The organism is Streptacidiphilus jiangxiensis, from assembly GCF_900109465.1.
Lineage (GTDB): Bacteria > Actinomycetota > Actinomycetes > Streptomycetales > Streptomycetaceae > Streptacidiphilus > Streptacidiphilus jiangxiensis.
This window is the reverse complement of the sequence record NZ_FOAZ01000024.1, coordinates 1-56,383: the sequence shown is the minus strand read 5'-3', so window position 1 is coordinate 56,383 and position 56,383 is coordinate 1. Positions and strand designations below refer to the sequence as shown.

Annotated in this window: 51 protein-coding genes, 1 tRNA gene and 1 pseudogene; 29 read left to right on the top strand and 24 right to left on the bottom strand. The window is 73.2% G+C overall.

Going from position 1 to position 56,383, the window contains the following annotated elements; all coding sequences use genetic code 11:
• Window positions 1-3: 3 nt before the first annotated feature.
• Window positions 4-1,050: a glycosyltransferase family 2 protein gene (locus tag BMY61_RS34835; RefSeq protein ID WP_042449882.1), complete on the top strand. Its 1,047-nt coding sequence runs from the start codon at window positions 4-6 to the stop codon at window positions 1,048-1,050.
• A 26-nt stretch (window positions 1,051-1,076) separates the two neighbouring features.
• On the opposite strand, the gene BMY61_RS34830 is transcribed toward BMY61_RS34835, so the two are convergent.
• Window positions 1,077-1,718 (bottom strand): hypothetical protein, encoded by a 642-nt coding sequence (locus BMY61_RS34830; protein ID WP_042449881.1) that lies wholly within the window; start codon window positions 1,716-1,718, stop codon window positions 1,077-1,079.
• A gap of 98 nt (window positions 1,719-1,816) precedes the next feature.
• Between BMY61_RS34830 and BMY61_RS34825 the strand changes: the two genes are divergently transcribed.
• Window positions 1,817-3,856, top strand: a complete 2,040-nt coding sequence (locus tag BMY61_RS34825) for an O-antigen ligase family protein (protein WP_042449880.1) — start codon at window positions 1,817-1,819, stop codon at window positions 3,854-3,856.
• Entirely contained in the window at window positions 3,853-4,833 is a 981-nt protein-coding gene (locus BMY61_RS34820; RefSeq protein WP_082015118.1) for a glycosyltransferase family 2 protein, read from the top strand. The genes BMY61_RS34825 and BMY61_RS34820 overlap by 4 nt, the downstream gene beginning before the upstream one ends.
• 245 nt (window positions 4,834-5,078) lie before the next feature.
• Here the strand turns inward: BMY61_RS34820 and BMY61_RS34815 are convergent, their stop codons facing one another.
• From BMY61_RS34815 to BMY61_RS34760, 12 genes are all read right to left on the bottom strand, one after another.
• Window positions 5,079-5,834: a rhomboid family intramembrane serine protease gene (locus BMY61_RS34815; RefSeq protein WP_052438838.1), complete on the bottom strand. Its 756-nt coding sequence runs from the start codon at window positions 5,832-5,834 to the stop codon at window positions 5,079-5,081.
• A gap of 86 nt (window positions 5,835-5,920) precedes the next feature.
• Window positions 5,921-6,658 (bottom strand): PHP domain-containing protein, encoded by a 738-nt coding sequence (locus BMY61_RS34810; RefSeq protein WP_042449879.1) that lies wholly within the window; start codon window positions 6,656-6,658, stop codon window positions 5,921-5,923.
• Window positions 6,655-7,860 carry a hypothetical protein gene (locus BMY61_RS34805; protein ID WP_143094678.1) on the bottom strand — a complete coding sequence of 402 codons (1,206 nt, stop codon included), beginning with the start codon at window positions 7,858-7,860 and terminating at the stop codon, window positions 6,655-6,657. Before BMY61_RS34805 ends, BMY61_RS34810 begins: the two co-directional genes overlap by 4 nt.
• A gap of 5 nt (window positions 7,861-7,865) precedes the next feature.
• A complete protein-coding gene (locus BMY61_RS34800) occupies window positions 7,866-8,534 on the bottom strand; it encodes a polysaccharide deacetylase family protein (protein ID WP_042449877.1) in 669 nt (222 codons plus the stop codon).
• On the bottom strand, window positions 8,531-9,340 hold the full coding sequence (locus BMY61_RS34795) for a glycosyltransferase family 2 protein (RefSeq protein ID WP_042449876.1): 810 nt from the start codon (window positions 9,338-9,340) through the stop codon (window positions 8,531-8,533). Before BMY61_RS34795 ends, BMY61_RS34800 begins: the two co-directional genes overlap by 4 nt.
• The gene (locus tag BMY61_RS34790; RefSeq protein WP_143094677.1) at window positions 9,337-10,503 is read right to left on the bottom strand and encodes a hypothetical protein; all 1,167 of its coding nucleotides are present in this window, start codon (window positions 10,501-10,503) and stop codon (window positions 9,337-9,339) included. The genes BMY61_RS34795 and BMY61_RS34790 overlap by 4 nt, the downstream gene beginning before the upstream one ends.
• A 5-nt stretch (window positions 10,504-10,508) precedes the next feature.
• Window positions 10,509-12,014, bottom strand: coding sequence for an oligosaccharide flippase family protein (locus BMY61_RS34785; protein ID WP_042449874.1), 1,506 nt, complete (start codon window positions 12,012-12,014; stop codon window positions 10,509-10,511).
• Window positions 12,015-12,053: 39 nt separating this feature from the next.
• A complete protein-coding gene (locus tag BMY61_RS34780) occupies window positions 12,054-12,974 on the bottom strand; it encodes a YveK family protein (protein WP_052438837.1) in 921 nt (306 codons plus the stop codon).
• A gap of 77 nt (window positions 12,975-13,051) precedes the next feature.
• Window positions 13,052-14,212 (bottom strand): non-hydrolyzing UDP-N-acetylglucosamine 2-epimerase, encoded by a 1,161-nt coding sequence (gene wecB, locus BMY61_RS34775; RefSeq protein WP_042449873.1) that lies wholly within the window; start codon window positions 14,210-14,212, stop codon window positions 13,052-13,054.
• Between the two features lie 5 nt (window positions 14,213-14,217).
• A complete protein-coding gene (locus BMY61_RS34770) occupies window positions 14,218-15,504 on the bottom strand; it encodes a nucleotide sugar dehydrogenase (protein ID WP_042449872.1) in 1,287 nt (428 codons plus the stop codon).
• Window positions 15,504-16,298, bottom strand: coding sequence for a WecB/TagA/CpsF family glycosyltransferase (locus BMY61_RS34765; RefSeq protein WP_042449871.1), 795 nt, complete (start codon window positions 16,296-16,298; stop codon window positions 15,504-15,506). The genes BMY61_RS34770 and BMY61_RS34765 overlap by 1 nt, the downstream gene beginning before the upstream one ends.
• A 5-nt stretch (window positions 16,299-16,303) precedes the next feature.
• Window positions 16,304-17,518: a hypothetical protein gene (locus BMY61_RS34760; protein WP_042449870.1), complete on the bottom strand. Its 1,215-nt coding sequence runs from the start codon at window positions 17,516-17,518 to the stop codon at window positions 16,304-16,306.
• 323 nt (window positions 17,519-17,841) lie between these two features.
• On the opposite strand from BMY61_RS34760, the gene BMY61_RS34755 reads away from it, so the two are divergent.
• On the top strand, window positions 17,842-18,690 hold the full coding sequence (locus tag BMY61_RS34755; protein ID WP_042449869.1) for a hypothetical protein: 849 nt from the start codon (window positions 17,842-17,844) through the stop codon (window positions 18,688-18,690).
• A gap of 63 nt (window positions 18,691-18,753) precedes the next feature.
• Complete coding sequence (locus tag BMY61_RS34750; RefSeq protein WP_042449868.1) at window positions 18,754-18,945, top strand: DUF1059 domain-containing protein; 192 nt, start codon at window positions 18,754-18,756, stop codon at window positions 18,943-18,945.
• Window positions 18,946-18,960: 15 nt separating this feature from the next.
• On the opposite strand, the gene BMY61_RS34745 is transcribed toward BMY61_RS34750, so the two are convergent.
• Both BMY61_RS34745 and BMY61_RS34740 read right to left on the bottom strand, forming a co-directional pair.
• Window positions 18,961-19,161: a hypothetical protein gene (locus BMY61_RS34745; protein WP_042449867.1), complete on the bottom strand. Its 201-nt coding sequence runs from the start codon at window positions 19,159-19,161 to the stop codon at window positions 18,961-18,963.
• A 117-nt stretch (window positions 19,162-19,278) separates the two neighbouring features.
• Window positions 19,279-20,136: a 3-hydroxybutyryl-CoA dehydrogenase gene (locus tag BMY61_RS34740; RefSeq protein ID WP_042449866.1), complete on the bottom strand. Its 858-nt coding sequence runs from the start codon at window positions 20,134-20,136 to the stop codon at window positions 19,279-19,281.
• Window positions 20,137-20,312: 176 nt separating this feature from the next.
• Between BMY61_RS34740 and BMY61_RS34735 the strand changes: the two genes are divergently transcribed.
• Window positions 20,313-21,140, top strand: a complete 828-nt coding sequence (locus BMY61_RS34735; protein WP_042449865.1) for an SDR family NAD(P)-dependent oxidoreductase — start codon at window positions 20,313-20,315, stop codon at window positions 21,138-21,140.
• On the opposite strand, the gene BMY61_RS34730 is transcribed toward BMY61_RS34735, so the two are convergent.
• Window positions 21,131-21,793, bottom strand: a complete 663-nt coding sequence (locus BMY61_RS34730) for a class I SAM-dependent methyltransferase (protein WP_042449864.1) — start codon at window positions 21,791-21,793, stop codon at window positions 21,131-21,133. The two genes, BMY61_RS34735 and BMY61_RS34730, sit on opposite strands and share 10 nt — an antisense overlap.
• Window positions 21,794-21,960: 167 nt before the next feature.
• Here BMY61_RS34730 and argC point away from each other — a divergent pair, with 167 nt between their 5' ends.
• The 6 genes from argC (at window position 21,961) to BMY61_RS46700 (ending at window position 28,658) form a co-directional block, all read left to right on the top strand.
• Window positions 21,961-23,001: an N-acetyl-gamma-glutamyl-phosphate reductase gene (gene argC / locus BMY61_RS34725; protein ID WP_042449863.1), complete on the top strand. Its 1,041-nt coding sequence runs from the start codon at window positions 21,961-21,963 to the stop codon at window positions 22,999-23,001.
• Entirely contained in the window at window positions 22,998-24,179 is a 1,182-nt protein-coding gene (argJ, locus tag BMY61_RS34720; protein ID WP_236656074.1) for a bifunctional glutamate N-acetyltransferase/amino-acid acetyltransferase ArgJ, read from the top strand. Before argC ends, argJ begins: the two co-directional genes overlap by 4 nt.
• Window positions 24,180-24,199: 20 nt before the next feature.
• On the top strand, window positions 24,200-25,150 hold the full coding sequence (argB, locus tag BMY61_RS34715; protein ID WP_042449862.1) for an acetylglutamate kinase: 951 nt from the start codon (window positions 24,200-24,202) through the stop codon (window positions 25,148-25,150).
• Window positions 25,147-26,328 (top strand): acetylornithine transaminase, encoded by a 1,182-nt coding sequence (locus tag BMY61_RS34710; protein WP_042449860.1) that lies wholly within the window; start codon window positions 25,147-25,149, stop codon window positions 26,326-26,328. The genes argB and BMY61_RS34710 overlap by 4 nt, the downstream gene beginning before the upstream one ends.
• Window positions 26,329-26,342: 14 nt before the next feature.
• Window positions 26,343-26,882, top strand: coding sequence for an arginine repressor (locus BMY61_RS34705; RefSeq protein WP_042449858.1), 540 nt, complete (start codon window positions 26,343-26,345; stop codon window positions 26,880-26,882).
• Window positions 26,883-26,948: 66 nt separating this feature from the next.
• Window positions 26,949-28,658: a hypothetical protein gene (locus BMY61_RS46700; RefSeq protein WP_042449856.1), complete on the top strand. Its 1,710-nt coding sequence runs from the start codon at window positions 26,949-26,951 to the stop codon at window positions 28,656-28,658.
• Between the two features lie 58 nt (window positions 28,659-28,716).
• On the opposite strand, the gene BMY61_RS34695 is transcribed toward BMY61_RS46700, so the two are convergent.
• Window positions 28,717-30,144 (bottom strand): cytochrome P450, encoded by a 1,428-nt coding sequence (locus BMY61_RS34695; RefSeq protein WP_042449855.1) that lies wholly within the window; start codon window positions 30,142-30,144, stop codon window positions 28,717-28,719.
• Window positions 30,145-30,188: 44 nt separating this feature from the next.
• A complete protein-coding gene (locus BMY61_RS34690) occupies window positions 30,189-30,659 on the bottom strand; it encodes an Lrp/AsnC family transcriptional regulator (protein ID WP_236656073.1) in 471 nt (156 codons plus the stop codon).
• Between the two features lie 150 nt (window positions 30,660-30,809).
• Between BMY61_RS34690 and BMY61_RS34685 the strand changes: the two genes are divergently transcribed.
• A complete protein-coding gene (locus BMY61_RS34685; RefSeq protein ID WP_042449851.1) occupies window positions 30,810-31,994 on the top strand; it encodes a trans-sulfuration enzyme family protein in 1,185 nt (394 codons plus the stop codon).
• Window positions 31,995-32,009: 15 nt separating this feature from the next.
• Here the strand turns inward: BMY61_RS34685 and BMY61_RS34680 are convergent, their stop codons facing one another.
• On the bottom strand, window positions 32,010-32,558 hold the full coding sequence (locus BMY61_RS34680) for a YbhB/YbcL family Raf kinase inhibitor-like protein (protein ID WP_042450040.1): 549 nt from the start codon (window positions 32,556-32,558) through the stop codon (window positions 32,010-32,012).
• 105 nt (window positions 32,559-32,663) lie between these two features.
• Between BMY61_RS34680 and BMY61_RS34675 the strand changes: the two genes are divergently transcribed.
• The 4 genes from BMY61_RS34675 (at window position 32,664) to BMY61_RS34660 (ending at window position 36,580) form a co-directional block, all read left to right on the top strand.
• Complete coding sequence (locus BMY61_RS34675; protein ID WP_042449850.1) at window positions 32,664-33,365, top strand: TetR/AcrR family transcriptional regulator; 702 nt, start codon at window positions 32,664-32,666, stop codon at window positions 33,363-33,365.
• An 83-nt stretch (window positions 33,366-33,448) separates the two neighbouring features.
• On the top strand, window positions 33,449-34,888 hold the full coding sequence (gene argH, locus BMY61_RS34670) for an argininosuccinate lyase (RefSeq protein WP_236656072.1): 1,440 nt from the start codon (window positions 33,449-33,451) through the stop codon (window positions 34,886-34,888).
• A gap of 109 nt (window positions 34,889-34,997) precedes the next feature.
• Entirely contained in the window at window positions 34,998-36,110 is a 1,113-nt protein-coding gene (locus tag BMY61_RS34665) for a hypothetical protein (RefSeq protein ID WP_052438835.1), read from the top strand.
• Between the two features lie 98 nt (window positions 36,111-36,208).
• A complete protein-coding gene (locus BMY61_RS34660; protein WP_042449847.1) occupies window positions 36,209-36,580 on the top strand; it encodes an antibiotic biosynthesis monooxygenase family protein in 372 nt (123 codons plus the stop codon).
• Here the strand turns inward: BMY61_RS34660 and BMY61_RS34655 are convergent.
• Entirely contained in the window at window positions 36,564-37,301 is a 738-nt protein-coding gene (locus tag BMY61_RS34655) for a lysophospholipid acyltransferase family protein (protein ID WP_042449845.1), read from the bottom strand. The genes BMY61_RS34660 and BMY61_RS34655 overlap by 17 nt on opposite strands.
• 191 nt (window positions 37,302-37,492) lie before the next feature.
• Between BMY61_RS34655 and BMY61_RS34650 the strand changes: the two genes are divergently transcribed.
• The gene (locus BMY61_RS34650) at window positions 37,493-37,759 is read left to right on the top strand and encodes an RNA polymerase sigma factor (RefSeq protein ID WP_052438834.1); all 267 of its coding nucleotides are present in this window, start codon (window positions 37,493-37,495) and stop codon (window positions 37,757-37,759) included.
• A gap of 123 nt (window positions 37,760-37,882) precedes the next feature.
• Here the strand turns inward: BMY61_RS34650 and BMY61_RS34645 are convergent, their stop codons facing one another.
• On the bottom strand, window positions 37,883-39,367 hold the full coding sequence (locus BMY61_RS34645; protein ID WP_042449843.1) for an FAD-dependent monooxygenase: 1,485 nt from the start codon (window positions 39,365-39,367) through the stop codon (window positions 37,883-37,885).
• Window positions 39,368-39,610: 243 nt separating this feature from the next.
• On the opposite strand from BMY61_RS34645, the gene BMY61_RS34640 reads away from it, so the two are divergent.
• The 9 genes from BMY61_RS34640 (at window position 39,611) to BMY61_RS34600 (ending at window position 51,798) form a co-directional block, all read left to right on the top strand.
• Window positions 39,611-40,123 carry a GNAT family N-acetyltransferase gene (locus BMY61_RS34640; protein ID WP_042449841.1) on the top strand — a complete coding sequence of 171 codons (513 nt, stop codon included), beginning with the start codon at window positions 39,611-39,613 and terminating at the stop codon, window positions 40,121-40,123.
• 373 nt (window positions 40,124-40,496) lie between these two features.
• Window positions 40,497-41,606, top strand: a complete 1,110-nt coding sequence (locus BMY61_RS34635; RefSeq protein ID WP_082015116.1) for a methionine ABC transporter ATP-binding protein — start codon at window positions 40,497-40,499, stop codon at window positions 41,604-41,606.
• Complete coding sequence (locus BMY61_RS34630) at window positions 41,606-42,376, top strand: methionine ABC transporter permease (RefSeq protein WP_075004185.1); 771 nt, start codon at window positions 41,606-41,608, stop codon at window positions 42,374-42,376. The genes BMY61_RS34635 and BMY61_RS34630 overlap by 1 nt, the downstream gene beginning before the upstream one ends.
• 35 nt (window positions 42,377-42,411) lie before the next feature.
• On the top strand, window positions 42,412-43,257 hold the full coding sequence (locus tag BMY61_RS34625) for a MetQ/NlpA family ABC transporter substrate-binding protein (RefSeq protein WP_042449839.1): 846 nt from the start codon (window positions 42,412-42,414) through the stop codon (window positions 43,255-43,257).
• Window positions 43,258-43,359: 102 nt separating this feature from the next.
• On the top strand, window positions 43,360-43,980 hold the full coding sequence (locus BMY61_RS34620) for a GNAT family N-acetyltransferase (protein WP_042449836.1): 621 nt from the start codon (window positions 43,360-43,362) through the stop codon (window positions 43,978-43,980).
• Window positions 43,981-44,203: 223 nt separating this feature from the next.
• A complete protein-coding gene (cbiE, locus tag BMY61_RS34615) occupies window positions 44,204-45,421 on the top strand; it encodes a precorrin-6y C5,15-methyltransferase (decarboxylating) subunit CbiE (RefSeq protein WP_042449834.1) in 1,218 nt (405 codons plus the stop codon).
• A gap of 351 nt (window positions 45,422-45,772) precedes the next feature.
• Window positions 45,773-49,549 (top strand): nicotinate-nucleotide--dimethylbenzimidazole phosphoribosyltransferase, encoded by a 3,777-nt coding sequence (gene cobT / locus BMY61_RS34610; RefSeq protein ID WP_042449831.1) that lies wholly within the window; start codon window positions 45,773-45,775, stop codon window positions 49,547-49,549.
• A gap of 195 nt (window positions 49,550-49,744) precedes the next feature.
• The gene (cobA, locus tag BMY61_RS34605) at window positions 49,745-50,971 is read left to right on the top strand and encodes a uroporphyrinogen-III C-methyltransferase (RefSeq protein ID WP_042449829.1); all 1,227 of its coding nucleotides are present in this window, start codon (window positions 49,745-49,747) and stop codon (window positions 50,969-50,971) included.
• Window positions 50,972-50,994: 23 nt separating this feature from the next.
• The gene (locus BMY61_RS34600) at window positions 50,995-51,798 is read left to right on the top strand and encodes a TrmH family RNA methyltransferase (protein ID WP_042449827.1); all 804 of its coding nucleotides are present in this window, start codon (window positions 50,995-50,997) and stop codon (window positions 51,796-51,798) included.
• A gap of 13 nt (window positions 51,799-51,811) precedes the next feature.
• On the opposite strand, the gene BMY61_RS34595 is transcribed toward BMY61_RS34600, so the two are convergent.
• Window positions 51,812-52,597, bottom strand: coding sequence for an amidohydrolase family protein (locus BMY61_RS34595; protein WP_042449825.1), 786 nt, complete (start codon window positions 52,595-52,597; stop codon window positions 51,812-51,814).
• A gap of 111 nt (window positions 52,598-52,708) precedes the next feature.
• Here BMY61_RS34595 and BMY61_RS48675 point away from each other — a divergent pair, with 111 nt between their 5' ends.
• Window positions 52,709-53,233 (top strand): MerR family transcriptional regulator, encoded by a 525-nt coding sequence (locus BMY61_RS48675; protein WP_075004184.1) that lies wholly within the window; start codon window positions 52,709-52,711, stop codon window positions 53,231-53,233.
• 1,475 nt (window positions 53,234-54,708) lie between these two features.
• Here the strand turns inward: BMY61_RS48675 and BMY61_RS48065 are convergent.
• A pseudogene (locus tag BMY61_RS48065) lies at window positions 54,709-55,548 on the bottom strand (serine/threonine-protein kinase); the annotation flags it as partial.
• 408 nt (window positions 55,549-55,956) lie between these two features.
• On the opposite strand from BMY61_RS48065, the gene BMY61_RS45540 reads away from it, so the two are divergent.
• Complete coding sequence (locus BMY61_RS45540; protein ID WP_143094676.1) at window positions 55,957-56,142, top strand: hypothetical protein; 186 nt, start codon at window positions 55,957-55,959, stop codon at window positions 56,140-56,142.
• Window positions 56,143-56,286: 144 nt separating this feature from the next.
• On the opposite strand, the gene BMY61_RS34580 is transcribed toward BMY61_RS45540, so the two are convergent.
• Window positions 56,287-56,361 (bottom strand) — tRNA-Val (locus BMY61_RS34580).
• Window positions 56,362-56,383: the final 22 nt, after the last annotated feature.

Below are 56,383 nucleotides of genomic sequence, written 5' to 3'. Positions count from 1 at the left end.
GACATGAGCAGCGTCAGCGTCGTCATCCCCTGCTACAAATACGGCCACTACCTGGAGGACTGCGTCCGCAGCGTGCTCGACGAGCAGCCCGGCGTCGACGTCAGGGTCCTGATCATCGACGACGCCTCACCCGACGACTCCGCCGAGGCCGCCCGCAAGCTCGCCGCCCAGGACGACCGGATCGAGGTCCGGGTGCACGAGCGCAACCGCGGCCACATCGCCACCTACAACGAGGGCCTGTTGGAGTGGGCCGACGGCGACTACTGCGCCCTGCTGTCCGCCGACGACCGTCTCGTCCCCGGCGCGCTGACCCGCGCCGCGGCGCTGCTCGACGCCCACCCCGAGGCGGGCTTCTGCTACGGCCGCCCGATCCACTTCCAGCACGGCCGCCCGCTGCCGGCCGCCCGCACGGGCACCGGCGGGCAGGTCGTCTACCCCGGCCACTGGTGGCTGGAGCGGCGCTTCCGCGAGGGCACCGGCTGCATCACCTCGCCCGAAGTGGTCGTGCGCACCTCGTTGCAACGCAGGATCGGCGGTTACGACCCCGAGCTGCCGCACGCCGGCGACATCGAGATGTGGATGCGGCTCGCCGCGCACGCCGACGTCGGCTACGTCAGCGGCGCGGACCAGGCCTACTACCGCGTCCACGGCCAGAACATGTCCACCACCGACTTCGGCGGCCAGCTGGACGACCTGCGCCAGCGCCTGGTCGCCTACGAATCCGCCCTGGCCAAGTGCGGCGACCGGCTCCCCGACGCCGACCGCCTGGGCGAGATCGTCCACCGCCGCCTGGCCCGCCACGCGCTGCGCCGCGCCTACCGCGCCTACGACCGCGGCCGCACCGACGCGGTCCCCGTCGACGAGCTGGTCGACTTCGCCCGTGCCTGCACCCCGGACGCCGAGGCGCTCCCGGAGTTCCGTGCGCTGCGGCTGCGCCGACGGATCGGCACCACGGCCATGCCGTACCTGCAGCCGCTGGTGCTGTCCGCGGTCTACGAGCGGGGCCGCGAGTGGCTGTGGTGGCAGTCCTGGAAGCGCCGGGGCCTGTGAGCGCGCCCCGGCCGTCGAGCGAGCCCTCAGGCGGGTACGGGCGCGGGGCGACGCCGCCCCGCTCGACCCTGCAGCCAGCGGTCCGTCCACAGCGCCGCCGCCGTGCCGCCGAACGCGCCCAGCAGGGCCACGCCCACCAGGCCGCGGCTCTTGGTGCCGCTGAGCAGCCCGGCGTTGGGCGGCACCAGCACCGAGACCGTCATCCGGGCCCGCGTCGCCACGTGCTCACTGTCCTGCAGGGCCGTGATGTGGGCCGTGTAGACGTCGATGACGCGCTGTGCCACGGCGTCCGCCGCCGTCGGGTCCGCCGCGTCGGCAGTGATCTGCAGCGACGGGATCAGGTACTGCGGCGTGGCGTTGGTGCCGCTGTTGCGCGGCGCCATGGTGTACGTGCCGCGGACGCCCGCCGCCGCCAGCTCCGCCTTGCCTGCGGGCGTCCCGAGCTGCTGCACCACGTCGTAGGAGACCGTCGCCAAGGTGGGCTGGAGGTTGGCCAGTTGGTTCGGCTGGGTGCCGGTCACCGGCGGCTTCAGCACGACCACTGCCGAGGCCCGGTAGACGAGCGTGGGCTTCAGCACGTGGTAGGCGCCCGCCGCGGTCAGCAGCAGCGCGAGCAGCAGCACGTACCAACGCCGCAGCAGGGCGCCGACGAACGCTTCGGGCGACACGGACTGTCCTTCCGTCAGGGACGATACTGCCAGCCCCACTTGACCACACACCAGGTGATCGATGAGGCTGATCGGGAGTTCCGGGGGGAGGAGCGACGGTGAGCCTGGCCGAGATCCTGGCGACCCTGCGCCGGCGCTGGTACCTGATGGTGCCGATCTGCGTGTTCAGCCTGCTGGCGGGAGGCTACCTGTACCGGACGGTCCCGGTCAGCTACTCCTCCGAGAGTTCCATCAGCCTGCTCGACTCCACCGGTGTCGCCAAGCTGGCTCCGACGTTCGGCAATCCGATCGCCAACGCCGGCGGACCGCTGATCGTCACCGCCGACGTGCTGATCCGCACCCTGCAGTCCGCCGACGCGGCCCGCTCCCTGCAGGAGCTGGGCGTCACCGACACCTACAAGGTGGGCTTCGCCGTGGACGCCCCCGGGCCGCTGCTGACCCTGAGCGTGACCGGCGTCGGCCGCACCCGGGTGCTGGACGAGACGGCCACGTTGACCCGGTTCGCCGGCCAGCAGCTGCGTGCGCTCCAGCTCCAGGCGGGCGTGCCCGCGGCGTTCCAGGTGACCTCGACGCCGGTCGTGCTGCCGCAGCAACCGGTGTCCCAGCTGAAGACGAAGATCCAGGACGTGGCGGGAACAATCATCGTCGGCTTCGCCGGCGGGTTCCTGCTCTGCTTCGTGGTGGACGCCGTCGCCCGCGCCCGTCGTTGGCGCGGTGGCGTGGGGGAGCGGACCCGGCCCGCACCGGCCCGGCGTCGACGCGGGCTGCTGCACCGCCCGTTGGACGCGACCGCGGTGCTGACGGTCTACCTGTACCTGGCCCTGTTCATCCCCTCGAACCTGGCCGTGCCCGCGCTCGGCGGCGTGGGGACGCCCGCCAACGTCTTCGCCCTGCTCGGGCTGCTGTGGTTCCTCGCCTCCTGGCTCGGCGGCCGGATCACCGCCCCGGCCGGCACCCGTTCGGCGCGACTGGCCATGTGCGTGCTCGCGGCGGCCGTGCTGCTCAGCTACATCGCCGACGCCTCCCGGGACAGCTCGCACGAGGAACAACTCGGGGCGGACCGGGGCGTGATCGCGCTGCTGGTCTGGGTCGGACTGGTGGTGTTGACCACGGCCGGGATCCAGGACCGCGCCCGGCTGGAGGTGCTGATGCGCCGCCTGGTCGTGATCGGCGCCGTGGTGGCCGCGATCGGCTTCTACGACTTCTTCTCCGGCAGCAACATCGCCGACTCGATCCAGATCCCCGGCCTGCACACCAGCGTCTCCGGCATCGAGGCGATGAACCGGGGCGACTTCGTCCGCCCCCGGTCGACGACCGCCCAACCGCTGGAGTTCGGCGGGATGCTGGCCATTCTGCTGCCCTTCGCGATCCAGCAGGCGCTGGATCCGAACCGGTCGGGTGGGAGACTGCGGCGCTGGCTCCCGGCCGCGCTGATCGGCGGCGCGCTGCCGCTGACCGTCTCGCGCACGTCGATCATCGGCGTGGCGCTGGTGCTGCTGGTGATGCTGCCGCGGTGGAAGCCGCAGCGGCGCTGGACCGCGATCGGGGTGCTGCTGGGCGCGGTCGGGGCGTTCAAGATGATCATCCCAGGTCTGATCGGGACGCTGACCAACCTGTTCAGCTCGTTCCTCAGCAACTCCGACAGCAGCACCCAGACCCGCACCGTCAAGTACGCCGAGATCGTGCCCTACCTGGAGCAACGCCCGCTGTTCGGACGGGGCTTCGGCACCTTCACACCGGACCTGTACTTCTTCACCGACAACCAGTGGATGCTGATCGCGGCCGAGATGGGTGCGATGGGCGTGGCCGCACTCCTCGTGCTCGGTTTCACCGGCATCCACCAGGGCGGCGCGATCCGGCGGTTGGCCCGCAGCGACGCCGACCGTGAGCTCGGCCAGGCCTACCTCGCCACCGCCGTGGTCACCCTCGTCATCAGCGCGACGTTCGACGCGCTCAGCTTCCCGATGTTCGCCGGCATCTTCTTCCTCACCATCGGCACGGGCGGCAGCCACCTCGGCTTCCTGCGCCGCGAGGAGGCAGCAGAGCGGGCGGCCCGGCGCCCGACTCCCGAGCCTGAACCCGCACCCGCACCCGCGCGCGAAACCGCACCCGCGCCCGTTCTGGAGGCCACGCGATGACCCTCGACCAGCAGTCCTCCGCCGTCCCCGTGGCGGCGCCCGCCGGCGCGGTCGGCGGGCAGGTGGTCGTGATCGCGGTGACCTGGAACAGTGCAGCGGTGCTCCCCGGGTTCCTGGCCTCGCTCGCGGAGGGGATGGACGGCGTCGACGACTGGCGCGTCGTCGTCGCGGACAACGCCTCCGCCGACGACACCGTCGCCGTGCTGCACGAGCTGGCCCCCGACGCCCAGGTCGTCCAGACCGGCCGCAACGCCGGATACGCCGCCGGCATCAACGCCGCCCTGGCCGCCTGCGACCGCGCCACCACCCGGGCGGTGCTGATCTCCAACCCCGACGTGCGGATGCGCCCCGGCTGCGCCCGCACCCTCGTCGAGGCCCTGGACACGCCCCAACCGGACGGGTCGCGTACCGGCATCGCCGTGCCGGTGCTGCTCGAGGAGGACGGGTCGGTCTTCCCCTCGCTGCGCCGCGAGGCCAGCGTGGCCACGGCGTTCGGCGAGGCCGTGCTCGGCAACCGCCGCGCCGGCCGCTTCCCCCGCTGGGGCGAGATGATCACCGACCCGGCCGCGTACACCCGCCCCACCCGGGCGGACTGGGCCGGCGGCGCGCTGATGGTGATGTCACAGAGCTGCCTGGACGCGTGCGGGCCGTGGGACGAGTCGTTCTTCCTCTATTCGGAGGAGACCGAGTACTGCCTGCGGGCCCGTGACCGCGGCTACGTCACCTGCCTGGCGCCAGCCGCGGCCGCGGTCCACCTCGGGGGCGACTCCCGGGTCTCGCCCCGGCTGTTCACGCTGCTCACCCTCAACCGGGTGCGGTTGTACCGGCTCCGCCACGGTGCCGCGGCCACCACGGCGTTCCGCGCCGCGGTACTGCTGCGGGAGCTCTCCCGCGCCGCGCTCGGCCGCGAGGCCAGCCGCGCCGCCGCCCGTGCGCTGCTCAGCTCCCGCCGCCTCGCGGAGAAGCCCGGCCCCTGAGGGAGCCGGGCAGGCCTCACAGCGCCCGCCGCGACCTCGGTGTTTGCCCTGGTCGCGGCAGCGGCGTCCGATTTCGGCCAGGCTCGGTTCGCTTGTCTGGAAGATGTCCCCCGCCGATCGGTTGGTGTTCGGTCCGGCCCTTGAACGTGGCACGACGGACCCCTAGCGTGCGTGCCCTGCGCAGCGCTCTGACCTGTGCCGACAATCACCTGGGGGATGATCTTCCGGAGCCTCCGCACTGAGACTCAGCGCGTTGCCAGGACCTCGGGCGTCAGGTTCCGCTCCGCCACGGCCGGTGCCGCGTCCAGGCGCAGGGAGCCGGGCCACGCGGCGGCGATGACCAGGCCGAGTGCGCAGCCGGTGAGCAGGCCTGCGCCGTGGTTGTTCCGGATCGCGCAGAGGAACACCCCGGCCGCCGGGACGGCGAGTGCCAGCAGCCGGATCCGTTGCGGGGCGTGGACAGGGGCGGGGCCGATCCGGTCGGCGCGCAGCAGACAGGTCGCGGCGAGGGCGCCGACGAGCCCGCAGATCGCGACGGAGTTGCCGCCGCCGTGCGGGCTCCAGCCCTCCTCGCTCGCGATGTTGGCGACCACGCCGCTGCCGAAGTAGATCAGCAGCCAGCGCACGCGGCCGAACACCCGCTCGGCGATCGGACCGGCCACCGCCAACGCGGGCACGTTCACGACGATCTGCACCAGTCCGGAGGACTGGATGAACAGCGCGGTGATCACGCGCCACCCCTGGCCGTCCTGGAGCGCGCCGGGCTGCCGCGTCAGGTGGTCGGACAGGCCGGGCACGGTGTACTGGAGGGCGATCATCACCAGCATCGTCACCAGGACGACGGCCGTGACCCACGGCTTGCGGCCCCAGATCGCCGACATGATCTGCACCGGGCTCCGTTGCTCGCGGCGGGTCCCCGACAACGCCGTCAGGAGCGGCTTGCCCGCCCCGAACACGACCGCCGCACTCGCGTAGAGCTCGATCTCATGTGTTCTGACCACAACCGCTTCCCCCGTGTTGGATCCTGATCTGCCGGATCACCATAGACGGTTTCTTGATCGGCTTGTGGTCCTCGGCAGTGGGCGGCCTACCGGAAGCCTCGGAGCGCCTTGGCCGCGACCCCGCGCAGGAGCTCGGCCGCGGCCAGCACCGTGCCCGTCGCACCGGAGGCGAGGCGCAGCGCGCTGCGGCTGAAGGCGAGAGCCTCGAAGTGGCCCTCGCGGAGGGCGGACTCCACCGTCTGCCGGGTGGTCGCGCCGTCGAGGGTGAGCTCCATGGCGAGCGGGAAGAACTGCCGGGCGGTGTGGAAGTCCAGTGACACGAAGCCCGGCACGCCCAACTCCTCCCGCAGGGCCAGCGCCCGGCGGTTCGGCGCCCAGCCGTCGTACTTGCGGTTCCACACCTCCACCGCCGTCAGGTGCTTGGCCCACTGAGGGTCGAACCGCCGCCAGGCGTCCCGGCGCCAGGGGTGCGCGAAGACCGCGATGCCCTGCTCGGCCTCCGCCCGCGTCAGCACCTCCGCGATCTCCGGGGTCTCGCCCAGGAACGGCACCTCGCCCCAGACGGGGACATGCACCACGTTGTCGGCGTCGTTGTACTCCAGGCCCGGTACGACCAGCACCTCGGGCGTGCTCGCCCGGGCGCACGCCTCGACGTACCGGGACCACTTGGCGTTGCTGAAGCCCCTGCTGTGCTCGCACATGAGCAGCACGTCCACCCGCCGGCGCCGGAACGACTCGACCAGCTTCTCCAGTGGCCACGCCGCGTCGTCGGACCACTCCGAGTGGATGTGGGCGGCGGCGCGGACGCGCCTCGACTGCGTCACGTGTGACTCCTGATCTGCCCGGCGACCGTCTCGTACGTGTCGCGGATGAAGACGCCCGCCTCGCCGCGGCGCCAGTTGTACCAGCGGTCGCCGCGGCGGGGGAGCACGGCCCGGAGGGTCTCGGCCCGGCCGGGCCAGCGTCCGGAATCGGCGCCGGAGGGGCCGCGCAGGACCGCGGCGAGGTGCACGAGCTCGCGGCCGAGGTGGCGGCAGAGCAGGTCGGGCGCGGCGTCGGGTGCCTCGGGGACGTAGCCCGGTTCGAGCGCCTGGCGGACCGCCCAGACCGGGTAGGGGTAACCGCGCCGCACCGCCAGCGCCATGCTGCCCCAGGCGCGGCCGTTGACCTCCATGAACCAGGCCGTGCCGTCGGGGTCGCGCAGCAGCTCGACCATGAACAGCCCGCGCCAGCCGATCCCCTCGACCAGCCGCTCCGCGGCGGCGCGCAGCGGCTCCGGCACGGGGGCCGACCGGCAGGCGCTCGACCCCGAGCCGCGCGGGTTCATCATCCGGATCCGCCGGTGGCCGCTCCAGGCGTGCACGCCCGAGGCGGTGGCGAACCCGAAGACGCCCTCGCCGACCCCGGTGACGGCCCGTTGGACGAGCACCGGCCCGTCGATCCGGGCGCTGAGCGCCTCGATCTCGCCCTCGTCGCGGGCGAGTGCGCCGGTCGGGCGCAGCAGTCGGCCCTCGTGCTCGACGACGGCGAGCGCGGGCTTCACGATCCACGGGCCCGCCCCGGCGTCCCGGCCGGGCACCGCAAGACCCGCCGCCTGCGCGGCGGCGATCTGCTCGCGCTTGTCGAGCGCGAACCGGGCCCCCTCACCCGTCGGCCCGGCCAGCGGCACCGTCAGGTCCTTGCGGGCGCAGGCCCACAGAGCGTGGTCGTCGAGCGGCAGCACCGCGACAGGGCGATGCCGGGCCACCGCCTCGGCGATGTCGCGGACGCACGCGTCGGCGTCGATCTCGGGCGCCGTCACCTCGACGATCGCGACGCGCCGACTGGCCGCGAGCGCGGGCCTGCTGCCCCGCCGGGCGAAGGCCACCACACGATAGCCGTGCTCGGCGAGGCAGAACGCGGACTCGGGCGCGGCGAGGGCGTCGGCGAACCCGATCAGCACCGGGCCCTGTCGGGCGGCGTTCCCGGTGCCGGGCGGCGAAGCCGTGGGCGGCTGGGGCGAGGCGGGTCCCTCGGGACGTTGCATCCAGCTCACCGCCACCGCTTGACCGCGCCGACCGCGGTGTCGCGCAGACGCCGGGCCGGGCCGCGGTGCGCGAACACCGCGGTGCGGAAGGAGTCGACAGTGTCCGTGGCCAGGACGCTGAAGCGGGCCTGCAGCCAGGCCTCGCCCGCCGCCGGGCGGCGGTCGCTGGTGTAGACGCGGCGGTAGCCGAGCGCGCGCAGGCGCCCGAGTATCCGTCGGTCGTAGGCGCCGAACGGGCAGGCGGCGCTGTCGACCGGGCGTCCGGCGGTCTCGGCGATCGCCGTCCGCGCGTCCGTGAGCTCGGCGCGCAGCTCGGTGTCGGGGACGTCGGGCCAGGCCCGGTGGCCCAGGCCGTGGGTGCCGACGCCCATGCCGGCCGCGACGAGCGCGCGCACCCCCTCGGCGGAGACGTTGCCGGGGGTGTCGATCCGGCCCGCGATGACGAAGAAGTCGGCCGTCAGGCCGCGCTCGACGAGCGCGGGCAGCGCGATCGCCACGTCGGACTCGTTGCCGTCGTCGAAGCTGAGCCGGACCTCGGGCCGGGCCGCGCACGCGTCCAGGATGCGCAGGAAGGAGTCCCGGCTCACCCAGTAGTCGTGCTCGCCGGGTTCGCGTTCCGGGCCCGGGGCGCCGACCCCGTGGAACGACACGTTGTGGACCACTTGCGGGCTCATGGCTGGCTCTGCCATTCCGTGTAGTAGCTGCTGGGGTTGGTCAGATAACGAACCGTCACCTGCGGGACGTGGACGACCCGGTGGTGGCGGGCGTAGCGGTGGATCAGCTCCCAGTCCTCCCTGGGCAGGACCTCCGGCGTGCGGCGGATCCGGCTGAACCGCAGCGCGGGCGTGCGCCGCGCCACGAAGGCGTTGGTGTCGAGGAACGCCTTGCGCGTGGCGAGGCGCCGGTCGTAGGGCACCGACAGCACGTCCCTCTCGGTGCCGTCCGGCAGGACCCGGCGCAACGCGGTGTAGACGGCGTCCGGCCCGCCCCGGGCGGTCAACGCGGCGAGGGCCACCTCCAGGTGGTCCGGCTCCCAGAGGTTGTCGTCGTCGAGGAAGGCGACGAACCGGGAGTCGGTGAGCCGGATGCCGACGTTGCGCACCACCCCGGCGATGCCGATGTTGTGCGACAGCGAGACGGCGACGAGCCGCGGGTCGTCCGGCAGGTCCGGCAGCCCGGCGCCGTCGTCGACGACGATCACGACCTGGTCCGTGACGGTCTGCGCGAGCGCGGAGGAGACGGCGGCACGCAGCGCCTCGGGCCGCCGGTAGGTGGCGATCACGGTGGCGACCAGCGCGCGCGGCCGCGCCTCGGCGGCCGCCCGGTCCAGCCGGCCGACCTCGGCGTCCTCGGTGCGGCGCAGCGCCCGGGCCGTGTGGCCGAGCAGGACCCGGTTGCGCCACTCGTACAGGACGTGCCAGCCGAACAGCCACTTGGCGAGCTCCCAGGGAGCCCGCACCAGCTTCCTGGTCGCGTTCACTGGGGCGTCACCGGCTTCCCTTGTGCGGTGGTGTTGTCCGCCCAGAGGTTGCCCGTGCCGCCCGCGTTCCAGTAGGCGACGATGCCGTAGGTGCCGCAGGCGGGGTGGAACTGGTCGGAGAAGATGTTGTGGGTGACCCGGATGCCGGTCGAGCCGGGCCCGCCGCCGTAGAGGGCGTAGGCGCCGCCCGCTATCCAGTTGCTGTCCACGAGCGCGTTGTTGACGGTGCCGGTGTCGGGGTAGAGGCCGACGGCCGCGGAGGCGCCGCGTTCGACGGTGGCCTCGTCGAGCAGCGTGTTGTGGCGGATCACCAGCTCCCCGGCGCCGCCGCCGTCGCTGATCACCGGGTCGAGGTGCTGCCACTGGCCGCTCAGGTTGACGAACGGCGCGAGGTCGTGGACGTAGTTGTCATGCAGGTCGCCCTGGCCCATGGACAGCGCGTCGCCGAAGACGGAGATGTCGCTCCAGCCGACCTCGACGGAGCTGGTGCCCATGTTGGACACCGCGTAGTCCTCACCGCCGTTGTCGAGCCCCTTGCCGGGGACGCCGGTGATCCGGCTGTGCAGCACGCGCAGCCCGTGGTAGCCCGAACGCAGGTTGACGCCCCACCAGTTGGTGGAGGTGATGCTGCTGTCGACGACGGTGACGTCGTTGGCGTAGATGTCGAGGGAGCCGGTGAGGTCCCAACCGCTGATCACCGTGCCGTCCGTGCGGATGGTGATGTTGCCGCTCTGCCGGTTGCCCGGCGTACTGCGCGGACCGGTGGTCGCGGAGGTCGGGAAGCCGCACGCGGCCGGTGAGGAGCAGGGGCCGGTGGGGCCGCCGGTGGCCGCGTCGGACCCGCCGGGCGTCTGCGACGCGCGCGCCGAGCCGGAGGGCGACGCGGAGGTCGACCCGGAGGCGCGCGCCGACGGTGTGGCACGGCCCGTGGCCGTCGCCGCGCCGCTCCCGGGCGTCCCGCCGGAGGGTCTGGAACCGCAGACCGACGCGTCACCCGTCGGGCAGTTCGCGCTGCTGTGCTCGTCCAGGTGGGCGCCGAGGGCGTCGGCCACCACCAGTAACAGGACCAGGCCCAGGACCGCCAGCAGCACCCGCACGGCAGTGCGCCGTGGGCCGGACCGGCCTGCCGGTGCCGGTGCAGTCCTGTGGGTGTTCTTGCGCATCGGGTTCACCTTCCCCGCCACGGCCGGGCGTGCCGGCCGTGGGCCGATTCGATCCCGCGCAACCGCTTGCCGCTCGGCAGGACGCAGACGAGGTAGACGGCCATGGCGACGACACCCGTCGCCACCAGCGCAAGCAGACCGTCGCCGAGCAGGCCGTGCAGCGCCCACGTCACGGCGGCCATGACCGCACCGGCCACGAACGGCCAGGCGCAGGCGCGGGCGAGGGAGCGCGGGGTGATCCCGCTGCGGGCCAGGCCCACCGTGAACACCGGCACCACCACGCCCGCCGCGACCAGGACGTGGCCCTCGGAGACGCCGACGATGCCGCGCAGGTGCGCCCCGGCGGCCAGCACCGGCACGAGCGCCGCCAGCCACAGCCCCTGGGTGAGGATGAGCAGCCGCCGCCGTCCGATCGCCACCAGGCAGTCGTAGGCCAGTTCGCAGCCGATGCGTACCAGGCCCAGCGCCATCAGCCACGGCAGCGCGGCGGCCGCGGGCAGCCAGCGGCCGCCGTAGACCAGGTGGATCAGCGGGCCGGCCAGCACGGCCAGCAGCACGCACAGCGGCACGCTGCCGGTGACCAGCACGGCCAGCGCCCGTCCGAAGCCCTGCGCCAGCGCCTGCGGCGAGGACGCGAGCCGGGAGAAGCCGGCGAAGGAGACCCGGCGGGCGGCCTCGGAGATGATCCGCACCGGCCAGCCGGAGATGTTGAACGCCAGGACGTAGAAACCGAGTTGCACCTTGCCGAGGGTGGAGCCGACCACGATGGTGTCGACGTTCAGCACCCCGAGGGTGAGCAGGCTGGCCCCCGCCAGGGGCAGGCCGAAGCGCAGCAGCGCCCGCGCCTGGCCGCTGTCCCAGCCGAAGCGGAGCGAGCCGGGCGCCGCCAGCACCGAGCCGACCAGCGCCGCGACGTTGCCCACGACCGAGCCCCAGGCGAAGCTCATGGCGCCCCACCCGCGGAACGCCAGCAGCAGCGTCACGGCCGTGCTGAGCACGAAGTTGAGCGCGTCGATGGTCATCCGGCGGCCCTGCGCGAACTCGCGGGTCATGATGCCCGCGGGCACCTGCGAGACGCCGTCGAGGATCACGCACAGGGACATCACCCGCAGCACGCCGGTGGCACCGGGGGAGCCCAGGGCGGTCGCCAGGTGCGGCGCGGCGAAGAAGAGGGCCAGATAGAAGAGGCTGCTGGACAGGGTGCTCAGGGTCAGCACGGTGGGCGCGAAGCGCCGCACGTCACCGTCCCAGCGCACCACGGCCAGGCCCACGCCCAGCTCGTTGGCGGACAGCAGCACCAGCAGCACCGTCTGGGCCACCCCGTACACGCCCCAGGCGGCGGGGCCGAGCGCGAAGCGCGCCAGGACGACTCCGGCGGCGAAGTTGCCGAGTCGCATCACCATGGTGTTGATCAGGCTCCACCGGGCGGCGTTGCGGACCCGGGTACCGAGGGCGGGCGGTTCCGCGGCGGGCGGGTCCTCAGGCACGGCGTACGTGGGCGCGGTGTCCATGGCGGGACTCCTCGGGGGCGGCTCGGGGCCCGGCGAAGGTCAGCCGAACCAGGAGGAACGCTGCTTGACGGGCGCGGGCGCGGTACCGGACGGGGGCAGGACGGCCAGCTGGACGGTCGGGCTCTCCGGTGCGAGCCCGGCTTCGGGATCCGGCTGGGTTTCCGGTTCGGGCACGGGGATGGCTGCGGCAGCCGGGCCCGGCGGAGCCGGGATCCGGGCGGTCTCGCGCTCCGGCCGGAGCGGCGCCGCCGGCCCGGCGCCCGCCGGCCCGGCCTCCGAGGAGTTCGAGCCCGGGCCGATGGCCGAGTCCGGGGTGTTTGCCTCGTCCGCCTCCTCCGCCCCGGCCTCCTCGTCCTCCCGGCGGGGACGACGGCGGGCCTCGACGAAGAAGGTCGCCGCCAGGCTCAGGGCGAGCCCGACCAATCCGGCCAGGACGGTGTACTCGATCCGGGTCTTGGTCTGTGCCACCGGGCTCTGCGGCGCGACGATGGTGACGATCCGGATCACCGCGTCCGCCGGGACGTTCTGCTGCGTCTGGAACTGCTGCAGCCGCTCGGCCGCGTACGCGGTCAGCGTGGTGTCCTCCGCCAGCACCTTGGCCTGGTCGGTGCCGGTGACGGACAGCCACATCAGCGGTGCCTGCGCGTTGTCGGCGATCATCGCGTTGTAGGTGTCGGTCACGCCCCGGCTCGCGAGGTCCGCCTTGGCCGCGTCGGAGTCCAGGTTGCGGCCGAGGCTGTCGGCCATGCCGGTCAGCGAGGTCTGCGTGCTGAGGAACGGGTTGCCGTCGAAGGGCACCGTCGCCTTCTGCGAGTTGAGCAGTTCGACGGTGGCCTGCGACTGGTACTTCAGCGGCAGCACGACGATGATCGCCGCCGCCAGCACGCCCGTCAGCAACAGGCCCGGCAGCATGACGTACCAGCGTCTGCGCATGACCCGCGCGATCTCGGCGAGGTCCACTCCGTCTCCTTGTCCGTGGGTCGGTCGGCGGCTACGGGGGACACGCGACTGACGAACGAGCTTATGGGCTTTGGTGATCAGACGAGAGGGCTTTGCGCCGGTTGATTCTGTGAGTCGGCGGGCCGCGGGTCGGCGGACACCACGTCGGTGGGCCGTGGACGCCCGCCCGCGGGACCGCCGGTCAGCAGGACCTCGGCGATCCGCTCACCGGCCCGGCCGTCCCACAGCGCGGGGCGCCGCGCGGGCGGAGGAGCCGCCAGGACCGCCAGCGTGGTGCGGACGATCCCCTCGGGCTCCACCCCCGCCAGGACGTTGGTGCCCTCGGAGACCGTGATCGGCCGCTCGGTGTTCTCCCGCAGCGTCACACACGGCACGCCCAGGGCCGTGGTCTCCTCCTGGATGCCGCCCGAGTCCGTCAGCACGATCCGGGCGGACGCCTGGAGCGCGAGGAAGTCCAGGTAGCCGGCGGGCGGCACCAGCCGCACCCCCTCGGGAACCCCCAGCGCGGTGAGCTTGTCGGCCGCGCGCGGGTGCGCGGGCAGCAGCAGCGGACAGTGCTGCGCCACCTCGCCGAGCGCCTTGAGCATGCCCGCCAGGACGGCCGGGTCGTCGACGTTGGCGGGCCGGTGCAGCGTCACCAGGCCGTACGCGCCCGGCCGCAGACCGAGGCGCTCCAGCGCGCCGCCCACCCGGGCGCGCGGCAGGTTCGCCAGCAGCGAGTCGATCATGACGTTGCCGACCAGGTGGATCTGGTCCTCGCGGTAGCCCTCCGCGCGGAGGTTGACCACCGCGTCCTCGGACGGGGCCAGCAGGTAGTCGCTGAGCCGGTCGGTGACGACGCGGTTGACCTCCTCCGGCATCCGCCAGTCGCGGCTGCGCAGGCCCGCCTCGACGTGTGCCAGCAGTGGACCGGCCTTGGCGGTCACCAGGGCGCAGGCCACGGTGGAGTTGATGTCGCCGACGACGACCACCGCGTCGGGGGCGACCTCGGCCAGCAGCGGCTCGAACCCGGTCATCACCCGGGCCGTCTGCTCGGCGTGGCTGCCGGAGCCGACGCCGAGGCTTCGGTCCGGCCGCCGGATGCCGAGGTCGGCGAAGAAGACGTCGTTCATCGCCGGGTCGTAGTGCTGGCCGGTGTGCACGAGCACGACCTCGGCGCCGCGCTGTTCCAGCGCGTCCATCACCGGCTTGACCTTCATGAAGTTGGGGCGTGCCCCCACCACGCAGACGATCCGCATCAGTCTCAGAGCACCTCTACCTCGGCACCGGCCGCCGCGTCCACCGCGGCGGCGTCACCGGCCAGGCGGCGACGGCAGTCCAGCACGTAGCGGGCGTGGCTGCGCACCAGCTCCCAGTCGAAGCTGTCGTGGTCGGTCAGCACCACCACCGCGTCGGCTGCGCCCAACTCCTCGGCGGTCAGCTCCACGCGGGCGAGCCGCGCGTCGACCTCGGGCGGCTCGACCACGTGCGGGTCGGCGGCGTGCACCTCCGCGCCCAGGTCGAGCAGGAGCCGGGCCACGCGCAGCGCGGGCGACTCCCGGGCGTCGCCGGTGTTCTTCTTGTACGCGAGGCCGAGCAGCAGGATCCGCGAGCCGTTGACCGAGCGGCGCTGCGCGTTGAACGCCTCGATCAGGCGGCGGGTCACGTACTCGGGCATGTGGTTGTTGATGTCGTTGGCGAGCTCCACGAAGCGGAAGCTCTGGCCGAGTTCGCGCTGCACCCGCCAGGAGAGGTAGGACGGGTCGATCGGCAGGCAGTGGCCGCCCACCCCCGGGCCGGGGGTGAACCGCATGAAGCCGAACGGCTTGGTCGCGGCCGCGTCGATGGCCTGCCACACGTCGATGTCCAGGTGGCGGGCGAACATGGCGATCTCGTTGACGAGCGCGATGTTGACGTGCCGGAAGGTGTTCTCCAGCAGCTTGGCCAGCTCGGCCTCCTTGGGGGAGGCCACCGGCACCACGGTGTCGACCAGTTGGCCGTAGAAGGAGGCGACCGCCTCCCGGGAGGCGGCGTCGACACCGGAGACCACCTTGGGCGTCTGCTGGAAGCCCCAGACGGTGTTGCCCGGATCGATCCGCTCGGGGCTGTACCCGAGGTGGAAGTCGGCCCCGGCGGCCAGGCCCGAGCCGTCCTCCAGCAGCGGCCCGAACAGGTCCTGGGTGGTGCCCGGGTAGGTGGTCGACTCCAGCACCACCGTCGCGCCGGGACGCAGGTAGCGGCTGAGGGTGCGCGCCGACTCCTCGATGTAGCTGAGGTCCGGCACGCCCTCGCGCAGCGGGGTGGGCACGGTCACCACGGCCACGTCGAAGCCGCCGCAGTCGCGGGCGGCGTCGCTCGCGCGGTAGGCGCCGGACGCGAGCACGGCGCGCAGCCGCTCCGAGGAGACGTCCTCGACGTAGGACTCGCCGGCCGCCAGCCGCTTGATCCGGCCGCCGTCCACGTCGTACCCGATCACCTCATGCCCGACCTCGGCCGCCCGCACCGCGAGCGGCAGCCCCACGTACCCCTGACCGACCACGACCACGCGCATCAGTTACCTCCTGCCGGTGCCGGCGGTTGCGACGGTTCTGCGGTGCGCGCGAGCATCGCCCGCGCGGTCATGGCCACGAACTGGACGTTGGTGACCAGATAGCGGCGGCCCAGCCGGCGCGGCTCCTGGGCCACCCGGTAGAGCCACTCCAGGCCCAGGCGCTGCCAGACCTCGGGCGCGCGGCGGGTGACCCCGGCGAGCACGTCGAACGAGCCGCCCACGCCGTGGACGACCCGCACGCCGGTCCGCTCGCCGTAGGCGGCGGTGAAGAGCTCCTTCTTCGGCGAGGTCATGCCGAGGAAGAGCAGCTGGGCGCCGCTGGCCGCGATCGCGTCGGCGACCTGCGACTGCTCGGCATCGGTGAAGTAGCCGTCCCGGGCGCCGGCCACGCGCAGCCGCGGATGCCGCTCGGCCAGGTTGGCCAGCATCGCGTCGAGCGCCTCGCGCCGCGCGCCGAGGAAGTAGACCGACAGGCCGCGCTGCTCGGCCTCCGCCAGCAGGTGCTGGAACAGGTCGATCCCGGCCACCCGCTCCGGGAGCGGTGCGCGCAGCAGCCGGGCGGCCCACACCACGGCCTGGCCGTCGGCCAGCACCAGGTCGCAGCCGGTGACCGCGTCGGCCAGGCGCGGGTCCTTGCGCATGGTGACCAGCTTGGCGGCGTTGACGACGCCCACCTCCAGCCGGCGGCCCTCGTCGGCGGCGCGCGCGCACGCCTCGACGGCCTGGGCCAGGGTCAGCGGGTCGATGCCGACCCCCAGCACCTGGCGCCGGGGCGGCCCCTGATGTTCGGTCACGATCCCTACCTCTCAGGGGAGTCGAGCGAGCCGAGCCAGGCGTGCAGCATCCAGCCGAACTCGTAGGGACGGCACTCGCGGTCCAGCGCGACCGGCGGGTAGAGCCGCTCCAGGGGTTCCAGGCGCAGGCCGGGGACGAGCAGGCTGCCCACGCCGCGTGCCGCGCGGACGGCCTTGCGCGGGTCGCCGCGGAACACCTTGCGCCAGGTCACCCCGAGGTCGTCGTGGATCATCGGCTCGGGCGTGCCGCCGCCCGGCGCCTCGCGCAGCTCCGGCACCTGCGTCATCCACCGCAGTCCGCGCCGGATCGCCTCACCGTGGTCCGCGCCGCCGGCCTCGGTGAGGTCGAGCAGTGCGGTGGGGGCCATCGCGTGCTGGTGGACGCTGTAGACCGGGTAACCCTCGACGACCGTGCCGTGGCGGGCGTCGTAGTGCCACCACCACTGGCCGCCCTCGCCCTGGAGCTCGCAGATGCGGGCGGCGCAGGCGTCGGCCGCGGCCAGTGCGGCCGGGTCGCCGCCCTCGGTGGACGCGTGCGCCCGGGCGAGCGCCTGCAGCGGGTAGGTCTGGTCGGCGAAGCAGCCCACATGGGCCCGGTACCAGGGCAGCAGGCCGGGGCCGGTCGCGTGCGGGAAGAGCGGGCCGGCGCCGAGCCGGGCGCGCAGCAGGCGGTCCCGGGCGGTCTGCAGGCGGCGTTCCACACCGGTCGCGTCGGTCAGGCCGCGGGCTGCGCAGAGCGCGGAGAGCACCCAGGCGGCCTCGACGGTGTAGCGCGGCTGTGCGGCGCCCTCGTCGAGGTCGTCCAGCGCCGCGAGCCGGGCCAGCGCGTCGTCGAGCTTCGGGTGGCGGGTGTCCGCGGCGGCCCAGGTCACCAGCGCGGCGTCGCCGAGATTGCCGACGCCGGGCAGCTGTTCGACCAGGACGCCCGCGTACTCCGCCGCGGTCAGGCCGCCGAAGATCGGCCGCTGCCGGTCCTCGGGCAGCAGCTTGGCGCCCAGCACGGTGATGGCGGCGTAGCGCACGCTCTCGCCACGGTCCTCCAGCCGCGGCTCGGCGCCGAGCACGGCCGGGGTCACGGCGGCCCGGGTGAAGACGAAGGTCTTCCGCTCGGGTCGGTACATGGCCGGCAGTCCCGTCTCGGCGAGCCGCAGCAGGCGGTCCAGGAGCGCGGAAAGGTCGGTCTCGGCCGCGACAACGGCCTTGGTGCGTGTGGTGGTCATCAAGTCCTTCACCGCGTCGGGGAGACAGGACGTGCTGAGAGGGACGTGCAGAGAAGGCCGCGTTCTCGACGCAGCGTACGCCCACACAATAAGCACACATGTGTCCGGCGGGCGTCGATTTGCGGAACTCGGCTGATCCACAACACTTCTGAGGCCAGCTCAAAAGGGCTGGATAGCCGCTTGTCCTTGCCTGTGCACGGCCGCTTGGGAGTCAGAAACCTTACTTGTCAGGGGTATTGATCGTCTCGTCCGCTGCCTCTACCTTGTGGAGATCCAGTAAAGACGGGGGAGGTCAGGTGGGGGACGGCAGGATTCCGGGCCTGGTGGCACTGGAAGCGGCGCGGCTCTACTGGGGCAACGACGCATGGCACGAGAACAACCGCGGTCAGCAACGTGTGTTGGCGCGATCCCGCTCCGTACCGGCGGTCCCCGCCGACGCCGCCGGGCACGCGCTGGCCACCGCCGCCGACCGGAACGGCTTCGCCGTGCTGGACCCCGGCTACCGCCCCGGCCTGATCGAGGAGGTCCGGGCCGGCTACGAGAAGCTCATCGACGACCCGACGGTCACCGTCGACATGGGCGGCCGGATCAAGGACGCGGTCCGCTACGTGCTCGACCCGGTGGACCGGGTCCCGGTCCTGCGGGAGCTGCTGAACGCCCCGGTGCTGAGCGCGCTCGACGCCTACTACGGCGGCCGGTGGCGGGTGCAGCACGTCCGGATGTGGCGGATCGCCCACCTCCCGGAGCACGAACGCGGCTTCCACCACTACGGCAACCTCTGGCACTGCGACCAGCATCCGACCTCGACGCTGAAGTACTTCGTGCAGATCAGCGAGGGGGTGACCGCGGAGGGAGGGGCGTTCCGGCTGCACCCCGTGCCGAGCACCCGCCGCCTGATGCGCAGCGGCTTCCTCGGGCAGGGCTGGGCCAAGGGGCCGGCCCGACGGCAGTTGGACGACCCCCGGCGGGTCGTGCCGTTCGTCGCGCCCGCGGGCCACGGCGCCTTCGTCAACACCACCCGCTGCCTGCACCGGGCCGGCAACCCGCCGGAGGGCACCACTCGCGGCATGGTGCAGCTGACCTTCGTCCCCGCGCCGGACCCGCGCGGCCCCGGCGACCCGCTGGACGGCCTGCGGCCCGACCCGAACGTCGCGGAGGGTCGCACCGCCTGACGCCTGCGGGCGGCGGCGGACCCCCGGGTCGATACTGGGAGCAGCAAGGAGAGGAGGCATCCCATGCGCAAGGTTGCCGACTGCCGTGATTTTCCCAGCGAGTCGGGCTGCACGCTGACCATCTCCGGTGCGGAGGAGGAAGTCGTCCGCGCCGCCGCCGAACACGCCGTCTCGGTCCACGGGGAGACGGACACCCCGCAGCTCCGCACCGAGATCCGCGCTGCCCTCAAGGACGAGGCGCTGACCGGCGCCTGATCCCCACCGTTCCCACTACTCGCGGCGCTCGTGCTGCGGCGAGCGCCGCCGGTGGATCTCCTCCATCAGGCTGACCTCACGGTCGCCCGCCTGGATGTCGTTCAGCCAGGCCTCGTGCTCGGCCGCCTTGCGCCGGTTCCACGCCCGCAGCCGCGGCGTGACGAGGACGGCCCCGGCGACACAGACGGCGGCCAGCAGGCACCAGACCGCGGTCACCACAGCGGTCCCGCGGTCGGACAGAGCGTGTGCACACCGGAAGCGTACCGAAACCGGACGCCCGCAGTCCCCCCTGTGCGCACGCTCTGCGACATCTTGCGTACGGACAGTGCTCGCTCAGTACTGGTAGAAGCCGCGGCCGGACTTGCGGCCCAGCAGGCCCGCGTCGACCATGCGCTGCAGCAGCGGCGGGGCCGCGTACAGGGGCTCCTTGAACTCCTCGTACATCGAGTCGGCGATGGAGACGATGGTGTCCAGGCCGATCAGGTCGCACAGACGCAGCGGGCCCATCGGGTGGGCGCAGCCGGCCTCCATGCCCTTGTCGATGTCCTCGGCCGTGGCGATGCCGGACTCGAACATGCGGACCGCGGAGAGCAGGTAGGGCACCAGCAGCGCGTTGACGACGAAGCCGGCGCGGTCGCGGGCGCGGATCGGGTCCTTGACGAGCGCCCCGCGGGTGAACGCCTCGGCGCGGGCGACGGTCTCCGCGGAGGTGGTGAGCGTCGGGATGATCTCGACGAGCTTCTGCACCGGTGCCGGGTTGAAGAAGTGGATGCCGAGCACCTGCTCGGGCCGGCTGGTGGCCGAGGCGAGCTTGACGATCGGGATCGAGGAGGTGTTGGACGCCAGGATCGCGTCACGCCGCTCGACGACGCGGTCGAGCGTCTCGAAGATCGCGACCTTGATGTCCTCGCGCTCGGCGACGGCCTCGACGACCAGGTCGCGGTCGGCGAAGTCGGCCAGTTCGGTGGTGAAGGAGATCCGGGACAGCGCGTCGTCGCGGTCCTCCTCGCTGAGCTTGCCGCGGCGGACCGCGGTGTCGAGAGAGGTGGTGATGCGGGTGCGTCCCAGTTCCAGCGCCTCGCCGGTGGCCTCGGAGACCTTGACGTCCAGTCCCGAGCGCGCGAAGACCTCCGCGATGCCGGACCCCATCAGGCCGCAGCCGACCACTCCTACTCGCGCGATGTCGCTCACGTGTGGCTTCCCCAGTTCCGTTCGACGAGGAGTCCTAAAGTCCTAGGACTTCCATTCAATTCAGTGCAACGGCCCGACGTTACCTCCTGGCCGCCCGCGTGTCCGCCGCCGGACCTGCCGACGGCGGGCGACGATGAAACGGACGAATCACACCCAACCGGGAGGGAGGCGGGGCCATGGGCCTGCGGACACTGGAAGGGCAGTCCGCGCTGGTGACGGGCGCCGGACGGGGAATCGGGCGGGAGATCGCCCTCGGACTGGCCGAGGAGGGCATGAACGTGGGGCTGCTCGGCCGCCACCGCGACACCCTCACCGACACCCTGCGCGCCTGCGCACGCCACGGTGTGAAGTGCGTCGCGTTCGCCGCGGACGTCGCACATCCGGGGCAGGTGAAGGCGGCGGTCAACAGCGTCCAGCGCGACCTGGGCCGGATCGACCTGCTGGTCAACAACGCCGGTCAGGTCGACCGCGCCGAGGTGCCGCTGTGGGAGGCGGACCAGACGCAGTGGTGGCAGGTGGTGGAGACGAACCTGCGCGGCCCGTTCAATCTGCTGCGCTCCGTGCTGCCCGGCATGGTCCAGCGCGGTGCCGGGCGGGTGGTCAACCTCAACAGCGGTTTCGCCCTGCGCCCCGACGGCCGCTACTCGGCGTACGCGACCTCGAAGGCGGCGCTGCTGCGGCTCAGCGACAACCTTGCAGAATCGTTGCGCCCGCACGGGGTGACCCTGCTGGACATCAGCCCGGGCGCGGTGGCCACGGACATGACCGCCGGCATGGCGATGTTCGAGGGCATGGTGCACTGGGGGAGCATCCCGTACCTGGTCAGCACCGTGGTCGATGTGGCGCGCGGCCGCTTCGACCCGCTCCACGGCCGCTTCGTCCACCTCGGGCAGGACGACCTCGACGCGCTGCTGCGCGACGCCGACCTCATCCGCGAGCGCGACGCGCGCACGCTGCGCCTGCGCACCTACGGCGATCAGGACCCGCTCGGCGCCTACGCCTGAGTGCGGACCGCGATCAGCGACTTGGTCAGGCCGGCGACCCGTTCGGAGGTGAGCACCGAACGGGGGAAGAGGTAGCGCATCTCGGCGCGGGTCAGCAGCTCGATGTTCAGCACCGCGTTCAGTCCTTCCTCCGCCGTGCCGGGCCGGCTGTGGGTGAGCGGCCAGTGCCGCACCAGACGCGCGCGGGCGGCCAGCGGCAGGAACTGGAAGCCGGGCGCGAGGAAGTGCGGTTCGACCGGGAAGTACCGGTAGGGCGTCTGGATCCAGTGGTGGGGGGCCAGCTCCTCGACCGCGGTGACGAACCGCTGCCGCTGGCTGTGGCCGCCGACGTGCTCGATGGTCGAGTTGGAGAAGACCAGGTCGTACTCGCCCAGCCCGGCGCGGACGGCCGGATCGGTCACGTCGGCGTTCTCCGCGGTGATCCAGTCCGGGAGTTCGGCCGGGTGCGGCTCCAGGTTGATCAGGTGCACGTGCTTGGGGCGCAGCGGCGCGCGCAGCCACATCGACGCGGTCCCGCCGAGATCCACCACCCGCATCGACTCGATCCGAGGGAAGCAGCGCCGGAACCGTTCCCAGCGGGCCGTCCGGAGCCGCTCGCCGACGGAGCCGGGCGCGTCGACGAACCGGTTGCGGACGGAACGAGGTGTGGGCATCGCGTCGACCGCCTCAGGTCAGGGATCTTCGGGCGCAGGAAACGCTACTGACTCGGCGGGGATCGCACTGCCGATTCCGCAGATATGGCACGTACCCCACCTCGCGGACCTTGATTGCATGAATGTGCTGTCCTTCGTATAGTTATCCCAACACGAGGAGGCAGCACATGGCAGCGAAGGCCACGTACCGGGCGGCGGTCGCCGGGGCGAGCGGGTACGCCGGGGGCGAGGTCCTGCGCCTGCTGCTGGCGCATCCCGCCGTCGAGATCGGAGCGCTCACCGGCGGCTCCAACGCCGGGACGACGCTCGGAGAGCTGCAGCCGCACCTGTGGCCGCTGGCCGGGCGCGTGCTGGAGCCCACCACCGCCGAGACGCTGGCCGGCCACGACGTCGTCTTCCTCGGCCTGCCGCACGGCCAGTCCGCGGCCGTGGCCGAGCAGTTGGGCCCGGATGTGCTCGTCGTCGACTGCGGCGCCGACTTCCGGCTGCACAGCGCCGAGGACTGGGAGAACTTCTACGGCTCCCCGCACGCCGGCACCTGGCCCTACGGCCTGCCCGAGCTGCCCGGCGGCCGCAAGGCGCTGGAGGGCAGCAGGCGCATCGCCGTGCCGGGCTGCTACCCGACCTCCGTCTCCCTCGCGCTCTTCCCCGCCTACGCCGCCGGGCTCGCCGAGCCCGAGGCCGTCGTCGTGGCCGCGTCCGGCACCTCCGGCGCCGGCAAGGCGCCCAAGACGCACCTGCTGGGCAGCGAGGTCATGGGCTCGATGAGCCCCTACGGCGTCGGCGGCGTCCACCGCCACACCCCGGAGATGACGCAGAACCTCTCCGCCGTCGCGGGCGAGCGCGTCGCCGTCTCGTTCACGCCGACCCTCGCGCCGATGTCCCGCGGCATCCTCGCCACCTGCAACGTCAAGGCGAAGCCCGGCGTCACCGCCGCCCAGGTGCGTGCCGCCTACGCCGAGGCGCTCGCGGGGGAGCCCTTCGTCCACCTGCTCCCGGAGGGGCAGTGGCCCGCCACCGCCTCCGTCCAGGGGTCCAACAACGCGCTGGTCCAGGTCGCCTTCGACGAGAGCGTCGGCCGGATCATCGCCATCGCCGCCATCGACAACCTCGTCAAGGGCACCGCCGGCGGCGCCGTCCAGAGCATGAACATCGCCCTCGGCCTGCCCGAGGAGCTCGGCCTTCCGCAGACAGGAGTCGCACCGTGAGCCAGAACCCCGTGACCAACCCCGGAGTCGGAGTCACGGCGGCCCGCGGCTTCCGCGCGGCGGGCGTCACCGCCGGGATCAAGGCCTCCGGCACGCCCGACCTCGCGCTCGTCGTCAACGAGGGCCCGTCCTTCGCCGCCGCCGGCGTCTTCACCTCCAACCGGGTCAAGGCCGCGCCGGTCCTCTGGTCCCAGCAGGTCGTCAAGGGCGGCGCCGTGAGCGCTGTCATCCTCAACTCCGGTGGCGCCAACGCCTGCACCGGCCCGCTCGGCTTCCAGGACACCCACGCCACCGCCGAGAAGGTCGCGGAGGTGCTCGGGCTCAGCGCCGGCGAGGTCGCCGTCGCCTCCACGGGCCTCATCGGCGTCCGGTTGCCCATGGACAAGCTGCTGCCCGGCGTCGAGACCGCCGCCGCCGCGCTCAGCGAGGACGGTGGTGAGCAGGCCGCCGTCGCCATCAAGACCACCGACACCGTCCACAAGACCGCCGTCGCGCACGGCGACGGCTGGACGGTGGGCGGCATGGCCAAGGGCGCGGGCATGCTGGCGCCTGGCCTGGCCACCATGCTCGTGGTGATCACCACCGACGCGCTCGTCGAGGCGCCCGAGCTGGACGCGGTGCTGCGCGGCGCCACCGCCAAGACCTTCGACCGGGTCGACTCCGACGGCTGCATGTCCACCAACGACACCGTGCTGCTGCTCGCCTCCGGCGCCAGCGGCATCGTCCCGGACGCCGACGAGTTCGCCGCCGCCGTCCGCGAGGTCGCAGCCGACCTGGCCCGCCAGCTGATCGGCGACGCCGAGGGCGCCAGCAAGGACATCCGCATCGACGTCGTGAACGCCGCCAGCGAGGCCGACGCCGTCGAGGTCGCCCGCTCCATCGCCCGCAACAACCTGCTCAAGTGCGCCATCCACGGCGAGGACCCGAACTGGGGCCGCGTCCTGTCCGCCATCGGCACCACCGCCGCCGCCTTCGAGCCGGACCGGCTGGACGTCGCCATCAACGGCGTCTGGGTCTGCCGCGACGGCGGCGTCGGCGAGGACCGCGAGCTGGTCTCCATGAAGGACCGCGAGGTCGTCATCACCGCCGACCTGAACGCGGGCAAGGAAGCCGCGACGGTGTGGACCAACGACCTCACCGCCGAGTACGTCCACGAGAACAGCGCCTACTCCAGCTGATCACCAGCCAAGGACCTGACGTGCAGATCGCACCCAAGGGCGAACAGGCCCGCAACAACACCGCGCTCCCCAAGGCGCTCACCCTCGTCGAGGCCCTGCCGTGGCTGGAGCGCTTCCACGGCAAGACCGTCGTCATCAAGTTCGGCGGCAACGCCATGGTCGACGACCAGCTGAAGTCCGCGTTCGCGCAGGACGTCGTGTTCCTGCGCTACGCCGGCCTGCGGCCGGTCGTCGTCCACGGCGGCGGTCCGCAGATCAGCGCCCAACTCGCCAAGCTGGGCCTGGAGTCCAGCTTCACCAACGGCCTGCGGGTGACCACCCCCGAGACCATGGACGTGGTCCGGATGGTGCTGGCCGGCCAGGTCCAGCGCGACCTGGTCGGACTGCTCAACGAGCACGGCCCCTTCGCCGTCGGCATGACCGGCGAGGACGCGCACACCATGACGGCGATCAAGCGCTTCGCCGAGGTCGACGGCGAGCAGGTCGACATCGGCCTGGTCGGCGACATCGCCAACGTCAACCCGGGCGCGGTCAAGGCGCTGATCGAGGACGGCCGGATCCCGGTCATCTCCTCGGTGGCGCGAGGCTCCGACGGCCATGTCTACAACGTCAACGCCGACACCGCCGCCAGCGCGATGGCGGTGGCGCTCCAGGCCGAGATGCTCGTGGTCCTCACCGACGTCGAGGGCCTCTACGCCGACTGGCCGAACTCCGACGACGTGATCAGTCAGCTGTCCGCCTCCGAGCTGGAGAAGCTGCTGCCCACGCTGGCCAGCGGCATGCTGCCGAAGATGGAGGGCTGCCTGCGCGCGGTGCGCGAGGGTGTGGGCACGGCTCGCGTCCTGGACGGCCGGGTCCAGCACAGCCTGCTGCTGGAGATCTTCACCGACGAGGGCATCGGCACCATGGTCATGCCCGACGCCGAGACCGACAACATCGAAGCGACCGTGATGGCCGGGGGGTTGGCATGACGAACAACAGTGATCTGACGGCCCGTTGGCAGCACGCGCTGATGGACAACTTCGGCACGCCGCGGCTGCCGCTGGTCCGCGGCGAGGGCGTGCACGTGTGGGACGCCGAGGGCAAGCGCTACACCGACTTCCTCGGCGGCATCGCCGTCAACTCGCTCGGTCACGCGCACCCGGCGATCGTCGCCGCCGTCACGCAGCAGATCGGCACCCTCGGCCACGTCTCCAACCTCTTCATGGCCGAGCCCTCGATCCGCCTCGCCGAGCGGCTCGTCGCCGCGAGCGGCCGGGAGGACGCGCGGGTCTACTTCTCCAACTCCGGTGCCGAGGCCAACGAGGCCGCCTTCAAGCTGGCCCGGCTGACCGGCCGCACCCACATGGTCTCCGCACTCGGCGCCTTCCACGGCCGCACCATGGGCGCGCTCGCGCTCACCGCGCAGCCGAAGAAGCAGGACGGCTTCCACCCGCTGCCCGGCGACGTCACCAACGTCCCCTACGGCGACGTCGAGGCGCTGCGGGCCGTCGTCACCGAGGAGACGGCCGCGGTCATCCTGGAGCCGATCCAGGGCGAGAACGGCGTCGTCGTCCCGCCCGACGACTACCTGCTCGCGGCCCGGGAGATCACCCGCGCCAAGGGCGCGCTGCTGATCCTGGACGAGATCCAGACCGGCATCGGCCGCTGCGGCCACTGGTTCCAGTACCAGGCCTCCGAGGGCGTCGACCCGGACGTGGTCACCCTGGCCAAGGGCCTCGGCGGTGGCCTGCCCATCGGCGCGACCCTCGCCTTCGGCGACGCCGCGCAGCTGTTCAAGCCCGGCCACCACGGCTCGACCTTCTCCGGCAACCCGGTGGTGTGCGCGGCGGCGAACGCCGTCCTCGACACCATCGAGCAGCAGGGCCTGCTGGACCACGTCACCAAGGTGGGCGAGCGGCTGCGGACCGGGATCACCGCCCTCGGCGACCCCCTCGTCGACCACGTGCGCGGGGCCGGTCTGCTGATCGGTGTCGTGCTCACCCGTCCGGTCGCGGGTGAGCTCCAGGCGGCCCTGCAGCGGGCCGGCTTCCTGGTGAACGCCGCAGCCCCCGACGTCATCCGGTTGGCCCCGCCACTGATCGTGACCGAGCGGGACGTGGACGCCCTGCTCGCGGTCCTCCCGGGTGTGCTCCGCTCGATCAAGTAAGGGACACTTGCTCCATGACCGAACCCCATCGCGACGCACCGGCGACGTCCTCGGCAGCGCAACTGCCGCAGACGCGCACGGCGCGCCACCGACGGATCGTGGAGCTGCTGACGCGTCAGCCCGTCCGTTCCCAGAGCCAGCTCGCCAAGCTGCTCGCCGACGACGGGCTGACGGTCACTCAGGCCACGCTCTCGCGTGACCTGGACGAGCTCGGCGCGGTCAAGATCCGCAACTCCGACGGCGCCCTCATCTACGCGGTCCCGGCAGAGGGCGGCAACCGGACGCCGCTGGCCCCGATGGGGGAGTCGGCCTCGGAGACCCGGATGGCCCGCCTGGCAGCGGAGCTGCTCGTCTCGGCGACGGCCTCCGGCAACCTCGTCGTCCTGCGCACCCCGCCGGGGGCGGCGCAGTTCTTCGCCTCCTCGATCGACCAGTCGGGCGTGGAGGAGATCATCGGCACCATCGCGGGCGACGACACCGTCCTGGTCATCAGCCGCGACCCGAACGGCGGCCAGGACCTGGCCCAGTACCTGCTGCGGCTCGCCCAGTCCTGAGTTCTCTGCACGGGCGCAACCCCGGTGTGGCCGCGTCGTGATCAACGTGGCGGACACTTGGGGTCCATGGGGGATGCCGACGCCCGAAGAGGGCGCTTTCAGGCCGGTGCCGCGCTCGCCTGGGCGGGCCGGCCGGGCACGCTGGCAGCGTTGGCCGTGCTGGTCGTCAACGACCACGTACTGAAGCAGACTTGGCCTGGACCGGTGAGCGGCAAGCTCAGCGACCTGGCCGGCATGCTGGTCGCGCCACCGCTGGTGGCCCTGGTCCTGTCCTGGATCCGTGGGCACAGCTCCGACCGCCAGGCGCTGGCCGCCCTGCTGACCACGGGCGTGGGGTTCGTCCTGGTCAAGTCCTCGCCCGCGGGTGCCGAACTCGCCTCCCGGCTCTGGTCGTCGGCGGGCATCCCGTCCCGGATGGTCGCCGACCCGACCGATCTGCTCGCCCTGCCCGCCCTCGCCCTGGCCTGGCTCACCTGGCGCCGGGCGCGGATCCGTCCGGTCCCGGCCGCGGGGGCCCGACGGGTGCGGGCACTGGTGGCGGTCGCCCTGCTCGTCGCCGGCACCGCGGCCACCTCGGCGCTCCCGGCCCAGCGCTTCCCGGCCCTGGCGGTGGCGAACGGGCACGTCTACCTCGTGCCCGCAGGCCAGAGCGCCACGGGCGCCAAGGACGCGCTGCTGCCCCAGGCGGTCACCGACGACGGCGGGCGCACCTGGCGGACCGACAAGGCGTCCCTGCGCGAGAAGATCCCACCCGGCTCCATGGCGACGCTCTCCGCGTGCGTGCCTGGGGCGCCGCTGCACTGCTTCCGTGCGGAGCCGCAGTCCGAGCCGCTGGTGGAGGAGACCACCGACGGCGGGGTCATCTGGCGCGACGCCTGGCAGCTCAGCCCCGGTCGGAGCCTCTACCGAGCCCGGTCCGTCCACCCCGGCTTCCTCCAGGACGCCGTCGACGAGCCGGCATACGGGGCGCGGGGCCTGGTCGTCCAGGCGGTCCCCGGCGGGTTCGCGGTCCTCGTGGACGAGCAGGCCGACGGCCTGCTCGTGCGCGACGCGGCCGGGCACTGGAGCCGTCCCCGCACGCGCCTCACCGCGGAGCCGGTGCCGCTGACGGGCTTGGCCCGGCAGGTCGGCCTGGAGTACCTGCTGGCCATGGTCTGGGGCTGCGTCTGCGGCCTGGTCGTCCGGCGTGCCGTCCAGTGGCGGCTGGACCACGGCTGGCCGTTCGTCTACCTCCCCGGCTCCGGTCTCGCGGCGCTGGCCGTGCTCGCGCTGGTCGAGCGGTACGCGTACACCGGGTACCAGGCGCCGGACCTCGCGCTCTACGGCGCGCTCCTGGCGGCGGCCCTGGTCGGCGCGGTCGTCGCCAGCCGCCCGGCCAGGGACCGCGCAGGGGTGCGCGGGTTCGTCACCGTCGCCGTCGCCGGGACGCTCTCCGGCGGCCTGGCCCTGGCCCCGTACCTCGGCTGGTCGGCCGCGGCGCCGGACAGCTTCACGACCGCGTCCCGCCTGGCCGTGCTCGGGGCCCTGCTGGGTCTCGGTCTCAGCATCGCGTCGGGCCTGCTGGTGGCCCGACGCACGCCGCGCCACCAGGGCCCCGGCGGGCCCGCCCCACGGACGCCCGGGCCGGAATGGGCCCTCCCGTCGGCCGCCGGCCGACCGGTCTTCTGGCCCACTCCCTCCGGCCACGCCCCACCACCCCCGCCGCCGGCCCGCGACTCACCCCCGCCGCCCGACTCACCTCCGGGACCTCCACCTCCGCCCCCTGGCTCGCCTTAGGGCCTGCCCTGGGGGTGCCCAGCCGCCCCCGGCGCCTCCTCCGGCGGCCTCGGCGCGGCTAGGCCTGCTCCGGCGCCCTGCTCGTTTCCGGGGTCTCCGGCGCCCGGCGTGGCTGTGGAAGTGCCCGGAGTGTCGCGCCGATCGGGCGGGCCGGCTGCAGGGTCAGGCCTGTGAAGGGCTTGACCTCGCCCGGGTCGGTCTCCACCCGCCAGCGCTGCGCCAGGGTCGCGAGGACGAGGGCCGCCTCCACCAGGGCGAAGCGGGTGCCGAGGCAGGTGCGGGGGCCGCCGCCGAAGGGGAACCAGGCGTGGTCCGGGACGGGGGTGGGCGCGTCCGGGTCCCAGCGTTCGGGGCGGAAGACGTCCGGCTCGGGGAAGAGCCTGGGGTCGCGGTGGACGGACCACTGGCTCGACCAGACCGTCGTGCCCTCCGGGACCGGCCGGCCGCCCAGGGTCGCGCCGGCGCGGGCGACCGCGGTGATCAGCCAGATCGGCGGGTAGAGGCGGAGCGACTCCTTGACGATCGCCTGGGTGAACGGCAGGCGCGCGTAGTCGTCGAAGCCGGGCAGACGGCCGCCGTCGAGGACCTCGGTGAGCTCCGCGTCGAGGCGGGCACGGGCCTCGGGGGAGCCGGCGAGCAGGTGCCAGGCCCAGGTGAGGGTCGTCGAGGTGGTCTCGTGGCCGCCGATGTAGAGGGTGATCGACTCGTCGCGCAGCTCGCGGTCGGAGAGGGGCGCGCCCGCCTCGTCTCGTGCGGCGAGCAGTCGGCTCAGCAGGTCGTCACGTTCCTCGCCCGCGGCCTCGGCGGCATGGTGCTCGGCGATGATCCGCGCGATCTCCGCGTCCAACTCCGCCACGGCGGACCGCAGTCGGCGACGGCCGGGGGTGGGCACCCACGGCGGCAGGAAGATCGTCGCCCCCCGCAGCTCCGCGCCGATCTCCTGCTGGGCGACCGCCATGGCCCGCGCGATCGTCTCCTCGCGCCCGGCGGTCTCGACGCCGAACAGGGTCCGCACCGCCACGCGTTGCGTCAGAGCCGTCATCTCCTGCTGCACGTCCACGCGTTGGCCGTCCTGCCAGCGGGACGCCGCGGCGTCGGCGCACTCGACCATGGTGGTCGCGTAGGAGCGGACCTGGCGCGGCCGCACCGAGGGCTGCACCAGGGCGCGCTTGCGCCGCCAGTCGTCGCCGGTGCTGGTGACCACGCCGTCGCCCAGGACGTGTCGGAACGCCCAGCCCAACTCCGAGGGACTGAACGTGGTTTCGACGCCGCCCAGGAGCTCGTTGACGTCCTCGGGCCGGGAGACGAAGAGGCACGGCTTGGGCCCCATCGCCCAGGGGACCCAGTCGCCGTAGGTGTCGCGCAGGTGGCAGAAGAAGCCGAGCGGGTCGCGTGCCAGGGCCGGCAGGTTGCCCAGCAACGGCAGGCCGCGCGGGCCGGCGGGCTCGGGTGTGTTTCCCTTGGCGGAGGCCAGAGTTGAGGTCACGCCGACAGGATGACGGCAGCCGGACCAGGTCTCAAGAGTGGTCGTCAGGAGACGGCTTCGCCGCGCATGTGCCCGAAGATGAGACTGGTCTCGGTGTGGGCGACGGCCGGGTGCGCGGTCAGGTGGTCCAGGACGAAGTCGCGTAGCGCGTCGGTGTCCGGGACGGCCACGTGCAGCAGGTAGTCGTCGGCGCCGGCCAGGTGGTACGCGGCGACGACGCCGGGCAGGTGCGGGATCTCGGCGGTGAAGCTGGAGATCCGCTCCTTGGTGTGGGCGTGCAGCCGCACCGCGATCATCGCCTGGATCCCGAGCCCGAGCGCGGCCGGGTCGACGTCGGCGTGGAAACCCCGGATGACCCCGCGTTCGCGCAGGGCCCGCATCCGCGCCAGGCAGGTGGAGGGCGCGATGCCCACCGCCTCGGCGATCGCGTTGTTCGGCATCCGCGCGTCCTCGGCGAGCAGACGCAGGATGGCGCGGTCGACCGGCGCGAGGGCGGGCTGCGGATTCTTCGGCACAGGGCCCATCGTGCCGTCCGGTTCCGAACATGTACACCGTCCGACGCGCCGGATCCGAATCTTCTGCGGAAGTGTGGCGTCCAACAGGCCAGATCTTCATCCTGGGGTCACCCCACGGCACCACACAGCCCTCGACGAGGAGGACTCCCCATGCTGTCTGCCCAGTCTTTGTCAGCGCAGACCCGCGGTGACACGCGTGCCGTCCACGCCGGTCGCACCGACCTGCGCGGCCTGGGCGTGCACGTCCCGCCGATCGACCTGTCGACGACCAACCCGCTGCCGGGCGTCGGAACGGGCGGTGACAGCTATGAGGCGCTCGCCACCGGCGGGCTGATCCCGGAGGGCGGCAGCGCCGTCTACCAGCGCCTGTGGAACCCCACCACGGCCCGCTTCGAGGAGGCGCTCGCCGAGTTGGAGGGGGCGGAGGCGGCGGTCGCGTTCGCCTCCGGCATGGCCGCGATCAGCGCGTGCCTGCTCGCCGCCCGCGCCGAGGGCAAGGGCCACGTCGTCGCGGTCCGTCCGCTCTACGGCGGCACCGACCACCTGCTGGCCACCGGTCTGCTCGGCACCGAGGTCACCTGGGCGACGGCCGAGGAGGTCGACGCCGCGATCCGCCCGGACACCGGCCTGGTGATCGTCGAGACGCCCGCCAACCCGACGCTGGAGTTGGTGGACCTGGGCGCACTGGCCGCCCGCTGCGGCGACGTGCCGCTGCTGGTCGACAACACCTTCGCCACGCCGGTGTTGCAGCAGCCGATCCGCCACGGCGCAACGATCGTGGTCCACAGCGCCACCAAGTACCTCGGCGGTCACGGCGACGTCCTCGCGGGCGTGGTGGCCACCAGCGACGCCTGGGCGCAGAAGATCCGCCCGGTGCGGGCCGTCACCGGCGGCATCCTGCACCCACTCTCCGCCTACCTGCTCCACCGCGGCCTGCAGACGCTGCCGCTGCGGGTGCGCCACCAGTCCGAGGGCGCGGGCAAGCTCGCCCTGTGGCTCTCCGACCAGCCGTCCGTCGAGCGCGTCTACTACCCGGGCCTGCCGGACTGCGACCCGCTCGGCCTGATCGGCACCCAGCAGTCGCTGCCCGGGTCGGTGCTCGCCTTCTCGCTGCGCGACGGCTTCGACGCGGCGGCCCGCGCGGCCGAGCGCTGCAGGCTGATCACCCACGCCGTCTCGCTGGGCGGCGTGGACACCCTGATCCAGCACCCGGCCTCGCTGACCCACCGCCCCGTCGCCCCGGAGGCCCGCCCGCACCCGTCGCTGCTGCGTGTCTCGGTCGGCCTGGAGGACGTCGAGGACCTGTACGAGGACCTGGCCCAGGCGCTGGCCTGACCTGCGCGCGAGCGCTCAGCGCTCGTAGATCCCGTCGAGCCGTCCGCGGGCCAGGACCGGGCCCGCGACGGCGTCGAGGAGGGCCCGCGGCCGGGCCTGCCGTGCGTCGTCGCCCAGCGGCTCGGCGAGCGCGAAGAGCTGGAAGACGTACCGGTGCGGGCCGTGGCCCTTGATCGGCTCCGGGCCGAAGTACCCGCTGCTCATGGTGGAGCGCAGCAACTGCACGCCCTGCGCGGGGCTGCCCTTGTCGAGCCCGCCGGTGGGCAGCGTCGTGAGCTTCGGGTCGATGAGCGCCACGGTGTGCACCGCGGGGTTGGACATCGGCACGTCGGGGTCCTCGAAGACCAGCAGCAGCTGGGCCGTCCCCTCCGGTGCGGGGGACCAGGTGAGCGCCGGGGAGGTGTTGTCCCCTCCCGCGCGCCGGCCCGCGTGGGTCAGCGGCATGCTCGCCTCGTGCTCGAAGGCCTCGCTGGTCAGCTCCAGGGTGTCCGGCCCGCCCAGGTTGGGGCGGTACCAGGCGACCCGCTCCTCGCCGGCGCGCTTGTTCTTGAGCAGCCGTCCCATGATCGCCACAGTGCGGTTCCCTCTCCTCGTTCTGCGATCGTTGTTCGCAGTAGTGATGCCACTAAGGTACTGCATACGGCGTTCGCAGAAAAGAAGGGTCGGTCGATGCCCGAGCAGTCTGAGACCAGCATCTGGCTCCGTCCGGAGCGCTCCGGACGCGGACCGGCCCCCGGGTTCGACCGCGACCGCCTGGCCGAGACCGGGGTCGAACTGGCCGACGCGCAGGGGCTCGCCGCCGTGACGATGCGCGCCGTCGCACGGTCGCTCGGCTCCGCGCCCGCCTCGCTCTACCGCTACGTCACCACCCGCGACGAGCTGATCGAGCTCATGGTCGACCGGGTCAACGCCGAGATCTCCTACGAGGGCATCGGTGGCCGCGCCTGGCTCGACGACCTGCTGCTCCTCGCGCGCCAGGCGCGCGGTGTCTGCCTGCGGCACCCCTGGCTGCTGGACGTCTTCAACGGCAGCGTCCCGGTCGGGCCGCACACGCTGGGCTTTCTCGACCGCTGCCTGGCCACCCTCGTCGACCTGCCGCTGAGCGGTCGGCAGAAGCTGGAGGGCGTCTCGGTGCTGATGTCGCTGATCACCTCTCTGGTGCGGGCCCAACTCGCCCAGCAGGAGGACGCGGAGGAGCCGCCACCGTGGCGGCGTGCCCAGCAGCTCTACCTCGCGCACGTGGCGGCCACCGGCGAGCAGCCCCACCTGGCCGCGGCGCTGATCGACGCACGGCCGTCGAAGGGCTCCAAGTCGCCGGACGAGCTCTTCGACCGCATCGTCACGCGCGCCCTGCGGGGGCTGCTCGCCTGAGGGGGGCCGACGACCCCGGCTTTTGAATTTCATACGGTGCCGTGCATACTTATGCCATCCGCCCTGAGTGAATGGAGACAGCCGTGAGCGAGTCCGCCGGTGCCAAGAACGAGGACGTCCGGCTCTGGGGCGCCCGCTTCGCCGACGGCCCCTCGGAGGCGCTGGCCAGGCTGTCGGCCAGTGTCCACTTCGACTTCCGGCTCGCGCCCTACGACATCGCCGGCTCCAAGGCCCACGCCAAGGTCCTGCACCGCGCCGGCCTGCTCAGCGACGACGAGCTGACCCGCATGCTGGACGGGCTCACCGCGCTGCTCGCCGACGTCGAGTCCGGCGCCTTCACCGCCACCGTCGCCGACGAGGACATCCACACCGCGCTGGAGCGCGGCCTGCTGGAGCGGCTCGGCGCCGAGCTCGGCGGCAAGCTTCGTGCCGGCCGCTCCCGCAACGACCAGATCGCCACGCTCGGCCGGATGTACCTGCGCGACCACGCCCGGACCATCGGCGCCCTGCTGCTGGAGCTCCAGCAGACCCTGGTCGGCCTCGCCGAGGCGCACCCGAACACCGCGATGCCCGGCCGCACCCACCTCCAGCACGCGCAGCCGGTGCTCTTCGCCCACCACGTGCTCGCCCACGTCCAGGCCTTCTCCCGCGATGCGGAGCGGCTGCGCCAGTGGGACGCCCGCACCGCCGTCTCCGCCTACGGCTCAGGCGCGCTGGCCGGCTCCTCGCTGGGCCTCGACCCCCAGTACGTCGCCGCCGAACTCGGGTTCGAGGGCGGCTCGGCGGCCAACTCCATCGACGGCACGGCCTCGCGCGACTATGTCGCCGAGTTCGCCTTCATCACCGCGATGATCGGCGTCAACCTCTCCCGGGTCGCGGAAGAGGTGATCATCTGGAACACCAAGGAGTTCGGCTTCATCACCCTGCACGACGCCTTCTCCACGGGCTCCTCGATCATGCCGCAGAAGAAGAACCCCGACATCGCCGAGCTCGCCCGCGGCAAGTCCGGCCGCCTCATCGGCAACCTGACCGGCCTGCTGGCCACCCTCAAGGCGCTGCCGCTGGCCTACAACCGCGACCTGCAGGAGGACAAGGAGCCGGTCTTCGACTCCTGCGACACCCTGGAGGTCCTGCTCCCCGCGTTCATCGGCATGATGGCCACCCTGACCGTCCACGAGGAGCGCCTGGAGGAGCTGGCGCCCGCGGGCTTCTCGCTCGCCACGGACATCGCCGAGTGGCTGGTCAAGCGCGGCCTGCCGTTCCGTGTCGCCCACGAGGTCGCCGGCGCCTGCGTCAAGTACTGCGAGCCGCGCGGCATGGAGCTGTGGGACCTGAGCGACGCCCAGTTCGCCGAGATCAGCCCGCTGCTGACCCCCGAGGTCCGCGAGGTCCTCTCCGTCCACGGCGCGATCGCCGCCCGCAACGGCCGCGGCGGGACGGCGCCGGACGCGGTGGCGGTCCAGCTGACGGAGGTCAGGACCGACCTGACGCTGCAGCAGGCTTGGCTCGACGCGAAGCGCTGAGTGTCAGTGGGACGTTGCACTATGCAGGGGTGAGCAGGTCATCCACCTAAAGTGGTCGGCCGCGTGGTTCCCCGCGCCCTGGATCGTGCAACGTCCCTTGGAGTCGAGTGTGCAGCCTGTCTTCGTCGAGTTCTCCTCTCCCGTCCCCCGGGCGGGAGGCGCCGTCGTCACCAGCGCCGGCGCCCGGTTCGACCGGGACCACTTCGCGGTGACCGCCGGTGGGACCGTCACCGTGGAGTTCGAGGTGCCCAAGGAGGGCGTCAAGGACGAGCTGACGGTGAAGGTCCGCGCGCTTGTCTCCAAGCTCGGGCCGCGGCCCGGCTACGCGCCGCTGGAGCTCGCGGTCAACTCCAAGGTGGTCGTCGCCGACTTCCGCATACCCGGCGGGGGCGACCTTCCGCAGCAGCTCACCTTCGCCGTCCCGACGGATCTGCTCCGCCCGGGTGCGACCAACACCCTGACCCTGCGCAGCGCGCCCGACGCGCGCACGCAGCTGTGGCTCTACCGCGTGTTCGCCGAGGCCGTCTGGGACCGGGATGCCGCCGAACGCGCGTGGCTCGCGGACTCCGTGGCCTCGTCCCTGCTCACCTACCGCACCGACCGCCGCGCCCCCGGCGCGGAGCAGTGGGAGCCGGCGGCGGCTTGGCGGCTGCACATCGACTCGGGCGAGGGGGCGATGCCGTCCCGCCTCGACTGGCGGGCCCGCTCCGGCGCCGAGGCGTCGGTCTGCTTCGCGCTGGAGCTGAACACCTTCTACGGCCACATCCGCGACGTGGACGGCAGCTGGTACGAACTGCGCGGCACGCTGGCGGACCGCCGGGCCTTCCCCGGCGACGCCGACCCGGCGACGACAGCCTGCTTCACCACTGAGGCGGGATGGGGCGGCCGTTGGCACCAGGGCGGGCCGCTCACCCTCCACCTCGCCACCGGCGACGACTCCGGTCTCGACCGCGTCTCCTGGACCGACCAACGGGCCTGTTCCGCGTCCATCGGCCTGACGCCGAACGGGAGTTCCTTCCAGGGCTGGTCGCAGCGTGTCAACGAGGGCCCGGTCGGCTACCGGGGCGTGACGGCCGTGTCCAAGGCCGAGCAGGAGCAGCGGAGTTCGGCCTCGGCGGAGCCCAGCACCCTCGCAGAGGACCTGGACGAGCTCGGCCAGGCACTCACCAATCTGGCCGACACCGCCGTGAAGTCGCTCAACTCGCTCTTCCGCCGGCTCTGACCGTCGCGTGGGGGGCGGGGTGGCCTCGCGTCGGGCACGAGATCGCTTCCAAGATCGTTCGACACGTTACAGACGCTGTCGTCCGTAGGAGGAGCTCCGTGCCCGATCCCACGCCCGCCTCGCTGCCCGCCCCGCCCTACTACGCCGTGGTGTTCACCGCCGTGCTGAGCGGGGCCGCCGCGGAGGGCGGCCCCGACGGCTACCAGGAGACGGACGACCGCCTGATGAAGCTGGCGGCCGATCAGCCCGGCTTCCTCGGGGTCGACGCCGCCCGGCGCGCGGACGGCCTCGGGGTCACCGTGTCGTACTGGCGCGACGAGGAGTCGATCGCCGCCTGGCGGGAGCACATGGAGCACGCCCTGGCCCGTGCGTACGGACGCGAGCACTGGTACGCGTCGTTCGCCCTGCACGTGGCCAAGGTCGAGCGCTCCTACGGGTTCACATCCGGGCCCGCTACGCCGCGTCCTTGAGGCCGTCGCGGTTCCGGTCCGCCGGCTTGGCCGCCTTCGCGGCCAGCAGCTTGGCCTTGGTGGCGTACATGTCCACGTACTCCTGGCCCGACAGGGCCAGGATCTCCGAGACGATCTCGTCCGTCACGGCCCGCAGTACGAACCGGTCGCGCTGCATCCCCTCGTACCGCTCGAAGGTGAGCGGCTTGCCGAAGTGGATCTCCGGGCGGACCCGGAACGGCCGACGCCAGCGCATGCTGCCGTTGGCCTGCACCTGGTCGGTGTTCACCAGACCGACCGGGATCACCGGCGCGCCACTGGCGAGCGCGAGGTGCGCGACGCCGGTGCGACCGCGGTGCAGCCGCCCGTCGGGGGAGCGGGTGCCCTCCGGGTAGATGCCGAAGAGCCGACCCTTCTTCAGCTGGGCCATCCCGGTGTCGATCGCCGCCATCGACGCGCGCCCGCCGCTCCGGTCCACCGGAACGGCGCCCACGCCGGTGAAGAACCACGCCATCAGCCGGCCCTTGACGCCCTTGCCGATGAAGTACTCCTCCTTGGCCACGTAGTGGACCTGTCGCGGCGCGGCCAGCGGCAGGAACACGGAGTCGCAGAAGGAGAGGTGGTTGGGCGCGATGATCGCGGGGCCGTCCACGGGGATGTTCTCGAGGCCGGTGACCCGCGGCCGGTACAGCGTGCGGACCAGCGGGCCGACAATGATCCTCTTGAGCGTCCAGTAGAACACCGTGCCTCCGTCGTGGGCCAGGCTCGATCGCGGGATGTGGTGATCCTAGTCCGCTTCTGTTACCGATCGGTACGCGGGCACCTGTCCCCGGGTTACATTCCGTTGATCACTGGATGAAGAGCGGTACGCCGACGGAGTGATTCCGCACTGCGGCGGGAGTCGGCCCCGGGCCCGGGCGCGTCTGCTCCCGCATGGAGATCCCCGTCGGCCTGCGGCTTCCCCGCCCGGGCGGCTGCCCGGAGGCCCGCCACCTCGCCAGGGAGCGCGCGACGGCGCTGCGCGCCGCGGTCGCACGCCTTCCCACCCGCTGTGCGCGTCTGATGGCTGCGCAGCTTGACGACCCGGGTGCGGACTACGGCTCGCTCGCCGAGACCCTGAACATCCCGCGCGGCAGCATCGGGCCAACGCGTTCCCGCTGCCTGGCCTGTCTGCGGCGGATGCTGAACCCGGACATCTAGGTGCAACGACGTTCAGGGGCGCGGGGAACCGCGCGAGCAACCAACGATGTGCGGACGGCCCTGCTGGTGAGGACCAACCGCACATCAGTGGCTTGTCGCGCAGTTCCCCGCGCCCCTGATGGGCTACTCGCCGAGCCAACCTGACAGGCCCGCCTGGAGCTGCTCCGCGGACGGGTTGTCGGCCGCCCAGGCCACGTAGCCGTCCGGGCGGACGAGGACCCACTCGTGGGTGAGGCTCGGGGCCGTCGCCGACACGACGCGGTCGGACCAGTCTTCGGGGAGGGAGGCGCTGCTCGGTCCGGCAAGGACGAAGCGGCCCTCGCGCAGCGCCTCGTAGAGGCGGGTGGGGCCCTTGTCGTCCGGGTCCGCGGCCAGCGGGACGTCCGCGGCGCGGTCGCCGACGAGGCGGTGCGAGCCGGCGGGGGCCTGGTCGCGGTAGGAGACGGAGATGCCGGAGACCTCCAGGCCGCCGCGGCGGGCCAGCGGGGTCAGGTGCGGGCCGAACGCCTTGGCCAGCGCGCGGGCGAGCCGCAGTGGCGCGGACTGGCCGATGGCGATCCGCAGCAGCCCCCCGGAGGTCCGCAGGACGTGCGCGCCGACGGGGTGACGCTCGGCCTGGTAGCTGTCGAGCAGGCCGGGCGCCGCCCAGCCGCGCACCGCCGCGACCAGCTTCCAGCCGAGGTTCGCGGCGTCCTGCAGGCCGGTGTTCATGCCCTGGCCGCCTGCGGGGGAGTGGCAGTGCGCCGCGTCCCCGGCCAGGAAGACCCGGCCGACCCGGTACGTCGTGGCCTGCCGCTCGTCGCTGTGGAAGCGCGAGACGAAGCGGGGGTCGCGCAGCCCGTAGTCCTTGCCGAGGACCGTGGTGACCAGGCGGCACAGGGCGTCGAAGTCCACCGGCGCCGAGTCGGGGAGCTGAGCGGAGCGGTCCCAGGCGAGGATGCGGTACCAGCCGTCGCCGTAGGGCGCCAGGAAGGCGAAGCCCTCCTTGCTCGCGCCGACGGTCAGCACCTCCTCCGGCGTGGTGTCCAGCTGCACGTCGGCCAGCATCACGGAGGAGATCGCCGACTCGCCCGGGTAGTCGACGCCGAGCAGCTGTCGCACGGTGCTGCGCACGCCGTCGCTGCCGACGGCGTAGGCCGCGCGGTAGGTGACGACCTGGCCGTCGATCCGGGCGTCGAGCTCGACGCCGTCCGCGTCCTGGCGTAGTGCGGTGACCTCGGCGCCGCGCAGCACGGTGGCGCCGGCGTCCAGGGCGCGGCGCAGCAGGACCCGCTCGGTCTGGTACTGAGGGGTGATCAGCAGCTCGGGGAACCGGCTCGGGAGCCTGCTCATGTCGACCTTGACGGCGCCGAAGATGCTGAGGCTCTGCAGCCGCGCGCCGGTCTCCAGCAGCTCCTCGGCCAGGCCGCGGGCGTCGAGCTCCTCCAGGGTGCGGGCGTGGACGGCGAAGGCCCGGGTGAGCTGGGACTCCTCGACGCGCCGCTCCAGCACGGCGACCCGGAGCCCGGCGGCTGCCACGTCGCCCGCGAGCAGCAGGCCCGTCGGCCCCGCGCCGACGACCAGGACGTCGTAGTCGAGGTTCCGAGTGGTGTTCAGTGCGGTGTCCATGGCGTGTTCCCCCATTGCTGTCCGAGTGCTCCGTGTCGACCTGTTCCGACAGTAATTCATCAGTCGATGAATTACAAGGCCCCTGGGCGGAGGTTGCAATCCGGGGGCCGATGGGTAAAGGGGACTGGAACGTCTGCCGCTGACGACGCATGATCGTCCGGCAGACCACACCTCCGGTCAGGGCAACCCGGTCGCCTCCCCTCAGTCCCGCGCGACCGGGCTCACGAGAAAGGGAGGACGCGCGTGGGCATGAGCGTGACCACCTCGGTGGCCACCGAGGACGACGCCGAGCGGATCCTGAAGCTGCAGTTCCTGTGCTACCAGGGCGAGGCCGAGCTCTACGGCGACTGGTCCATCGACCCGCTGACCCAGACGCTGGACAGCATGCGGTCGGAACTGAAGGAGCATCACGTGCTGGTCGCCCGACTGGGTGACGAGATCGTGGGCAGCGTGCGCGGTCGGGTCGACGACGACGGCGTGGGCCGGATCGGCCGGCTGATGGTCCACCCGCGGATGCAGCGGCACGGGCTCGGCAGTCGGCTGCTGCGCGCGATGGAGCAGCAGCTCGCCGCCGACGGCACGGTGATCGTCGGGTACCGGCTGTTCACCGGGCACCGCAGCCTCGGCAACCTGCGTCTCTACCAGCGCCTCGGCTACCGCCAGACGCAGGTGGAGGAGGTCAACAGCAAGCTCAGCTTCATCGTGCTGGAGAAGCGGACCGAACCGGCGCTCGACCGGTTCGCCGCGATCGCGTGACGTCTCGCGCCGCCCCGGGCTCTCCCCACGTTCGCGGGGCGGCGCGATCCCGGTCCTCCCAGGCGCCCCTTCGGTTTCCCGGCCTTCGTCCCATGAGTCGTCTCACAGTGTGAACGTCCCTTTTGGGTGATCTGCGGACCATCTGTTTAACTGTGGTCCATGACGACGACCACGCACACCCACATCACCGGCGCGATGCCGGCAGGTGGTCGTGGCATGCGCAGCATGATGCGCTGTTGTCGAATGTGCGGCTGCTGAGCCCTTCCGCCCAGCACCACCGCGCCCGTCGAGCCTCGCTCCGGGCCGTTCCGCACACCCTTCCCGCGTGAACCAGCCGCAGTGACGGCTGCGCGCGCCGACCCACGGAAACACTGTGATCACCACCTCTGACCTGCGTAAGGTCTACCGCGCCCAGGGCCGCCCCGGCTCGAATCCGGAGATCGCCGCACTCGACGGAGTCGACCTGCACGTCCGCCAGGGCGAGGTCTACGGCGTCGTCGGCACCAGCGGCGCCGGCAAGTCCACCCTCATCCGCTGCGTCAACCTGCTGGAGCGCCCCAGCTCCGGCAGCGTCCGGGTCGACGGCCGCGAGCTGACCGCGCTCTCGCCCGCCGAGCTGCGCGAGACCCGCCGCTCCATCGGCATGGTCTTCCAGCACTTCAACCTCCTCGCCCGTCGCACGGTGGCCGAGAACGTCGAACTGCCGCTGGAGCTCAGCGGCCTGACGCGACGCGAGCGTGCCGCCAGGGTCGCCGAGCTGCTGGACCTGGTCGGCCTCGCCGACAAGGCCAAGGCCTACCCGGCGCAGCTCTCCGGCGGTCAGAAGCAGCGCGTCGGCATCGCCCGCGCCCTGGCCGGCGACCCCAAGGTGCTGCTCTCCGACGAGGCGACCTCCGCGCTGGACCCGGAGACCACCCGCTCCGTCCTCCAACTGCTGCGCGACCTCAACCGGCAGCTCGGCCTCACCATCCTGCTGATCACCCACGAGATGGACGTCATCAAGTCCGTCTGCGACTCCGCCGCGCTGATGCGGGCCGGCCGCGTGGTCGAGTCCGGCACACTCACCGAGCTGCTGGAGCAGCCCGGCTCCGAGCTCGCCCGCGAGCTCTTCCCGCTGGGCGAGGGCGAGCCGCTGCAGGGCAGCACCGTCGTCGACATCACCTTCCAGGGCGACGCGACGGCCCAGCCGTTCATCTCCCAGCTGGCCCGCACCTACAACGTCGACGTCAGCATCATCGGCGCCGCCGTCGAGACCGTCGGCGGCCGCCAGGTCGGCCGGATGCGCGTCTCGCTGCCCGGCAGCTTCGAGGAGAACGTCGTCCCGATCGGCTACCTGCGCGAGCAGGGCCTCCAGGTGGAGGTGATTGCGAGTGCGGAGTCGAGGCGCAGCGCAGGTTGGGGGTCGACGCAGCGAGGCACGACCGGAGTCGGCACCCGGCCGGAGCGAAGCCGAGCCGGAGCACGAGCCGAGGGAGCGGCCTGATGGGATGGAACGACATGCAGCCGCTGCTGGTGCAGGCCACCCAGGAGACGCTGTGGATGGTCGGCCTGGCCACCCTCGCCACCGTCCTGGTCGGCCTCCCGCTCGGCCTGTTGCTCGCGCTCACCCGGCGCGACGGCCTGCTGCAGAACGCGCCGGTCAACAAGGCCGTCGGCACGGTCGTGAACGTCGGGCGCTCGCTGCCCTTCGTCATCCTGATCGTGGCGATCATCCCGTTCACCCGCTGGGTCGTCGGGACCACGCTCGGCTGGCAGGCCGCGACCGTGCCGCTGGCCATCGGCGCGATCCCCTTCTTCGCCCGGCTCGTCGAGACCGCCGTCGCCGACGTCGACGGCGGACTGGTCGAGGCCGTCCAGGCCATGGGCGGCTCGACCTGGACGGTCGTCCGCAGGGTCCTGCTGCCCGAGGCGCTGCCCGCGCTCGTCTCGTCGCTCACCACCACCGTCATCGCGCTGATCGGCTACTCGGCCATGGCCGGCACGGTCGGCGGCGGCGGGCTCGGCACCCTGGCCATCAACTACGGCTACATGCGCTTCGAGACCACCTTCATGTGGGTCATCGCGGCCGAGCTGGTCGTCCTCGTGACGCTCGTCCAACTGGTCGGCGAGGGCCTCGCCCGCAGCCTCGACCACAAGCGACCCGCCACCCGCCGGACGTTCCGACGCCGGGTCACCCCCCAGATTTCCGCCGCCCCCAAGGCCGCGGAGACCCCCGCGCGGGAACCGGAGCTCACCGGCTCCACCCGCGTCTGATCCACCCGCACCAACTCTTTGGAAGGGCACTTTTCGTGCGCACCTCCGTGAAGTTCACCACCGCCACCCTCGCGACCTCCGCGCTGGCCCTCACCCTGGCCGCCTGCGGCTCCTCCTCGTCGACCTCGTCCTCCGGAAGCTCGTCCAACGACGCGAGCAAGCCGCTGGTCGTCGTCGCGAGCCCCACCCCGCACGCGCAGATCCTCGAGTACATCCAGAAGAACCTGGCCGCCAAGGCCGGCCTGAACCTGCAGGTCAAGGTCGTGACCGACTACGTCACGCCCAACACCGCGGTCCAGGACGGCTCCGCCGACGCCAACTACTTCCAGCACCAGCCCTACCTGGACGACTTCAACAAGACCCACGGCACCGACATCGTCTCCGTCGAGACCGTCCACCTGGAGCCGCTGGGCCTGTACTCGAGCAAGGTGAAGTCCGTCGCCGCCCTCGCCGACGGCGCCACCGTCGCCGTCCCGAACGACGCCACCAACGAGGGCCGCGCGCTCGACCTGCTGGCGGCCAACGGCCTGATCAAGCTGAAGAGCGGCGCCGGCCTCGAGGCGACCCCGGACGACATCACGGACAACCCCAAGCACCTGAAGTTCCAGGAGATCGACGCGGCCCAGCTGCCGCGCACCCTCAGCGACGTCGACGCGGCCGTCATCAACGGAAACTACGCGCTCGACGCCAAGCTGAACCCGAAGAAGGACGCGCTGCTGCTGGAGAAGGCGCAGGACAACCCCTACGCCAACATCCTCGCCGTCAAGAAGGGCGAGCAGAACGACCCGCGCGTCAAGAAGCTGGCCGAGCTGCTGCACTCCCCGCAGGTCAAGCAGTACATCGACCAGACCTTCTCGGGCGCGGTCATTCCGGCCTTCTGAGGGAGCGAGTAGCCTCGTTCTCCCACACGCCGTCACCTCCTCGTCCCGGCACGCCGAGTCAAAGAGGTGACGGCGGCCCCCACCCTGGAGCATGATCGTTCCATGAGCAGCAGCGATGCGGCGTCCGGGCCGTCCGGATGCGCACCGGCGTTCCCGGAGATCACGATCAACACCGATCGCCTGGTGCTCCGTGCCTTCGACCTGGACGACGCCCCCTCCCTCGCGGAGATGATGAACGACGAGCTGGTCCACCAGTGGACCACCGTGCCGCACCCGTACGCGGTGGCGGACGCGGAGTCGTGGGTGCGGGGCCGGTCGGTGGGGCAGCGGGTCTCCGGAGACGGCCTTGCCCTGGCGGCGGTGGAGTTCCTGACCCAGCGTCTCGTCGGCACGGTGCGCCTGCGCGCGACGGACTGGCGGCTGCGCAGCACGGAGCTGCAGGTCGTCACGGCGCCGTGGGCCCGGGGCGAGGGGTACGCCGGGGAGATCACGCATGCGGTGGCCCGCTGGCTCTTCGAGGACCAGAAGTTCGAACGCCTGGAGTTGCGGACGGCCGCGGGCAACACCGCGGCCCAGCTGGTCGCCCAGAAGCTGGGCGCGATCAGCGAGGGCATCCTCCGCAACGCCTGGCTCGTCCGCGGCGCGGACGCGGAACACGGCTCCCGCTCGGACCTCATCGTCTGGAGCCTGCTTCCGGAGGATCTCGACCCGCACTGGGGATGAGAGCTCAGCCCAGGGGCGCGAGGAACTGCGCGACAAGCCACCGTGGGCCTTGAGATCCCGAGCGGACAGGGCCATCCCCCTCGGGTGGGTTTCTCGCGCCCGCGCGAGAGAGCCGCAAGTCAGCAGAGCCCCGCGCCCCCGAGGTAGGTGCAAGTGACCGTCTGCGGTTAGCCTGTCCGCGGCTGGAAATCGACTGTGGGGGGAAACGTGCGGAGCGACCGCCATGGCTGACCGGGTCACCGTGATCGGCTGGGACGGTTCGCCGCTCAGCGATTCCGCCAGGGCCGCGATCGACGCCGCCACCCTTGTCGCCGCCTCTCCCGGGCCCCTGCGCGAGCTGACCCTCGCGCCCGGCGTGGAACGCATGGCGCTCGGCAGCGTGGAGCTCGTCGCGCGGCGGATCGCGGACCACCGCGGGACCGCGGTGGTCGTCGCGGACGGGGACCCCGGATTCTTCGGAGTCGTGCGGACCCTGCGCCGGCCCGAGTACGGGCTGGAACTGGAGGTGCTGCCGGCCGTCTCCGCCGTCGCCGCCGCGTTCGCGCGGGCGGGCATGCCCTGGGACGACGCGCAGGTCGTCTCCACCCACGGGCGCGGCGGACTGCGCCGCGCGGTGAACGTGTGCCGCGCCCACCCCAAGGTGGCCGTGCTGACCGCGCCCGGCGCCGGGCCCTCCGAGCTCGCGCTGATGATGCGTGACGTCCACCGCACCTTCGTGATCTGCGAGGCCCTCGGCGCGCCCGAGGAGAACGTCACCGTGCTGACCTCCGACCGGGTTCCCGACCACCTGTGGCGGGACCCCAACGTCGTGCTGGTCATAGGTGGCTCCGGCAACGGCGGCCCGCTGCCGCCGTCCGGGTGGCTCGCGGGGCGGCCGGTCGACTTCCCCGGGAAGGCCGGACGCGGGTGGGCGCTGCCTTCTGAGCCGGCCATCGGGCCCGGGGCGGGGACGCGCGAGCTGCCCGTGCCCGTCCGGGCCCTGGTGCTCGCCCGGCTCGGGCCGCGGCCGGGGGACCTGGTGTGGGACGTGGGCGCCGGCGACGGCGCGCTCGCGGTGGACGCCGCTCGCTGCGGCGCGGCCGTGATCGCCGTGGACCGCGACCCGGACGCCTGCGCCCGACTCGATGTCAACGCCCGCCGCGCGGGCGTCGAGGTGCAGACGGTGCTCGGCACCGCACCCGGCGTGCTGGCCGACCTGCCCGAGCCGGACACCGTCCTGGTCCGCCAGGGCGCGGCCGTGCTGCAGGCCTGCCTGACCCGGCGCCCGGAGCGGATCGTCGCGCTCCCGCGCACCACGGCGGAGCTGGAGGAGGTCCGGCGCGCCTTCGCCCGGTCCGGCTACCGCGCCGAGGGGAGCCTGGTTCAGTCCTCCCCGCTGGACGCGGAGGGGCAGTTGGGCGCGGCCGCACCGAGCTGGGTGCTCTGGGGCGACCGGGTCTGACCGGCGGCTACCACTCCGCTACGGCTCCGTCCAGGGCGCAAGACCGTGGCGCCCGGCGTCACTGACGACAGGTAGGCTGACGCCGTGTTCCCGAGGGGCTCGGCGCAACGTGGCGGAAGCCACAGCACCGGCGGGCGTGCGCGTTGGCCATGGCCCCTGATGGGACGGAAGAATGCCGGTGTGGCCGGGGCGATCGTGCCGGTTGCCCCGGTTCTGTCGTTCTTCTTTGTGGCGGGCGGGGTTTGCACCGGTCCGTCGCAGTGAGGCGAGGACCGGAACGGTGGGTGCCGTGGCCGTGGTCGTTGACCGCGGTGCCATGGACGCCAGGCGGCCCTGGAAGGAGCCAGTGACATGAGCGAGACCGGCAACGTCCCCTTCGGGGGGCAGGTCCCCGGTGTCGAGCCGGAGCAGGTGCCGCAGCCCCACGGGTTCGCGGCCGAGCAGGGCGCGGCCCAGGGAGTCCGGCCCGCTTACACCTTCCTCGACGAGGTCGACGAGGAGGAGGACGAGCTGCTCATGCCCGGTCCGCAGGGCGCGTGGAACGAGGCCGCGCGCGGTCAGGAGTACCCGCAGGGGCAGATCCCGCCGGTGGCCCCCGTCGTTCCCGTGGCGCCGGGCATCCCGGGCGCGCCGGTCGCGTTCCCCCAGGGCGCCTACGAGCAGGCCCCCTACGAGCAGAACGCCTACGAGCCGGGTGTGCCGATGTACGCCCCGGCGCACGCCGAGCCGCCCGCGCCCTCGTGGCCGCCGTTGGCGCCTCCCGGTACGGGTGAGTCGCTCGTCGCACAGCCGCCGCACGGGTCCCTGGCCGTCGACCCGCTGACCGACCCGCTGACCGACCCGTTGACCGGTCCGCTGCCCACCTCGCTGGGTCAGCCGGGTCTCGCCGTCGACGACTCCGCGCTGACGGCCCCGGTCGCAAGCTTCCCCGAGGGCGCGCCCGTCGACCCGTACGCGGCCCCGTCCTACCCGAGCGAGCCGTACGCGGCCACGGCCGGCCTCGTGGTCGAGCCGCCCGCCGTCCCCGTGCCGGTCACGCCGATCGCACCCGTCGTCGAGCCCGAGCCCGCCGTGCCCGCCGTGGCGGAGACGGCGGAGACGGCCTCGGAGGCCGCGCCCGTCCAGGAGTCGGACCCTGAGCCGGTCGCCGGGACGGCGCCGCGACGCCCGCTGCACGCCGGTCCGCCCATCCCGGACCCGTCCCTGATGACGGGCCAGGTGCCGGTCCGCTCCCTCGCCGACCGCGGCCCGAGCAGCCACGGCGGCAACGGCCCGCTCCCGTCCGGCACGCCCCCCTACGGCGTCCCCACTCCGGTCGTGCCCGTCCCGGCCGCCGTCGGTGTCATGCCCGGCGCGCCCGAGTACCTGGACCAGTCCGCGGTCGCCGCGACGGTCACCGCCACCGCCACCGCCACCGCTACCGTGCCCGTGCAGATGCCGTCCCCGGACAGCACGTTGGGCGGCTCCAGCACGCAGGTCGAGGCCGCGGTCGCCGCGGCCTCGAGCGTCGCCACCGAGCCGGTCACGCCGCTCGAGCCCGTCGTCGCGGCGCAGCCGGCCGCCGAGCAGCCAGGCCTCGAGCTCCCCGCCGAGCAGGCGCCGGTCCAGGGCGAGCCGACCGCCGAACCGCAGGCCGTCCAGGCGCCGTCCGCGCCTGCCGCCGGGCCGTTCGTCATGGAGCCGGTCGTCGCGACCGAGGCCACGCCCGTCGCCCTCGCCGAGCCCGGAGCCGCCGAGGCCGAGGGCGAGCCCGAGCCGGTGGTCCCGCCGCAGGGCCGCGCCAACGGCGCGCAGACGTCCCGCATCGCCGCCTTCATCGCCCCGCCCTCGCAGGCCCCGGTCCAGGCCCCGGCCCGGACCCCGGTTCAGCCGGAGGAGACCGCCCTGGGTATGGGCGTGCTGACCGGCGAGCCGGTCGCCGCGCCGACCGAGCCCGTCGAGGCCGTGGCGGAGCCGATCGCCGAGGTCGTGGAGCCGGTCGCCGTACCGGAGAACGAGGTGGCCGCCGAGGAGACCGCAGCGTCGGTGGGGGAGCAGGAGGCGCGGGCGTCGGCCGATCCGGTCGTCGAGGCGTCGGTGGAGTCGGACGTGGAGGCAGGGAACGTGGCGGATCAGGTCGTGGTCGAGCAGGCGCCGGAGTCGCAGGAGGCCCAGCCGGGCGCGTCCGCCGAGGCGCCGCAGCAGGAGACCGCGATCGGCCCCGAGCCCGTCGCCGCCGAGGCGTCGGGCCTGGCGCCGGTCGCGGCCGGTGCCGAGCCGGCCGCCGTCGCGGGCGAAGGCGCCGAGACCCACGCGGTCACCGGGCAGTCCGAGCCGTCCGCGGCGGCGGACGTCGACGCGGACGCGGAGGCTGCCAACGCGGAAGAACCGCTCGGCGACGCCGCCCCCGGCTACGACGAGGACATGCGTGAGGCCGTCCACCGCGTCATGCGCGAGCGCCGCGACATCCGCAACGGCTTCCGCTCCGACCCGATCCCGCACGAGGTGCTGATCCGGGTCCTGGAGGCCGCGCACACCGCGCCCAGCGTCGGCTACTCCCAGCCCTGGGACTTCGTCGTCATCCGCTCCGCCAAGACCCGCGCCAGGATGCACGAGCTGGCCGAGCGTCAGCGCGACATCTACGCCGAGTCGCTCCCCAAGGGCCGCGCCAAGCAGTTCAAGGAACTGAAGATCGAGGCCATCCGGGAGACCCCGGTCAACATCGTGGTCACGGCCGACCGCACCCGCGGCGGCCGCCACACCCTCGGCCGCCACACCCAGCCGCAGATGGCGCCGTACTCGGCCGCCCTCGCGGTCGAGAACCTCTGGCTGGCCGCGCGGGCCGAGGGCCTGGGCGTCGGCTGGGTCAGCTTCTTCGACGAGGTGGAGCTGGTCCGCGAGCTCGGCCTGCCGGATCACCTGGAGGTCGTCGCCTACCTCTGCGTCGGCTATGTCGACGAGTTCCCGGAGGAGCCGGAGCTGGCGCAGGCCGGCTGGGCGAAGAAGCGCCCGCTCTCCTGGGTGGTCCACGAGGAGACCTACGGCCGCCGCGCCCTGCCGGGCGAGGAGCCGCACAGCGTGCTCCAGGAGACCCTGCGCGGCATCCGCCCGCTGGACGCCAAGGCGCTCGGCGAGGCCTGGGACCGCCAGAAGCGGATGACCAAGCCGGCCGGCTCGCTGGGCATGCTGGAGATAATCTCCGCGCAGCTGTGCGGGCTGAGCCGCAAGTGCCCGCCGCCGATCCCGGAGCCCGCCTGCGTCGCGATCTTCGCGGGTGACCACGGCGTGCACGCCCAGGGCGTCACCCCGTGGCCGCAGGAGGTCACCGCGCAGATGGTCGGCAACTTCCTGGCGGGTGGGGCGGTCATCAACGCCTTCGCCAACCAGCTGGGCGCCGAGGTCTGCGTCGTCGACGTGGGCGTCGCCTCCGAGCTGCCCCCGGCGCTCGACTCCGGCCGTACCACCGGCCTGCTGCCGCGCAAGGTCCGCGCGGGCACCGGCGACATGACGCAGGGCCCCGCGATGACCCGCGAGGAGGCCATGCGGGCGCTGGAGGTCGGCATCGAGACCGCGCGCGACCTGGTCGCCGCGGGCAACAAGGCGCTGGTCACCGGCGACATGGGCATCGCGAACACCACCGCTGCGGCGGCGCTGATCTCCGTCTTCACCGGCGAGGACCCGGCGGCCGTCACCGGCCGCGGCACGGGCATCGACGACGAGACGCACGCCCGCAAGGTCGCGATCATCCGTCAGGCGCTGGAGCTGCACCGCCCGGACCCGTCCGACCCGATCGGTGTCCTGGCGGCGGTCGGCGGCCTGGAGCACGCCGCGATCGCGGGCTTCCTGCTGGGCGCGGCGTCGCTGCGCACGCCGGTCATCCTGGACGGTGTCATCGCCGGTTCGGCGGCGCTCGTCGCCAAGGCGATCGCGCCGGAGGTCCTGGCGGCGTGCATCGCCGGCCACCGCTCGGCGGAGCCGGGGCACAAGGCGGCTCTCGCCAAGCTCGGTCTGCGTCCGCTGATCGACCTGGACCTCCGCCTCGGCGAGGGCACGGGCGCACTGCTCGCTCTGCCGCTGGTCCAGTCGGCGGCGCGGGCCATGCACGAGGTGGCGACCTTCGACTCGGCGGGCGTCACCGAGAAGCACTAGCTCGTCCCCGGACGAATCGCTTCTGCACTTACATTGAGTTGCACCACCCAGGGGCGCGGGGAACTGCGCGACAAGCCACCGACGAAGCTGGCTGGCCGAACGAGCAGGGCCATCCGCGCGCCGGTGGTGTCTCGCGCAGTTCCCCGCGCCCCTGAGTGTTCCCCACGTCCCTTCAAAGAGTTCTCCGGAGTGCCGATGCCTACCGCCCCGCTCGACGACGACACCACCCCGCCGTACCCGGTAGGCCTGCGCCTTGCCGGACGACGTGTCGTCGTCCTCGGTGGCGGCGTCGTCGCGCAGCGGCGGCTCCCGGCCCTGCTGAACGCGGGGGCCGACGTCGTGGTGATCTCGCCCGGGACCACCCCCGCCGTCCAGGCGATGGCGGACGCCGGCGAGCTGCGCTGGGAGCAGCGTGGTTACCAGGCCGGGGACCTCGCCGAGGCCTGGTACGTGATGATCGCCACCTCGGACCCGCAGACGAACGCGGAGGCCGCGGCCGAAGCCGAACTGCGCCGCATCTTCTGCGCCCGCAGCGACGACGCCTCCGCGGCGACGGCGTGGACCCCGGCGAGCGGGCGCGCCGAGGGGGCCGTCGTGGCGGTGCTCTCCGGTGACCCGCGACGTTCCGTCGCCCTGCGCGACGCCATCGTCAGCGGCGTGCGCGACGGCGCACTCCTCGCCGCGCACCACCGCGGCCGCACGGCCGGCGTCGCCCTGGTCGGCGGCGGGCCGGGCGACCCGGAGCTGATCACCGTCAAGGGCCGCCGGCTGCTCGCCGAGGCCGACGTGGTCGTCGCCGACCGCCTCGCCCCGCGCGAGCTGCTGGACGAGCTGCCGCCGCACGTCGAGGTGATCGACGCCTCGAAGATCCCCTACGGCCGCTACATGGCGCAGGAGGCGATCAACAACGCGCTGATCGAGCACGCCAGGGCGGGCAAGTTCGTGGTCCGGCTCAAGGGCGGCGACCCGTACGTCTTCGGGCGCGGCATGGAGGAGCTGATCGCCTGCGCCGAGGCGGGCGTACCGGTCACCGTCGTGCCGGGCATCTCCAGCTCCATCAGCGTCCCGGCCGCCGCCGGGATCCCCGTCACCCACCGCGGTGTGACGCACGAGTTCACCGTCATCTCCGGGCACGTCGCGCCGGAGGACCCGCGCTCGCTGGTCAACTGGGACGCGGCCGCGAAGATGCGCGGCACCCTGGTGCTGCTGATGGCCGTGGAGCGGATCGGCGCCATCTCCGCCGCGCTGGTCGCGGGCGGCCGCGCGCCGGAGACGCCGGTCGCGGTGATCCAGGAGGGCACCACCGCCGCGCAGCGCGTGGTGCGGGCGACGCTCGCGACCGTCGCCGAGACGGTCGAGGCGGAGGGCATCCGTCCGCCGTCGATCGTGGTGATCGGCGACGTCGTCGCCTTGGCAGGCTGAGCCGGAGCAGGCAGGATCGACCCGTGGCCGAGCTCATCACCATCGAGGACCCGGAGGACCCGCGCCTCCACGACTACGTCTCGCTCACCGACGTGGAACTGCGCCGCCGCCGCGAGCCGGAGGAGGGCCTGTTCATCGCCGAGGGCGAGAAGGTGATCCGGCGTGCCCGGATCGCGGGCTACCGGATGCGGTCGATGCTGCTCTCGGCCAAGTGGATCGACCAGATGAAGGACGTCATCGACGAGGTCCCGGCGCCCGTCTACGCGGTGACGCCCGCCGTCGCCGAGCAGGTGACGGGCTACCACGTGCACCGCGGCGCCCTCGCCTCGATGCAGCGCAAGCCGGCCGCGGACGTCAAGGACATCCTGGTCGGCGCCCACCGCGTCGCGGTCTTCGAGGACCTCGTCGACCACGCCAACATCGGCGCCGCGTTCCGCAACGCCGCCGCGCTGGGCGTCGACGCGATCCTGCTCAGCCCGCGCTGTGCGGACCCGCTCTACCGGCGGGCGGTCAAGGTGTCGATGGGCGCGACTCTCGGTCTGCCCTACGCCGTCCTCGACTCCTGGCCGGACGGGCTGACCGCGCTGCGCGACGCGGGCTTCACCATCGCGGCGTTCTGCCTGGCGGACAACTCCGTCTCGCTGGACGAGTTCGCGGCCCGTCGACACGACCGCGTCGCGCTGCTCTTCGGCACCGAGGGCAACGGCCTCAGCACGGCCGCCCTGCGGGCGGCGGACGAGTGGGTCACCATCCCCATGTCCAACGGTGTGGACTCCCTCAACGTGGCCGCCGCCTCCGCGGTGGCGTTCTACGCCACTCGCGGCTGAACCGGGACAGGGCTCACAGCCCGAGCAACTCGGCGAGCGTCCCGCCGAGCACGCGGTCGCGCAGCGCGCCCGGCTCCGTCCCGCGCTCGACGGTCATCCGGGCGAGCACGGGGTCGCCGTAGGGGGCGTCCGAGCCGAACAGCACGCGGTCGGGCAGCTCCGCGACCGCCAGGCGAACGGCGAGGATCACCGGGGCGGTGGACAGGTCCAGGTACAGGTTCGGCGTCTCCCGGGCCAGCTCGATCGCGGTCAGCCAGTTGAGTCCGCCGAGCTGACTGATCACCAACGGGACGCGCGGGTGCCGCCGCGCCAGCGAGGCCAGCGTGGCGAGGTCCTCGGCCGTGGTGGGCGCGTAGCCGTGCACGACGACCGGCAGCCCGCCGTGGTCCGCGGCGGCGGCGAGCACCGGCTCGACCAGCGCGGCCCCGCCCGGCGGCGGGGTCAGCTCCCCGACGCCGCGGAAGCCCCGGCCGACCACGTCCCGCTCGACCTGCGCCGCGACCTGCTCGGGCGGCAGGTCCAGCCGCACCTTGGCGAAGCCGATGAACCGGTCCGGGTGCGCCGCGATCGCGGCCTCCAGCTCCTGCCGGGCCGCCTCGAACACCTCCGCGCCGACGGCCGTGCCGGTGACGGTCTCGTGGAGCACCGCCATCTCCTGCCGGAACGAGGCGAGATCCGTTGCCCGCTCCGGATGCGGCCGGGTGCCGAAAAGGACCGCGCGGTCGATCCCGGCCTCGTCGAGCAGGGCGATGTGGTCGGCGACCGGGGCGTGGACGTGGCTGTGGGCGTCGATGATCAACGTATTCTCCTGGCAGGGCGGGACCGGTCACCGCCGCGGGGTGCGGCATGCGGGCCCCAGTGTCGAACGTTGACACCGTGTCAAGGTCAAGCGCGAGGGGGAGCGGCAGGCATGCGGATCGGGCAGCTGGCGGAACGCACGGGCACCAGCGAGCGGCTGTTGCGCTACTACGAGCGGGTCGGGCTGCTCGCCTCCGAGCGCCTGCCGAACGGCTACCGCGACTACCCGCCGGGGGCCGACGAGACCGTCCGCCGGATCCGCGCGCTGCTGGCGGCGGGCCTGTCCACGGCGCTGATCCGGCAGATCCTGCCCTGTGGCCGGGAGGACGGCTCGGTGCGGGCCTGCCCGGGCGTCCTGGACCGGCTCCGCGGCCAGCTGGTCCGCCTCGACGAGCGCGCCGCCGAGCTCGACCAGGTTCGGGCCACGCTCCGCGCCGCCATCGCCGCGACGGAGCGGGACGGGCAGAGCCTGGGTCAGCCGATCCCCGGGCCGGGGGTCGCCGGTCCGCCGAGCGCCTGGGCGGAGGCCGAGGCGGTGGGGGAGCCCGAGGCGGAGGCGGACGGGGCCGCGGGCGCGGAGGCCGCGCCGGTGCCGGGCCAGGTCTCGGTCATGGTGCCCTTCGCGGCCACCGTGTAACGGGTGGTGCTGACGGTGCGGGTGCCGCTCTGCGGGGTGCGCTCCTCGCGCAGCACGGCACCGTTCTGGATCAGCCAGAGACTGGTGCCGTTGGGGTCGCCGGTGGTGGCGTGGGCGGCCAGCAGAACCGGTTCTGCACCACTGCGGAGCCGGTAGAGCTCGATCATGTCCTCGGGGACGGCGCGGTCCCGACGGGTCAGCACGACCACGGCCGCCGTGTCGCCCTGGTAGCGCGCGGGCAGCACCGTGGTGAGCGTCACCGGGGCACCGGGGCCCGTGCCGTGACCGTTCGCCAGGTCGATCCGCGAGCCGTCGGCCGGGTCCTGGTAGGAGCGCGAACCCCAGTCCACCGCCGCGACCGCCTGGGCCGCCGCGTCGCCCGTGGCGACCGCGGTGAGCCCCGCCGAGGCGTCCTGCGCCGACACCGGCGCCGCCGCGGACGCGGTGACGCCCTGCGGCGACCCCGCCGGGCCGCTGCCCTTGGCCGTCCGGTTCTCGCAGCCCTGCGCGGTGGCGATGGCCAGGGCCACCCCGAGCGTCACGGTGACGAAGACGATCAGCCGCTGCCGCAGCAGCCGGCGTCGCGCCGCGGGACCGCCGGGGCGGCCCGGTGCGGGGGTGCGGGAGGGCGCGCCGGACGGCTTGCGGGCCGGGCGCGGGGAGGGCGTGCGTGCGCCGCCCGCCGCCGCGGGACGCCGCGGCTGCTCGCCGGGGGCCGGCCTGCGGCCACCGCTGCGGCTCTCGCCGGTGAATCCGTCGACGGGGGGACGTCGTGCGGGATCGGCGGGTCGGCGGGTCTGCTCGCCCGGCGCGGGCCGGCGGCCGCTGCCGTGGCTCTCGGCGGCGAACCCCTCGACGGGCTCGCGCCGTGCGGGATCGGCGGGTCGGCGGGTCTGCTCGCCGGGGGCCGGCCGGCGGCCGCTGCCGTGGCTCTCGGCGGCGAACCCCTCGGAGGGCTCGCGCCGTGCCGGATCGCCGGGTCTGCGGGGCGGCTGGCCCGGGGCCGACCTGCGACCGCTGCCGTGGCCCTCGGCAACGAACCCCTCGACGGGCTCGCGCATCGTCGGCGGCAGCGGACGTCGCCCTGGCGCGGGGCGCCGGGCCGCGCCCGGGTCGTGGGAGAGCGGAGCCTCGCCGGGCCGCGCGCCCGCACGTCCACCGCTCCCGCCCGCGCCGACCGGACGGGAACCCGGTCCGCTCCGGCCCGCACCGGAGGAGTCGGCGCCACCGCCGGGGGAACCGGCCGGGAAGGCCGCCGCGCCACTCCCGGGGCCGCCCGCGCGGCGCGGCGTGGCCGCGCCACCGCGTGGAGACACCCGCGGGTGCGCGGGAGCCGCGCCGCGACGGTCGCCCGCCGGACCGTTGCGGTCGGGGTGCTCCGCTCCGCCGCGGCCGTATCCGTCGTGCGCAGGACCCTCCGGCCCACCGTGCGGGCCCGCGTCGCCGTACTCCGGCGCGCCGCCGCGCGCGGCGTGCGGCGCGGGCGCGATGCTGCGCCCGATCGCCGCCCCGCGCACCGCGAGGTCGTGCAGGCGCTCGTGGACCTGGAGCGGGGTGGGCCGGTCGGCCGGATCCTTGGCCAGGCAGGCGCGGATCAGCGGCGCGAGCGCGGCCGGAACGCCCGTCAGGTCCGGCTCCTCGTGCACGACCCGATAGAGCATCACCTCGGAGCTGCCCGAACCGAAGGGCGTGTCGCCGGTCGCCGCGTAGACGAGGGTGCTGCCGAGGGCGAAGACGTCCGTCGCGCCCGTCACGGAGACGCCGCGCACCTGCTCCGGCGCGAGGAAGCCGGGGGAGCCGACCGCCGTGCCGACGTGCGTGAGCGTGCTGGCGCCGCTGGACCAGGCGATGCCGAAGTCGATGATCCGGGGGCCCTTGGGGGAGAGCAGGATGTTCGAGGGCTTGAGGTCGCGGTGCACGACCCCCGCGTCGTGGACCTGGGCGAGGCCGTCGGCCAGCGCCGAGCCGATCGCGGCCACCTCCGCCCAGGGCAGTGGTCCCTCGTCGCCGACGCGCTTGTAGAGCGAGGGGCCGGGTACGTACACCGTGGCGAGCCACGGGCGCTCGGCCTCGATGTCCGAGGAGACCAGCCGGGCGATGCAGCCGCCCCGGATCCGCGCGGCGGCGGCGACCTCGCGGGCGAACCGGGTACGGAACTCCGAGTCCTCGGCCAGCTCGGCCCGGATCAGCTTGAGCGCGACCTTCTGTCCCTTGCGGTCCGACCCGAGGAAGACGACACCCATGCCGCCCGCGCCGAGCCGGCGGGTGAGGCGGTAGGGCCCGACGAGCCGCGGGTCCTCGCGCCGGAGCCGCATCTTCGTCACGTCGCCGTCCCACCGTCAGGTCCCCGTCGCCGGGGGTGTGCTGGGCATGCCCGAGCACGGATTGCCGATTGCCAGGACGACAGCTTACGGACTGCGCGAGCCGGTGTGCTGATACGCAACACCTTGCGGCCCGCCGGGACGGCGCGCGGGCGTCTCAGGGACAACCCTGAGACGCTCCCCGGGGCGGTCTCCACCTGGGGTAGTACTTCTCAGGTCGGAGGCTCCTCCCTGGGGCGGCCCACAGGACCCTGCGTTGGCATGACGACCGGGAACAAGCAGCCGCCTAACGTTGTTGTTGCGCGGTGGGCAGGACGCTCGTCCCCCGAGGATCTTGGCCCGCCGCGCCCAGACGCGGATGACGAGACGATGACGACGAAACGGTGGATGGGGGAGTCAGCTATGGCGATGCAGGAGACCGGGAGTCGCCCGCCACGTCGGCGTCGGCCGACGGGTGAGGGCACCAGGAACCCCTTGGTCGCGCTCGCGATCGCGCTGCCTGTCGCCGCGCTGCTCGCCTACGCCTTCGGGGGTTGGCACCAGTTCGCCCTTCAGGCGAACACCATGGTGCAGCTGATCGGCCACTGAGCCGCGCTGCATCTCCAAGGACCGCGGGAGGCGGGTCCGGTCTGTCGGTGAGGGCTGACCGGGCTCGCCGCCCGCACTTTCTGTCGCATCCTCGCGGGGATGCAGAAGGGCCCCGACAGCTGTCGGGGCCCTTCTGACCTGCTCTGGTGCGCGATACTGGGATTGAACCAGTGACCTCTTCCGTGTCAGGGAAGCGCTCTCCCGCTGAGCTAATCGCGCGGGTGGTACTGCGTACTGCGGT

What these genes read in the sequence shown, in the direction of transcription:
- BMY61_RS34730 (WP_042449864.1), bottom strand. Translation starts at nt 21,793, where the DNA reads ATGCCCACACCTCGTTCCGTCCGCAACCGGTTCGTCGACGCGCCCGGC.
- argC (WP_042449863.1), top strand. Translation starts at nt 21,961, where the DNA reads ATGGCAGCGAAGGCCACGTACCGGGCGGCGGTCGCCGGGGCGAGCGGG.
- BMY61_RS34785 (WP_042449874.1), bottom strand. Translation starts at nt 12,014, where the DNA reads ATGGACACCGCGCCCACGTACGCCGTGCCTGAGGACCCGCCCGCCGCG.
- BMY61_RS34800 (WP_042449877.1), bottom strand. Translation starts at nt 8,534, where the DNA reads ATGAGCCCGCAAGTGGTCCACAACGTGTCGTTCCACGGGGTCGGCGCC.
- BMY61_RS34685 (WP_042449851.1), top strand. Translation starts at nt 30,810, where the DNA reads ATGCTGTCTGCCCAGTCTTTGTCAGCGCAGACCCGCGGTGACACGCGT.
- BMY61_RS48675 (WP_075004184.1), top strand. Translation starts at nt 52,709, where the DNA reads ATGCGGATCGGGCAGCTGGCGGAACGCACGGGCACCAGCGAGCGGCTG.
- BMY61_RS45540 (WP_143094676.1), top strand. Translation starts at nt 55,957, where the DNA reads ATGGCGATGCAGGAGACCGGGAGTCGCCCGCCACGTCGGCGTCGGCCG.
- cbiE (WP_042449834.1), top strand. Translation starts at nt 44,204, where the DNA reads ATGGCTGACCGGGTCACCGTGATCGGCTGGGACGGTTCGCCGCTCAGC.
- cobA (WP_042449829.1), top strand. Translation starts at nt 49,745, where the DNA reads ATGCCTACCGCCCCGCTCGACGACGACACCACCCCGCCGTACCCGGTA.
- BMY61_RS34650 (WP_052438834.1), top strand. Translation starts at nt 37,493, where the DNA reads ATGGAGATCCCCGTCGGCCTGCGGCTTCCCCGCCCGGGCGGCTGCCCG.
- cobT (WP_042449831.1), top strand. Translation starts at nt 45,773, where the DNA reads ATGAGCGAGACCGGCAACGTCCCCTTCGGGGGGCAGGTCCCCGGTGTC.
- BMY61_RS34620 (WP_042449836.1), top strand. Translation starts at nt 43,360, where the DNA reads ATGAGCAGCAGCGATGCGGCGTCCGGGCCGTCCGGATGCGCACCGGCG.
- BMY61_RS34790 (WP_143094677.1), bottom strand. Translation starts at nt 10,503, where the DNA reads ATGCGCAAGAACACCCACAGGACTGCACCGGCACCGGCAGGCCGGTCC.
- BMY61_RS34735 (WP_042449865.1), top strand. Translation starts at nt 20,313, where the DNA reads ATGGGCCTGCGGACACTGGAAGGGCAGTCCGCGCTGGTGACGGGCGCC.
- BMY61_RS34820 (WP_082015118.1), top strand. Translation starts at nt 3,853, where the DNA reads ATGACCCTCGACCAGCAGTCCTCCGCCGTCCCCGTGGCGGCGCCCGCC.
- BMY61_RS34770 (WP_042449872.1), bottom strand. Translation starts at nt 15,504, where the DNA reads ATGCGCGTGGTCGTGGTCGGTCAGGGGTACGTGGGGCTGCCGCTCGCG.
- BMY61_RS34705 (WP_042449858.1), top strand. Translation starts at nt 26,343, where the DNA reads ATGACCGAACCCCATCGCGACGCACCGGCGACGTCCTCGGCAGCGCAA.
- BMY61_RS46700 (WP_042449856.1), top strand. Translation starts at nt 26,949, where the DNA reads ATGGGGGATGCCGACGCCCGAAGAGGGCGCTTTCAGGCCGGTGCCGCG.
- BMY61_RS34805 (WP_143094678.1), bottom strand. Translation starts at nt 7,860, where the DNA reads ATGCAACGTCCCGAGGGACCCGCCTCGCCCCAGCCGCCCACGGCTTCG.
- BMY61_RS34630 (WP_075004185.1), top strand. Translation starts at nt 41,606, where the DNA reads ATGGGATGGAACGACATGCAGCCGCTGCTGGTGCAGGCCACCCAGGAG.
- wecB (WP_042449873.1), bottom strand. Translation starts at nt 14,212, where the DNA reads ATGCGGATCGTCTGCGTGGTGGGGGCACGCCCCAACTTCATGAAGGTC.
- BMY61_RS34760 (WP_042449870.1), bottom strand. Translation starts at nt 17,518, where the DNA reads ATGACCACCACACGCACCAAGGCCGTTGTCGCGGCCGAGACCGACCTT.
- BMY61_RS34675 (WP_042449850.1), top strand. Translation starts at nt 32,664, where the DNA reads ATGCCCGAGCAGTCTGAGACCAGCATCTGGCTCCGTCCGGAGCGCTCC.
- BMY61_RS34680 (WP_042450040.1), bottom strand. Translation starts at nt 32,558, where the DNA reads ATGGGACGGCTGCTCAAGAACAAGCGCGCCGGCGAGGAGCGGGTCGCC.
- BMY61_RS34750 (WP_042449868.1), top strand. Translation starts at nt 18,754, where the DNA reads ATGCGCAAGGTTGCCGACTGCCGTGATTTTCCCAGCGAGTCGGGCTGC.
- BMY61_RS34710 (WP_042449860.1), top strand. Translation starts at nt 25,147, where the DNA reads ATGACGAACAACAGTGATCTGACGGCCCGTTGGCAGCACGCGCTGATG.
- BMY61_RS34645 (WP_042449843.1), bottom strand. Translation starts at nt 39,367, where the DNA reads ATGGACACCGCACTGAACACCACTCGGAACCTCGACTACGACGTCCTG.
- BMY61_RS34835 (WP_042449882.1), top strand. Translation starts at nt 4, where the DNA reads ATGAGCAGCGTCAGCGTCGTCATCCCCTGCTACAAATACGGCCACTAC.